Raw genomic sequence first — 42,515 nt, 5'->3', positions numbered from 1 at the left:
CCGGCGGGAAGGATACCGAGCATCTGGCAGACAAAAACAGTCAGGATGAACAACATCACCAGAAATACGAAAATTCCCGGATGCCGCGAGACAAAGTCGTCCGAAGGATCGCCGGACGATTCGTACACCGTGGACGGTTCATCCAGCGGATTGCCGCCCAGCACCACCAGCATTGCCGCCACGCCGTCGCTGATGCCTTTGCTGTAATTGCCGGCCTTGAACGCCGGGGTGATCACCTGATGGATGATCACCGAGCTCTGAGCATCGGTCAGCCGGTCCTCCAGCCCGTAGCCGACCTCGATGCGCAACTTGCGCTCGTCCCGGGCGACGATCAGCAGTGCGCCGTTGTTCTTGTCCTTCTGCCCGATGCCCCAGTGCCGACCGAGCTCAACGCCATAATCCTCGATAGTGGCGCCTTGCAGATTCGGTAACGTCACGACCACCAGTTGCTCGCCGGTGGCCTGCTCGTGGGCCTGCAGTTGCTGGCTCAGTTGCGCGCGCACCGCCGGCTCGATCATCTGCGCATCGTCCACCACCCGTCCGGTCAATGTCGGAAACGTCAACTCGGCCCGGGCACTGACGGCGAACAGCCACAGCATCAGCACCAGGCCCCACTTCAAAGCACGCATGGGCATCCCCGGCTCAGAACTTCACTTCCGGGGCCTTGTCCGCGCCGGGGCTGGTGGCTTCGAAGGTCTCGCGGATCGGCAGATCGCTGTACATCACGCTGTGCCACAGGCGGCCGGGAAAGGTGCGGATCTCGGTGTTGTATTTCTGCACCGCCAGAATGAAATCCCGGCGCGCCACGGCGATACGGTTTTCCGTGCCTTCAAGTTGCGATTGCAAGGCGAGGAAGTTCTGGTCGGCCTTCAGATCCGGATAGCGCTCGGACACCACCATCAACCGGCTCAAGGCACCGGTCAGTTGATCCTGGGCCTGCTGGAACTGCTTGAGCTTTTCCGGGTTGTCCAGGGTGCTGGCATCGACCTGGATCGACGTTGCCTTGGCCCGGGCCTCGACCACCGCCGTCAGGGTGGTCTCTTCATGTTTCGCATACCCCTTCACGGTTTCCACCAGATTGGGGATCAAGTCGGCGCGGCGCTGGTACTGGTTCTGCACCTGGCCCCAGGCGGCCTTGGCCTGTTCGTCGAGGGTGGGAATGTTGTTGATGCCGCAAGCGGTCAACAGCATGGCCAGCACCAGCAAGGTGGCGACCTGCAAGCGCGAGCGGTAGACAGGACTGACATTCATCGTTTCGAAGCTCCCTTGCACATGTCATGAACGATCGCGCGCCAGACCTTCCGGGCCGGCTCTTGGGGCATAATCAGCCGCGCCACTGGATTGCAGCGGGCCGATGGGCTAAAAAGAGGCCCTGCGCGATCACGTCGCCGACATTGGCGCCGTCTATTCGGCTGTCGTTTTTTGAATCAGCACCCGAACAACAATAGTCGCTCCCTAAATTTTGGCTGGCCGGTGTTGTAACGCCGTTTAGGCCCTTGAGAAAACTATTCATGAAGAAGCTGTGTTTGCTGGGCCTGTTCGTCAGTCTGGCCAGTCATCAAGTACTGGCCGCCACGACCCCGGTACCTCTGGAAAACAAGGACGCGTTCATCAGCAACCTGATGAAACAAATGACCCTCGACGAGAAGATCGGCCAGTTGCGCCTGATCAGCATCGGCCCGGAAATGCCCCGCGAGCTGATCCGTAAAGAGATCGCTGCAGGCAACATCGGCGGCACGTTCAACTCGATCACCCGCCCGGAAAACCGTCCGATGCAGGACGCTGCGATGCGCAGTCGCCTGAAGATTCCGATGTTTTTCGCGTACGACGTGATCCACGGTCACCGTACGATTTTCCCGATTCCCCTGGCCCTGGCGTCGAGCTGGGACATGGATGCCATCGGCCAGTCCGGGCGTATCGCCGCCAAAGAGGCCGCCGCCGACAGCCTCGACATCACCTTCGCGCCGATGGTCGACGTCTCCCGCGACCCGCGCTGGGGCCGCAGTTCCGAAGGTTTCGGTGAAGACACCTACCTGACTTCGCGCATCGCCAGAGTCATGGTCAAGGCCTATCAGGGCGACACGCCGAGCGCGGCCGACAGCATCATGGCCAGCGTCAAGCATTTCGCCCTGTACGGCGCGGTCGAGGGTGGTCGCGACTACAACACCGTGGACATGAGCCCGGTGAAGATGTACCAGGACTACCTGCCGCCGTACCGCGCCGCGATCGATGCCGGCGCCGGTGGCGTGATGGTCGCGCTGAACTCGGTCAACGGCATCCCGGCCACCGCCAACACCTGGCTGATGAACGACCTGCTGCGCAAGGAGTGGGGCTTCAAGGGCCTGGCGGTCAGCGACCACGGCGCGATCTTCGAACTGATCAAGCACGGTGTGGCCGCCGACGGTCGCGAAGCGGCGAAGCTGGCGATCAAGGCCGGCATCGACATGAGCATGAACGACACCCTGTACGGCAAAGAGCTGCCGGGGCTGCTCAAGTCCGGCGAGATCGAACAGAAAGACATCGACAACGCCGTGCGGGAAGTCCTCGCCGCCAAGTACGACATGGGTCTGTTCAAGGACCCGTACCTGCGCATCGGCAAGGCTGAAGACGACCCGGCCGACACCTACGCCGACAGCCGCCTGCACCGCGCCGAAGCCCGTGAAGTGGCCCGGCGCAGCCTGGTGTTGCTGACGAACCGGAACGAAACCCTGCCGTTGAAGAAAACCGCCAAGGTCGCGCTGGTCGGCCCGCTGGCCAAGGCGCCGATCGACATGATGGGCAGTTGGGCCGCCGCCGGTCGTCCGGCGCAATCGGTGACCCTGTTCGACGGCATGAGCAATGTGATCGGCGACAAGTCGAACCTGATCTACGCCCGTGGTGCCAACATCACCAGAGACAAGAAAATCCTCGACTACCTGAATTTCCTTAACTTCGATGCCCCGGAAGTGGTCGATGACCCGCGTCCGGCGAACGTGTTGATCGACGAAGCGGTGAAAGCCGCCAAAGAGGCCGACGTGGTGGTCGCCGCCGTCGGCGAATCCCGTGGCATGTCCCACGAATCGTCGAGCCGCACCGACCTGAACATTCCGGAGAACCAGCGGGAGCTGATCCGCGCCCTGAAAGCCACCGGCAAGCCGCTGGTGCTGGTGCTGATGAACGGTCGTCCGCTGACGATCCTTGAGGAGAAGGAACAGGCTGACGCGATCCTGGAAACCTGGTTCAGCGGCACCGAGGGTGGCAACGCCATCGCCGACGTGCTGTTCGGCGACTACAACCCGTCGGGCAAACTGCCGGTGACATTCCCGCGTTCCGTGGGCCAGATCCCGACCTACTACAACCACCTGAGCATCGGTCGGCCGTTCACGCCGGGCAAACCGGGCAACTACACTTCGCAGTATTTCGATGACACCACAGGTCCGCTGTTTCCGTTCGGTTACGGCCTGAGCTACACCGATTTCAGCCTGAGCGACATGGCGCTGTCGTCGACCACCCTGAACGCCACCGGCAAGCTCGACGCCAGTGTCACGGTGAAAAACACCGGCAAGCGTGATGGCGAAACCGTGGTGCAGTTGTACATTCAGGACGTTACCGGTTCGATGATCCGCCCGGTCAAGGAGCTGAAGAACTTCCAGAAAATCATGCTCAAGGCGGGCGAGCAGAAAGTCGTGCACTTCACCATCACCGAGGATGACCTGAAGTTCTACAACGCCCAGCTCAAATATGCCGCCGAGCCGGGCAAGTTCAACGTGCAGATCGGCCTGGATTCCCAGGATGTGACGCAGCAGAGCTTTGAATTGCTGTAACGCCCGGGCAATTCTCCACTGTGGGAGCGAGCCTGCTCGCGAACGCGGTTCATCAGTCACATCGACACTGACTGGTACACCGCTTTCGCGAGCAGGCTCGCTCCCATATTGTTTTTGCGATGAGTGCTACCCGCGCCTATCCAGAATATTGACCACCACCCGATCCACCCAGCCCCAGATCCGCTGCTTCACCCGCCGCCACAATGGCCGGCGCTGCCATTCCTCAAGACTTACCTGCTGACTCAGGCCGAAGTCCGTCTCGAAACTCGCCACCACCTCTGCCGTCAATGACGGGTCCAGCGCTTCCAGATTCGCCTCGAGGTTGAAGCGCAGATTCCAGTGATCGAAATTGCACGAACCGATGCTCACCCAGTCGTCCACCAACACCATTTTCAAGTGCAGGAAACACGGCTGGTATTCAAAGATTTTCACCCCGGCCTTGAGCAGGCGCGGGTAGTAGCGATGGCCGGCATAACGCACCGACGGGTGATCAGTGCGCGGCCCGGTCAGCAGCAGACGCACGTCAAGGCCACGGGCGGCAGCCTTGCGCAGGGAGCGGCGGATTTTCCAGGTCGGCAGGAAGTACGGCGTGGCCAGCCAGATGCGCTGTTGGCCGCTGTTCAGGGCACGGAACAGCGATTGCAGAATATCGCGATGCTGGCGAGCGTCGGCGTAAGCCACGCGCCCCATACCCTCACCCGTGTCGGGTACTCGCGGCAGTCGAGGCAGACCAAAATTCGCGTGGGGCTTCCAGGCCCGGCGATGGCGGTTGGCGATCCACTGGCGGTCGAACAGCAATTGCCAGTCGAGCACCAGCGGGCCAGAGATGTGCACCATCACTTCATGCCATTCACTGCTGTCATGGCCCGGCTTCCAGAATTCGTCGGTGAGCCCGGTGCCGCCCACCACCGCCAGCCGCTGGTCGACCAGCAACAGCTTGCGATGATCGCGGTAGAAATTGCCGACCCAGCGCCGCCAGCTCAGGCGATTGTAAAAACGCAGCTCGACGCCGGCGTGGGTCAGGCGCTGGCGCAAAGTCAGGGTGAAGGCGAGACTGCCGTAATCATCGAACAGGCACCGCACTCGCACCCCGCGCTCGGCCGCCAGCACCAGCGCCTGGACTACGGTTTCGGCACAGGCGCCGGCCTCCACCAGATACAGCTCCAGCTCGATCTGCTCCCGGGCCGCCGCGATTTCTTCAAGCATGCGCGGGAAGAATTGCGGGCCGTCGATCAACAGTTCAAAGCGATTGCCGTCACGCCACGGGAACACTGCGCCGCGCATGTCAGCGTGCCGCAAAGATCAGCACCGCACCCACCGGCACCGACAGACTGATGGCCGACAGGCCGGCCATTTTGCGCAGGCTTTCCAGCCCCGGCAGCAGATCGAAGTCCTCGGCGCTGATCACCAGCGGTTCCAGGGTCACCACTTGAAAACGTCGGTCATCGAGGCGGGTGGCAAGCAATTCGGCGGGATATTCGCGCTGTTTGCCATGCAGATTGACGGTCAGCGGCAGGCGCAATTCAAGTTGCGCACCTGGAGCCAGATCGTTGATCGGGCGCAGGTCGATCTGTGTGCTGATGGTCGCTTCGGGGAATTGCTCGATCTGGAACAACTCCTTGCGCATGCGCTCGTCACGCAGCGGAATGCCGCTGTTGATCGAATCCAGTTCGACCTCGACTTCGGCGCGGCCATCGGGATCGACCTTGCCGTGCAGCACCAGAAAGCGCTGCACTTCGGATACGTTGGCGTTTTTCGTGCTGACGAACGACAGCCGCGACGACTCGCCGTCCAGATACCAGTTGGCCTGGGCCGGCAGCGCAGCGGCGCCCAGCAGCAGGCCGGCGAAGGCGTTGCACAGAGAACGGTTGAACATTGAAGACTCGTGGGGGCCGATTTACCTGCACGAACCTTAACTGCCTGAAGCCGGGTTGCAAACCGGCAGTTCATTTTGATGATCAGGGATTGAGACGACAGCCCTGGCGCTCGCCCTGCCATTGGGCACTGTTGCTACGGCCCATGCCACTGGCGCTGACGAGTTTTTGTGCAGCGTCGTCGGTCAGCTCAGCGGGTAACCACTGCTTGACGTAGCCCCGGCAATATCCGGCGTCGTTGTGCATCACGTACCGGCACGAACAATATTCCTTGGCGGTGTACGCGCTGATGATGTCGGGAAAGGCCCACAGGTTTTCCCGCTCATGCCAGCCCCAACCCAGCAGCACGACTGTCAGCACCAAAAGAATGCGTCTGAACAGTTTCATGGCCGCACCGCCCCGAGCACACGTTTGAGCAATTCGTTATGGCCATAGCTGCCGTCGCGGTCATCGCCGTAGCGCACGATCACCAGTTTTTCGCTCGGGATCACGTACAGCGCCTGGCCCCAGTGACCGAGGGCTGCGAAGGTGTCGGGCGGTGCATCGGGCCATGGCGAGGGGGCGCCGTCCGCCGGACGATTGAGCCACCACTGGCCGCCGGCTACGGCTTCGTCCTGATCAGCCTTGTAGCCGATGAAGGGCTGGCGGTTGAACGCCACCCATTCTTCGGGCAGCAACTGCCGGTCGTTCCACCGCCCGTTCCGGGCCATCAGCAGGCCGATCCGCGCCAGATCCCGGGCCGTCAGGTAGGCATAGGAAGACGCGACGAAGGTGCCCGTGGCATCGGTTTCCCAAGTGGCATGGCGGATGCCCAATGGATCGAAAAGCGCTGTCCATGGATAGTCCGGATAACGCTGCGGACCGACCATGGTTTTCAGCGCCGCCGCCAACAGATTGCTATCGCCGCTGGAATAGCGGAAGGCCTGGCCCGCCGGCGCGTAGCTGTCGTGATCGGCGGTGAACGCGGCCATGTCGCGGTGGCCACGGGTGTATAGCATCGCCACCACCGAGGACTTCAGCGGGGCGTATTCGTAATCTTCCTGCCAGTCGATGCCCGAGGCCCAGTGCAGCAGATCGGCCATCTTGATCGCGGGGTGTTTTTCCAGCACCGGGTAAAACTTCGCGACGGGATCGTCCAGTTTGAACAAACCTTCGCCGTAAGCCACACCCAGCACCGTGGCCATCAGGCTTTTGCTGATCGACCAGGTCAAGTGTGGAGTGTCGACGGTGGTTGCGGCGCCATAGCGTTCATAGACGACCTGGCCGTCGCGGACCACCAGCAAGGCATCGGTGCGGATGCCTTGGCGGGTGTTGTCGTCGCGGGCGGGAAAGGCGTAAGCCTCCAGTGCCTCGACGGCCGGGCCGGTGATTTTCGGAGCGACCGGCCATTGCTCGCCCGGCCATTGTTCGGCCTGGACCGTGAAGCTGATCAGCAGCAGAAACAGGGACAGGCCTTTGAACATGGTGAGGGCTCTGGGGATGAACCTGCCAAGCCTAGTCGGCGTTCATGACAGATGTGTGGTGTTTTTGAGGGCGCCTTCGCGAGCAGGCTCGCTCCCACATTTGATCGAGTTCCTCCAATTGGAATGCGTTCGAATGTGGGGGCGAGCCTGCTCGCGAAGGGGTCATTCAATTCACCGCCAACGCCTTGGCCAGCCGTTTGGCCCGAGCCCCCGCCGCCAACTGCATCAACGCCTGATCGCGCTGCCACATCGCCGCCCAATCCGGACGGCTGTCGCGCAACGCCTGTTCGACTTCCGGCTTGAGCCCGTCGAACTGCGCAAACAACCCGCCGAGCAACACATGCCCCGCCGGATTGTTCGGCGGCTGGCGACTGACCTCCGCGCAACCGGCCAACAGCGCCAGCAAGCGCAATTGCAGCGGCTGCGGCCAGCCACTGTCCTGACCGACGCCATATAGCCACGCAGTCATGGCGCTCAGCACATAGACATCTTCAAGGGTACGGAAGGGTTTGACGTAGGCGTCCCAACCGTCTCCGGCGAGCAACTCGCACAGGGCGTCGTCGAGGTGCAGACGACCATGGCTGATGTCCGGCATCAACGGCAGCGCCGGGAGTTTTTCCACACGCACGCCGGACTCGCCGGGGTACACCACCGCCAGACTCAGACGCGGTGATTCGCCGGGTTGCTCACTGCGCGCGGCGATCAGCAGCCAGTCCGCCGCATCGCCGGCGGTGACGAAATCCTTTTGCCCGGTGAGGCGCAGATCCGTGAGGCGGGTCTGCATGTCCGCCGGACGCAGGCTGCGCTGTTCGGTCGCACACAAGGCGCCCAGGCTCGGCGGTGCGCTCGGCCAGAGCATGCGCAACGCCGCCTGATAACCCACCAGAAACGCCAGCCCCGGCGTCGCCATCCGCCGCCCTCCCGCCACCGCCAGTTCGAACGGCGTGACGCTGCCCAGCTGATGCAGCAGCGTGGCGAAACCCTCCGCCAGATCGGCAACGGCGGGCAGGCGTTCGCGACATTCAAGCAGGTTCGACCAGGTCATCAGAGGCTCCTTGTGGGCTGTCATATAAGCATCACCAAACATTCATGGCGATGACACCGGGGCTACATAGCCTGACTTTGCACAACACAGCTGCATAAAGAAAGTCGATCGGCTGTAACCCACGACGGGTTAAAGGCCCGTACGGAGATTCAAATGACTCAGATCGCCCGCATCAGCGACACCGGCAATGAACGCCGCCTGCAAGCCGAACGCCTGATCGGCGCCGAAGCCTTGCAGCAAGCCCAGGCCTTGCGTTTCAACGTGTTCAGCGGCGAGTTCAACGCCAAGCTGAAAGGCGCGGAACTGGGTCTGGACATGGATGACTATGATGTTCACTGCAGCCACATCGGCGTGCGTGACCTGAACACCGGCCGCCTGGTGGCGACCACCCGTTTGCTCGATCACACCGCCGCCAGCAGCCTGGGCCGGTTCTACAGCGAAGAAGAATTCAGCCTGCATGGCCTCGCCGGTCTTCAGGGGCCGATCCTGGAAATCGGTCGCACCTGTGTCGACCCGGCCTACCGCAACGGCGGCACCATCGCCGTGCTCTGGGGCGAACTGGCCGAGGTGCTGAACCAGGGCGGCTACAGCTACCTGATGGGTTGCGCGAGCATCCCGATGCAGGACGGTGGCGTACAGGCGCACGCGATCATGCAGCGTCTGCGCGAGCGTTATCTGTGCACCGAACACTTGCGCGCCGAACCGAAGAATCCGCTGCCCGCACTGGATATTCCTTCCAACGTGATCGCCGAAATGCCGCCGTTGCTCAAGGCCTACATGCGCCTCGGGGCGAAGATCTGTGGCGAGCCGTGCTGGGACGAAGATTTCCAGGTCGCCGACGTGTTCATCCTGCTCAAGCGCGACGAGCTCTGCCCGCGCTATGCCAGGCACTTCAAGGCGGCCGTGTGATGAGCCGGCTGCGAGTGTACGCGCGAATCGCGCGGGTGCTGCTGGTGGTGACGCTGGGCTTGAGCATGGCCAGTGTCTTCGGGGTTTTCGAACGCCTGGGGCTGGCCCATTCGATGCAGCGCCGGCAGCGTTGGTCGCGGTTTTTCATGGCGCGCCTGAGCAATGCCCTGCCCTTTCGCGTGACCGTCCACGGTGAGCTGCCGAAGCAGCCGATGCTGTGGGTCAGCAACCACGTTTCATGGACTGACATTCCATTGCTCGGCATGCTGACGCCGCTGTCGTTTCTGTCCAAGGCCGAAGTACGTACCTGGCCGGTGGCCGGTTGGCTGGCGGCGAAGGCCGGCAGCCTGTTCATCCGTCGTGGTTCGGGCGACAGCCAGTTGATCCGCAAACAGATGACCCGTCACCTGCAAACCGATCATGCGCTGCTGATGTTCCCGGAAGGCACCACCACCGACGGTCGTTCGCTGCGCACCTTTCATGGTCGTCTGCTGTCGGCGGCGATTGATTCCGAAGTGATGTTGCAACCGGTGGCGATCCGTTATCTGCGCAATGGCGAGATCGATACGCTGGCACCGTTCATTGGTGACGATGATCTGCTGTCGCACCTGATGCGCCTGTTCAGCAACGATTGTGGCGAGGTGGACATTCACCTGCTCAAGCCGATTGCCTGTCAGGGTCGGGAGCGCGCGGCGCTGGCATATGAAGCCCAGCAAGCGGTGCAGAAAGCGTTGTTCGGCGAGGTGGCCAAACCGACCGAACCACGCCGCGCAGGCGAATTGATTGCGGCCTGATCAACCACATCTGCCTACAGCTGCCGGCCTGCGAAGTCCTGCAGCTGTGGGTAGAACAAGCGAAAATCATCACTGAGCGGTTCATACAACCGCCGCAATTCCTGCATCGCCCCCGCCAGTTCTTCAGGTTTGCTCAGTCGCCGGGAAATTCCGCGCAGCACCTGCTCCAGCACTTCGAACTCCTGATACGAACCCAACCAGTCATTGGCCACCATGTGCGGCGCGATCTTCGCCAGGCGCTCGGGCAATTGCCGCTCGCTGGACAGCACGCGGTAAACATCGGTGGTGAACTGCCCCAGCGGCCGGTCGGCGTACAGCGCCCAGTCCCGGGCCAGGCAATGGTCGAAGAACACATCGAGGACGATGCCGGCGTAGCGGCGGCGGGTCGAGGTGAACCGCGCCAGTGAAGCGTCCACCAACGGATGACGGTCAGTGAAAACATCGATCTGACGATGCAGGGCAATCGCCGCTTCGATCTCCGGGTCAAACTGGCCTTGCAGCCGCCCTTTGACGAAATCGCCATACAGACTGCCGAGCAATTGACCGGGACGCTGGCCACCAAGGTGCAAATGTGCGAGATAGTTCATGGGCGCAGCTTAGCACCGCGCCCACGTTTGTTTACACCTTACATATCGTTATAACCCGATATACCGATTTACGCGGTCGTCAGATCGAATTCATATTGGTATATCGCGAAATACCGATTTAAAGTTCGCCTCATCGCGATATAACGCTACATACATCACGAGCAACCAGCCATGAACATTGACCTCGACGAAATAATAAAAGCCCTGGCACACCCAGTACGGCGAGACATCCTCAACTGGCTGAAAGACCCGAAAGCCGAGTTTCCGGAACAGATCCACAACCACGAGTACGGCATCTGTGCCGGGCAGATCGACCAACGCTGCGGTCTGTCGCAATCGACCGTTTCCGCCCACCTGGCCACCCTGCAACGGGCCGGGCTGATCAGCAGTCAGAAAGCCGGCCAGTGGCACTTTTTCAAACGCAACGAGGACGTGATCCAGGCGTTCCTCAGCACCCTCAGCAAAGAGCTCTGACCCTTAACGTCAGCCAGCCAAAAGGAACAAACGATGCCCCTCTCACTATTGATACTCGCCTTGAGCGCCTTCGCCATCGGCACCACCGAGTTCGTCATCATGGGCCTGCTGCCCAATGTGGCGACCGATCTCGGTGTGTCGATCCCCGGTGCCGGCTGGCTGGTGACCGGTTATGCCTTGGGCGTGGCGATCGGTGCACCATTCATGGCGATGGCCACTGCGCGATTGCCGCGCAAGGCTGCACTGGTCGCGTTGATGGGCATTTTCATTATCGGCAACCTGCTCTGCGCCATCGCCACTGACTACAACGTACTGATGTTTGCCCGAGTGATCACCGCCCTCTGTCACGGCGCGTTCTTCGGCATCGGCTCGGTGGTTGCCGCCAACCTGGTGGCGCCGAACAAACGCGCGTCTGCCGTGGCGCTGATGTTCACCGGCCTGACCCTGGCCAACGTGCTGGGCGTACCGCTGGGCACCGCCCTCGGCCAGGAAGCCGGCTGGCGTTCGACCTTCTGGGCAGTGACCGTGATCGGCGTGATCGCGCTGCTCGGCCTGATCCGCTTTTTGCCGGCCAAGCGTGACGAGGAAAAACTCGACATGCGCGCCGAACTGGCCGCGCTCAAGGGCGCCGGGATCTGGTTGTCCCTGAGCATGACTGCGCTGTTCGCCGCCTCGGTGTTCACCCTCTTCACCTACGTCGCACCGCTGTTGGGTGATGTCACCGGTGTCTCGCCCCGTGGCGTGACCTGGACTCTGATGCTGATCGGCCTGGGCCTGACCGTCGGCAATATCATCGGCGGCAAACTGGCCGACAAAGGTCTGGCGGCGACGCTGATCGGCGTGTTCATCGCCATGGCCGTGACCTCCACCGTTCTGACCTGGACCAGCATCGCGCTGATCCCCACCGAAATCACCCTGTTCCTCTGGGCCACCGCGTGTTTCGCCGCCGTGCCGGCCCTGCAGGTCAACGTCGTGACCTACGGCCAGGCCGCCCCGAACCTGGTGTCGACCCTGAACATCGGCGCCTTCAACGTCGGCAACGCTCTGGGTGCCTGGGTCGGCGGCAGCGTCATCGCCCACGGCTACGGCCTGACCAGCGTGCCTCTCGCCGCTGCCGCGCTGGCGGTCCTGGCCCTGCTGGTGACTCTGATCACATTCCGCCAGAACGGTAACCCCGAGCTGGCCACCGCTAACTGATTCACTCACTGACTTCACGAGGGTTGTATCTCATGGCAACAATTTTCGATCCGATCAAGCTGGGCGATCTCGAGCTGTCCAACCGCATCATCATGGCGCCGCTGACCCGCTGCCGCGCCGACGAAGGCCGCGTACCGAACGCGCTGATGGCCGAATATTACGTGCAGCGTGCTTCCGCCGGGCTGATCCTCAGCGAAGCCACTTCCGTCACCCCGATGGGCGTCGGCTACCCGGACACCCCGGGCATCTGGTCCAACGATCAGGTGCGTGGCTGGACCAACGTGACCAAGGCGGTTCACGCCGCCGGAGGCAAGATCGTCCTGCAACTGTGGCACGTCGGGCGGATTTCCCACCCGTCGTACCTGAACGGCGAAACCCCGGTCGCCCCAAGCGCCATCCAGCCGAAAGGTCACGTCAGCCTAGTTCGCCCACTGGCCGACTACCCGACCCCGCGTGCGCTGGAAACCGCTGAAATCGCCGACATCGTCGACGCCTACCGCGTCGGTGCGGAAAACGCCAAGGCCGCCGGTTTCGACGGCGTGGAAATCCACGGCGCCAACGGTTACCTGCTCGACCAGTTCCTGCAAAGCAGCACCAACCAGCGCACCGACCACTACGGTGGCTCCCTGGAAAACCGTGCCCGCCTGTTGCTGGAAGTGACTGACGCGGCGATCGAAGTCTGGGGCGCCGGCCGTGTCGGCGTACACCTGGCACCACGCGCCGACTCCCATGACATGGGCGACGACAACCTGGCCGAAACCTTCACTTACGTCGCCCGCGAACTGGGCAAGCGTGGCATCGCTTTCATCTGCTCCCGCGAGAAAGAAGGCGCAGACAGCCTCGGCCCGCAGCTGAAAGAAGCCTTCGGCGGCGCGTACATTGCCAACGAGCGCTTCACCAAGGACAGCGCCAATGCCTGGCTGGCTGAGGGCAAGGCCGACGCGGTGGCATTCGGCATCCCGTTCATTGCCAACCCGGACCTGCCGGCCCGCTTGAAGGCCGATGCCCCTCTCAACGATGCTCGCCCTGAACTGTTCTACGGCAAGGGCCCGGTCGGATACATCGACTACCCAACGCTGTAAGCCACTGCGCCGAAACGCAAAAAGCCCCGACTCGCCAGAGCCGGGGCTTTTTCATGGGGCGCTGATCAGGTTGGGCGCTGACATCTGCTCACAAACATAAAACAAAATCCCTACAAAATACGTAGTTCGCTACGTATCAACTCGATTCGATGAGGTATATAAAAGCAGTCCGTTGCAGCAAGGCGAACGAACAGGGATCTTCTTTCGCCTGCTTGATTGATCCAACCTGATCCGATTTTGCATTTTGTTTCATTTGCGCAGGCCGGGACTCCAGCGCAGCATATCCAGCCCTGTATCGACCCAGCGCTCGGCTTCGGCGTACAGCTCGAAGCTGTCCGGGGCCAGCAGCCACTGATACAGGATGCCATCGATAAAGGCGTGAATGCTGATGGCAGCACGGGCGGTGTCGAGGTCCGCCGGGAGTTGCCCACGATTGACCGCGTTACTCAGTGTCAGCGCGATCCGCACATTGCAATCGAGGCTGGCAGTCCGGCGCTGTTGGCGCAAGTCGCACATTTCATCGGTGAACTCGCACTTATGAAACAGAATTTCGTTGATACGCCGAGTCTTCGGATCCAGCGCAACCTGCTGAAACAAATGAATCAGCAACTGACGCATGCAGCCCAGCGGATCCAGCTCGTCCTCGCTTTCGCTGGCCTTGGCCAACTCGTCCAGCGGCTCACGCAGCGTCTCGAGCATCGCCTGCAACAGATCCGCCTTGTTGCTGAAGTGCCAGTAGATGGCACCACGGGTCACACCGGCCAGGCTCGCAATGTCGGAGAGCGTCGTGCGGGCCACGCCCCTTTCGAAGAAAGCTTTCTCGGCGGCTTCCAGAATCTGGCTTCGCGTTTCCTGAGCTTCCTCTTTGGTACGACGAACCATGGCAGTAAAACCTCAAACAGAATGGTTCAGGGATGACTGAGTATCCGCTGAATAAAAAGGGGTGGATCTCTCGCGAATCACTTCCCCGGCCTACAATTTCAGACCTTGCCACGACTTTTGTAACCGGTTGGGTACGCAGCCAAGGTGTTTACAAACAACCATGAACGTAAGTATATTCCTTAGCAAGCTACTTATCCACCCGGCACCCATTTTTTACCCTTCCACATTTCTTGTGCGCTTTTCGCGCGCCTGACCCGAGGATCTTCATGCAATTCAAGCCAGCTGTTACCGCTCTGGTCACTGCCGTCGCCCTGGCATCGCTGCTCAGCGGATGTAAAAAGGAAGAGGCGGCTCCCGCCGCACCACCTCCTCAGGTCGGCGTCGTCACCCTGCAACCACAAGCCTTTACCCTGACGTCGGAACTTCCGGGCCGCACCAGTGCGTTCCGCATCGCTGAAGTCCGCCCGCAGGTCAACGGCATCATTCTCAAGCGTCTGTTCAAGGAAGGCGGCGATGTCAAAGCCGGCCAGCAGCTGTATCAGATCGATCCATCGGTCTATGAAGCGACCCTGAAAAGCGCCGAAGCCAACCTGCGTTCGACCAAATCGATCTCCGACCGCTACAAGCAACTGGTCGATGAGCAGGCCGTGAGCCGTCAGGAATACGACACGGCCGTGTCCAACCGCCTGCAATCGGAAGCTTCGCTGCAGAGCGCGCAGATCAACGTGCGTTACACCAAGGTCTACGCGCCGATCTCCGGTCGTATCGGCCGTTCTTCGGTCACCGAAGGTGCGCTGGTCAGCAACGGTCAGGCAGATGCGATGGCGACCATCCAGCAACTGGACCCGATCTACGTCGACGTGACGCAGTCCTCGGTCGAACTGCTGGAGCTGCGCCGCGAGCTGGAAAGCGGGCGTCTGCAGAAGGCCGGTGACAACGCCGCCGCGGTCAAGCTGACCCTCGAAGACGGCAGCCAGTACAAGCTCGACGGTAAGCTGGAATTCTCCGAAGTGTCGGTCGACCCGACCACCGGTTCCGTGACCCTGCGGGCCGTGTTCCCGAACCCGGATCACACCCTGCTGCCTGGCATGTTCGTGCGCGCCCAGTTGCAGGCCGGTGTCAACGCCGCTGCCATTCTGGCACCGCAACAAGGCGTGACCCGTGATCTCAAGGGCACCCCGACCGCATTGGTGGTGGGTGCGGACAACAAGGTCGAACTGCGTCAGCTCAAGGCCAGCCGCACCGTCGGCAGCCAGTGGCTGATCGAAGACGGCCTGAAAGCTGGCGATCGCCTGATCACCGAAGGACTGCAGTTCGTGCGTCCGGGTGTCCAGGTCAATCCGACCGAAGCGACCAACGTCGCCAAGAACCCGGCACCCGCCAAGGCAGCTGACAAGGCCTACGGCGGCAAAGGGGAGTAACTCATGTCGAAATTTTTTATCGACCGTCCGATTTTCGCCTGGGTAATTGCCCTGGTGATCATGCTGGTCGGGGCTCTATCGATCCTCAAGTTGCCGATCAACCAGTACCCGAGCATTGCGCCACCGGCCATTGCGATTTCCGTGACCTATCCGGGTGCTTCGGCACAGACGGTCCAGGACACCGTGGTGCAGGTCATCGAGCAGCAGCTCAACGGTATCGACAACCTGCGTTATGTGTCGTCGGAAAGTAACTCCGACGGCAGCATGACCATCACCGCGACCTTCGAGCAAGGCACCAACTCCGACACCGCGCAGGTCCAGGTCCAGAACAAGCTGAACCTGGCCACCCCGCTGTTGCCGCAGGAAGTGCAGCAACAGGGTATCCGTGTGACCAAGGCAGTGAAGAACTTCCTGCTGGTGATCGGCGTGGTATCGCGTGACGGCAGCATGAGCAAGGACGACCTGTCCAACTACATCGTGTCGAACATGCAGGACCCGATCTCCCGGACCGCTGGTGTCGGTGACTTCCAGGTCTTCGGTGCCCAGTACGCGATGCGTATCTGGCTCGATCCGGCCAAGCTGAACAAGTACAACCTGACCCCGGCCGATGTCAGCGCAGCGATCTCGGCGCAGAACGTCCAGGTGTCTTCCGGTCAGCTCGGCGGTCTGCCTGCACTGCCTGGCCAGCAACTGAACGCCACGATCATCGGCAAGACCCGTCTGCAGACGGCCGAGCAGTTCAAGGCAATTCTGCTGAAGGTCAACCAGGATGGCTCGCAAGTGCGTATCGGCGATGTCGCCGACGTCGGTCTGGGCGGTGAGAACTCCAGTATCTCGGCGCAGTTCAACGGCAAGCCGGCCTCCGGTCTGGCGGTGAAACTGGCCAACGGCGCCAACGCTCTCGACACCGCCAAGGCCCTGCGCAAGACGATTGACGACCTCAAGCCGTTCTTCCCGCAAGGCATGGAAGTGGTGTTCCCGTACGACACCACCCCGGTGGTGACCGAGTCGATCAAGGGTGTGGTCGAAACCCTGGTCGAGGCGATCGTACTGGTGTTCCTGGTGATGTTCCTGTTCCTGCAGAACTTCCGCGCCACCGTCATCACCACGATGACCGTGCCGGTGGTATTGCTCGGCACGTTCGGCATCCTCGCTGCCGCCGGTTTCAGCATCAACACCCTGACCATGTTCGGTATGGTATTGGCCATCGGCTTGCTGGTGGACGACGCCATCGTCGTGGTGGAAAACGTCGAGCGGGTGATGGCCGAAGAAGGCCTGTCACCGAAGGAAGCGACCAAGAAGTCCATGGGCCAGATCCAGGGCGCACTGGTCGGTATCGCCCTCGTCCTGTCGGCGGTACTGCTGCCGATGGCGTTCTTCAGCGGTTCCACCGGTGTGATCTACCGTCAGTTCTCGATCACCATCGTCTCGGCCATGGCCCTGTCGGTGATGGTGGCGCTGATCTTCACCCCGGCGCTGTGCGCCACCATGCTCAAGGCAATTCCGAAAGGCGAGCACGGCACGCCGAAACGCGGTTTCTTCGGCTGGTTCAACCGCAACTTCGACCGCAGCGTACGCAGCTACGAGCGGGGTGTCGGCAACATTCTGCAGCGCAAGGCACCTTATCTGCTGGCCTACCTGCTGATCGTGGTCGGCATGATCTGGCTGTTCACCCGCATTCCGACGGCGTTCCTGCCGGAAGAAGACCAGGGTGTACTGTTCGCCCAGGTGCAGACCCCGGCCGGCTCCAGTGCCGAGCGCACCCAGGTGGTGATCGACAATATGCGCTCCTACCTGCTGGACAAAGAGGCCGGTGCGGTTGCCTCGGTGTTCACCGTGAACGGCTTCAACTTCGCCGGTCGCGGCCAGAGCTCCGGTCTGGCGTTCATCATGCTCAAGCCGTGGCACGAGCGTGACGCGAGCAACAGCGTGTTCGCCCTGGCGCAACGTGCCCAGCAGCACTTCTTCAGTTTCCGCGACGCGATGGTGTTTGCCTTCGCTCCGCCGGCCGTACTGGAGCTGGGTAACGCCACCGGTTTCGACGTGTTCCTGCAGGACCGCGCCGGTATCGGTCACGAAAAACTGATGGAGGCGCGCAACCAGTTCCTCGGCATGGCCGCGCAGAGCAAGGTGCTCTACCAGGTGCGTCCGAACGGTCTGAACGACGAGCCGCAATACCACCTGGAAATCGATGACGAGAAGGCCCGCGCCCTGGGCTTGAGCCTGTCCGACATCAACAGCACCCTGTCGATTTCCTTCGGCAGTAGCTACGTCAACGACTTCATCGACCGCGGTCGGGTGAAGAAGGTGTACGTGCAAGGTCAGGCCGGTGCGCGCATGAGCCCTGAAGACCTCAAGAAGTGGTACGTGCGCAACAGCGCCGGCACCATGGTTCCGTTCTCCGCGTTCGCCAAGGGCGAGTGGATCTACGGTTCGCCGAAACTGGCGCGCTACAACGGTGTAGAAGCGATGGAGATCCTCGGTTCTCCGGCGCCGGGTTACTCCACCGGTGAAGCGATGGCCGAAGTCGAAGCCATTGCCAAGAAACTGCCGCCGGGTGTGGGTATTTCCTGGACCGGTCTGTCCTACGAGGAACGTCTGTCCGGCTCGCAAGCGCCAGCGCTGTACGCTTTGTCGCTGCTGATGGTGTTCCTGTGTCTGGCAGCGCTGTATGAAAGCTGGTCGATTCCGATCGCGGTCATGCTCGTGGTACCACTGGGGATCATCGGTGCATTGATGGCTACCAGCCTGCGCGGTCTGTCGAACGACGTGTACTTCCAGGTGGGCCTGTTGACGACCATCGGTCTGGCGGCTAAAAACGCCATTCTGATCGTCGAATTCGCCAAGGAACTGCACGAGCATGGGCGCAGTCTGCGTGATGCGGCGATCGAAGCCTGCCGCATGCGTCTGCGACCGATCATCATGACCTCGCTGGCTTTCATTCTCGGTGTAGTACCGTTGGCTATCTCCACCGGTGCCGGTTCGGGCAGTCAGCACGCGATCGGTACGGGCGTGATTGGCGGTATGCTCACGGCCACGATCCTGGCGATTTTCTGGGTCCCACTGTTCTTCGTCACTGTGTCGTCCATGGGCCAGCGCAAAATTGCCGGCGAGGATGACACCATCGAAACTCCTAAAGAGGCTGGCCAATGAGCAAGTCGCTACTCTCCATCGCAATCGCCGCCTTCGTGCTGAGCGGCTGCTCGCTGATACCGGATTATCAGCGGCCTGAAGCACCGGTGGCCGCGCAATTCCCGCAGGGTCCGGCGTATTCGTCGGCCCAGGCACCGGCGCAGGCCGCTGCCGAGCAGGGCTGGAAGCAGTTTTTCCATGACCCTGCCCTGCAACAGCTGATCCAGGTTGCCCTGGAAAACAACCGCGACCTGCGGGTCGCGGCGCTGAACATCGACGCCTATGCCGCTCAGTACCGCATCCAGCGTGCCGATCTGTTCCCGGCGGTTTCCGCCAATGCCAGCGGCAGCCGTCAGCGGGTACCGGCCCGTGCATCGCAGACCGGTGAAGCGACCATCAACAGCTCCTACACCGCCACCGTCGGCATCAGCGCCTACGAACTCGACCTGTTCGGTCGGGTTCGCAGCCTGAGCGAGCAAGCGCTGCAACAATACTTCGCCACCGAAGAAGCGCGCCGCAGCACCCAGATCAGCCTGGTGGCCAGTGTGGCCAACGCCTACCTGACCTGGCAGGCCGACAAGGAGCTGCTGAAGCTGACTCAGGAGACCCTCGGTGCCTTCGAGGAAAGCTACAAGCTGACCAGTCGCAGCAACGAAGTGGGTGTAGCTTCGGCTCTGGACCTGGCGCAGTCGCGTACCTCGGTGGAAAACGCCCGTGCCCAACTGGCGCGTTACACCCGCCAGGTGGCCCAGGACGAAAACAGCCTGACCCTGCTGCTGGGCACCGGCGTGCCGGCCAACCTGCAAGCGGCCAGACCGCTGTCGGATGACCTGCTCAGCGACGTTCCAGCCGGTCTGCCGTCGGATCTGCTGCAACGCCGTCCGGACATCCTTCAGGCCGAATACAACCTGAAGGCGGCCAACGCCAACATCGGCGCGGCCCGTGCCGCGTTCTTCCCGAGCATCAGCCTGACCGCCAATGCGGGCAGCCTGAGCCCGGACCTGTCCGGTCTGTTCAAGGGTGGCTCGGGCACGTGGCTGTTCCAGCCGCAGATCAACCTGCCGATCTTCAACGCCGGCAGCCTGCGTGCCAGCCTCGACTACGCCAAGATCCAGAAGGACATCGGCGTGGCGAACTACGAGAAGTCCATTCAAACGGCCTTCCAGGAAGTTGCCGACGGTCTGGCCGCCCGCCAGACCTACACCGAGCAGTTGCAGGCCCAGCGTGATTTCGTCGCGGCGAACCAGGACTACTACCGTCTGGCCGAGCGTCGCTATCGCATCGGCGTCGACAGCAACCTGACCTTCCTCGATGCCCAGCGTCAGCTGTTCAGCGCCCAACAGGCCCTGATCACCGACCGCCTTGCGCAACTGACCAGTGCGGTCAACCTGTACAAGGCCCTGGGTGGCGGCTGGAATGCGCAGACCGCGCAGAACGAGCCGCTGAAAGAAGAAGCGCCGAAGATGAAACTGTTCTGATCGTGTCGCGATAAACAAAGAGCCCACCCTTCGGTGGGCTTTTTGTTGTCTGCGCAACGCCTTCAGCCGCCGACACCGTTGAGCAGAAACACCGGTTCTTCCAGATAGTCGAGTCCCAGACGGTTTTCGAACATTTCATCGCGCAATGCCGCCGTGGTGAAGCATCCGAGATTCAGCCCCGTGGCCACCAGGGAAAACGTCTGGCTCAAATGCCCGGCATCCATCAGCGCCACCCGCAGCGCGCGGCTGAATTCGTATTTCCAGGCCAGCCGCTCGACCCGCGCGGTAGACACAAATACCGCTGCCGCATCTTTCACCCAGGGTTGCCCGCCACAGGCCTCGCCTATCCAGCTCCGAGGGTCCTCCCGCGACAGCAATTCCAGGCCATGCCGGCGCACCGAGTAGTGATAGAGCCCCCGCTCGAAACCCTGAACATTCATCAGCACCGCATACACCTCGGTGACTTGCAGCGAGCCACCGGAAGGCGAGGTCCTCTTCAGGAAAAAGTCGCCCATGCCGTTCGGTTCCATGGCCGTCACGCCCCAGGTGTAATAGAGCAGCAGAGACAGCTGCGTCGGGGTCAACGGCTTGTCGCTGAACGCCCGGGACGTACGCCGGGCACAGAGTGTATCGAGCAGCGTTGCTTCGGCGATGGTCTCACCGGGCACCAGCAACGGGTTTTCCAGCGCAATGAAGGGATGCGAGTGATAGTCCTTGAAGGAGGAAGGCTGACGCTGCTGCGAAGCTTTCTTCTCAAGTTCGGCCTCGAGTTCGACGACACTGACATAAGGCGTCTGCAGGCCGGTGCGGGTACTGAGGTAGAACTCCAGCGCCGCTTCCCAGCGAGACCAGAGCTGCATCGGTTGTCTGTGAACCCGATCGCGCCGGGGCGTGACGGATTGCACGATTCCCTGGTTGACCAGCGTGTGCAGGAACGCCAGATTGTTGCCCTGCCCGGGCCCCTGCAGAATTTCCGGCAGCATCAAGGCACTCTCCAGCGTGTTCGGAACCATGAAGTGGTTCAACAACGGCAGCAGGGTCAGGCAAAACTCCAGGCTCAGCCCCGACTGCCGGTCTCGCAGGACGAAGGATGACGATCCGACACTGATCCATACGCTGCCCCTGAGTCTGAGCAACGCACGGGGTTCGAGGGCCGGAGCCTCCGGTTCGGAGGGTGAGTCGCGGCCCTGCCAGAACAGCACCCTGGGCTTGAGGCGCTTGATGTCGCGAATCAGGCACTGCAGTTGCGCGTCGTTGTCCCTGTCGGCGATATCCCACTCCAGCGTCACCGCCCGCACGGGAGACAGCGCAAACAACTGCGTCAGCAGATCCCAGTCCCGGCGCGGATGACCGGTGTGGACTTCAATCAGGCGGTCCAGCGGCAACGAACGCAGATAATCGTTGAGGTCATATCCCTGAGCCTTTGCGGTAGCGATGGCGCTGTCCAGATCCAGCAGAAACCCCGCACCGCTGCGCTGCACCACGCTGGAAATGAACTCGCCTTCCGACTGTTGCGCCGCATCCGCCAGTGAAAACAGGCGCGGAGCATTCTCCAGCACCAGCGGCGTCGCGGTCAGTGCTTGCAGCTCAAGGGCGTTGGCGACCACCGTATCGGCCACTTCCGCAGCCAGGGTCGGCAAAATGAAGTGCTGGGTGTCGCCGCCATGAAACCGCGACCAGGAAATGTGCTCCGCCAGCCAGGGGGAGCGGGTTCTGTCGCACAGCCGTCGGGTCATCTGCAGAAACTCGCGATCCATCGCGATACCCACACTGCCCAGCGACAGGCTGGAGGAATGCAGCAGGCTGGGCGTCTGCTCCCCGACCTCGAGCAAACGCGGTTCGAGAATACTGTGGGTCGGCTGAAACTCCAGGTAATCGAAATACGGCAGACCTTCGGCGAGGATTCGTTCGAGGGCCGGATCGGCGGCATGATCGGCAACCCGGTAACGGGGCAAGTGGTACTCCAGCCCTACCCCGGCCTCGGGATATCGCGAAGCATCGAACATCGTCATGTTTGCCTCCCGGCTCAGGCCGTTGCGCCCAATACCGGCGGCGTCGTGGTCAATGTCGGTGAGGCGGCCAGCCGCCCGGCATATTTGCTCTCCATGGCCCGGACTTCGGCGGCCAGGTTGTCCAGCAACTGGCGCCCGTGGGGTGTGAAGTCCTCACTGGCTTGAAGGTCCGGCAAGGCGCGGATCAGTCCTCGCAGAATGAACAGCAAACGGTTCTGTGCCCGCTGCAACTCCTCGGCGGAACGCGATCGCACCCGTTCCATGTACTTGACCAGCGCGATGTACACGTAAAACGCATGAAAGTAGCCATACAGATCACGCTTCTGCCCCGACCACGGCAAACTGAATGACGGCTCCTGCGAGGCATCAGGGTCGACCACGGCGGACACTTCGACGATGTGATAGAGCAACTGGTGAGTCGCCTCATGCACCAGGGATTCTTCAAGATCAAGGATCGATTCGTCCCGGCCTGCCAGGAGAATGACGCCGGTGTAGCGCGAAGCCGAACAACTGCGGAAAGCACCGTCCGGCAGGAAACAGATGGATTTGATCAGAGTCTTCATCTGTTCACGGCAGGCCGGCCAGGTGTGTTCGATCCGCAACAGGGCAATTTTCACCACGTCGGCAAAGAAGCGGCTGGAAAATCCGCCACGCTCCAGGCGTTTGCGTGTCGCTTCGTCTTCCGGGAACTCGTAGCTGGGTGGAGTGGCCTGCATGATCAGAGGATCGGCATCGAACCGGTAGACCGGCGGATCGCTCTGAACGGCAACCGAGGTGTTGCGCTCCTTGACCCTGTCGAGCATGTCGGAGAATTCCAGCAATGCCTTTTCAAGTTCCACCGTATTCTCTGACTTGCCGACCAGATAATGATTGGTCAACCGAAAAGCCTGTCCCGCCCATATCTGAAAAACCGGATCATTGATAATCGAAGACTGCTCACGAGGCGGCAACAATACAAGTTCCACTGCTCGCTCGAAGAATGCCGACAATCGCGAATCTTCGCCAAGCAGCTTGAACAGCTCGGCATATAAAACCATGAATACAGTGAAACGATTGCGACTGACATGCTCAAGTAATAACTCAAACCTGGAATACCGTGCATCTGCAAGAAACGTATTCGCTTTAAACAAGTCATCAACCGTCGAATCAAGTTCGCCGTGGTTTCCAATATCCATTTTTCAACCATCCTTTCAGTCAGGCGGTAATGGTTTCGCCATGGTCAGACTGGCGATTTCATAGCCCAGTTTTTCATAAAGACCACGGGCCGGCAGGTTGCGGCCAAACACATGCAGACGCATTTCCTGGCATCCGTTGCGGCGAGCCCAGTTTTCGGCAGCCAGCATGGCTCGACGGGCATGACCCTGACGGCGTTCACCAGGTTCGATATAGATGTCCAGAATGAAGGCAATCGGTTTGCTGCCGACGTGCCGCCGGGCAATCCACAATTCGCCGAAGCGCCGCTGATTGTCCCGGAGCACCCAGAGCTGATGGCCTTCGGTGAGCCGTCCCTGGTCCAGCAACTGTGCGAAAGCCGTGGCGGAACGATGTGGTGCCTCTGCCTGACTCCACTCTCCCGAAGCGACCATGCCTTGAGCGTACTCCTCGACCGCCCTTTCGGTGAATGCCGCAAATTCCGTGTCGTCCATGGGAACCAAGGTGACAGACATACAGCGCTCCCTCCCTGTTCGAGTGTGTACAGGCGGGCCATTTGGCGTGTGACAGAAGCGGATCGCTGCTCCGTGACACGCCAAACGGCCCCCGGGCATCAATCCATCCGTGCCTGAACCTGCTGTTGCTGGTCAAAGATCGCAGCGGCTCCCAGTTTGTCGCGAATACCCGCCCCGGCAGTGCCCAGCTTTGTCACATCAATACTCTTGACGGCGCCCAGTTCGGATGCGCTCAAATGCACACCAATGCCCTTGGCCGCGCCTTCAGCATCCTTGTGCAACTGTTCCGCAAAGTCCTTATCAATAAGGGCACGACCGACTACCGTCGCGAGACGTTCCTGATTAACTTTTGCAGGCATGTTATCTCTCCTTGTTATCAATAATTAATCTCTCGAAAGTGACAATCAGCCTCCCTGCCCCCTTCGAGAATCTTGAATATAGCAATGCCCCTTTCCTTTGCCAGTTACTACACAGTATCCGGTTAAATCTTTTCACGATAAGCGATAACGCCAATTATCAAGTTGAACCCGCGATTAATTGCCCGGCCTTTATTGCAATAACTTCTGTAGTTTATCTCCTACAACCAAAGAAATAATTACATCCACAGTTGCCATTATTGGAACGCCACCGAAACAGCCCATTAACACGAAGCACAAGTACGGGTTTTCATTAAGAATGTGTACCTGGCGAGAAATAAAATCATCGTCGATTAGCGTTCGATAATCGCACACTACCCCGCTCACCCCGATTGAATCCCCTCGCCGATCCCCCTCACCATTGCCAACAACAAAACCAATAAAAAGGCTCCCCCCATGACGACACGTCCTCACCGCTCGGGCTGATCCGCCCTTCTTTTCCTCACATCCCGTTTCTTGTCTGCAACCTCAGGTTGCGGCCACGCACTGCTGCACCCCGAACAATAAGAGAGACCCGAGCCCATGACCCATTGCAAAACCCCTTGCGCACTTCGCGGCCTGATCGTCCTGGCACTGACCAGCGCCGCTTTACCCGCCGTAGCCGAAGAGGCCGGTTTCATCGACGGCGCCAAGGCCAGCCTCAACCTGCGCAATTTCTACATCAACCGCAACTTCACCAACCCGACCAAGGCCCAGGGCATGGCGCAGGAATGGACGCAGAGTTTCATCCTCGACGCCAAATCCGGTTTCACCCAGGGCATCGTCGGTTTCGGCATGGACGTTTTGGGTTTGTACTCGGTGAAACTCGATGGCGGCAAAGGCACCGGCGGCACGCAACTGTTGCCGCTGGATCATGACGGTCGCCCGGCGGATAACTTCGGCCGCACCAACGTGGCGTTCAAGGCCAGGCTGTCGCAGACCGAAATCAAGGTCGGCGAATGGATGCCGGTGCTGCCGATCCTGCGCTCGGACGACGGCCGCTCGCTGCCACAGACCTTTCGCGGCGGGCAAATCACTTCGAAGGAAATCGATGGCCTGACCCTGTACGGCGGCCAGTTCCGCGCCAACAGCCCGCGCGACGACAGCAGCATGAGTGACCTGTCGATGTTCGGTAAACCGGCGTTCACGTCAGACCGCTTCAACTTCCAGGGCGGTGAATTCGCATTCAATGACAAACGCACGCAGATCGGCCTGTGGAACGCCGAGCTCAAGGACATCTACAGCCAGCAGTACGTCAATCTGATCCACAGCCAGCCACTCGGCGGCTGGACCCTGGGCGCCAACCTCGGCTTCTTCTACGGCAGGGATGACGGCAGCGCCCAGGCCGGCAAGCTCGACAACAAGACCTGGTCGGGAATGTTCTCCGCGCGATACGGCGGCAACACTTTTTACGTCGGCCTGCAAAAACTCACTGGCGACAGCAACTGGATGCGGGTCAACGGTACCAGCGGCGGAACCCTGGCCAACGACAGCTACAACTCAAGCTATGACAACGCTCGGGAACGCTCCTGGCAGATTCGCCACGATTACAACTTCGTCGTCCTCGGCCTCCCCGGCCTGACGCTGATGAACCGCTACATCAGCGGCGACAACGTGCACACCGGCAGCATCACCGACGGCAAGGAATGGGGCCGCGAATCGGAGCTGGGCTATACCGTGCAAAGCGGCGTGCTCAAGGACCTGAACGTACGGTGGCGCAACTCGACCCTGCGTCGGGACTACAGCAATAACGAGTTTGACGAGAACCGGGTAATCGTCAGCTATCCGGTCAACCTGCTGTGAAGCTGACAACGGCGCTCCTTGCGGGCGCCGTTGTGACCGCTGGTCATTTCGATCTGGCAGGTTGCCAAGGCGAAGATACAGTTAACCAGTGCGTCTGAACTCTCCAGCCCGAAGCAGGAGCCCTTTTCTCTTCCGTTATCCCCGGATGCTGTACGCGAAGCACACCTTGGCCACGGAGGTCAGGTATGAGCAAGCGAATAGTTATCGTCGGTGGCGGCGTAGGTGGAACCATGCTGGCCAATCAACTGGCCGGCAAGCTGTATCCCGAAATCCTGCGCAGCGAAGTCTCGATCAAGCTGTTGTCGGATTCCCCCGATCATTACTACAAACCTGCGTTCATGTACGTAGCGTTCAACTCGTTCTTCAAGGAAGAACTCAAACGCCCGGAACGCTCGTTGTTGCGACCTGAAATCGACTTTCAGGTTGAAAAGGTCACATGGTTCGACTTCAAAAACCAACGCCTCAAGACCCGTAGCGGCAAATGCCTTGACTACGACTTTCTGGTCATCGCCACCGGATGCGTGCCCGCACCGGAACGCATCGAAGGCTTGAAGGAAGCCGGCGATCATTTCTATCAATACGATCCGGCGCGCCAACTGGCACAGCGTCTGAGCACGATTGAAAACGGCCGGATTTTCATCACCGTGTCGTTCCCACATACACCCAACGTGCCGCATCAATGCGGAATTGCGCCGGTAGAGACGACATTGATGGTGGATGATCTGCTACGTCGACGGGGTGTGCGCGACAAAGTGGAAATCATCTACACCTACCCCGGCACCGCCCAGTTGTTGCGCAACTGTCTATTCCTGCAACGACCGACCGGAGAGATTCTCCCCGGTATTTTCGACAAGCTGGGCATCAAGTATCAGCGCAGCTTCACCCTGAGCAGGGTCGATCCGGACGCGAAAATCGCTTACTCCGAGGAAGGCCAGGAACAACCATTCGACATCCTGATGGCGACCCCTCCGATCCGTGCCGTTGATGCCGTGCTGGAATCCGGAATCTCTCGGGCACCGAATAACGAAGGCTGGTTACCGACCAATCACGAAACGCTGCAGGTCTATGGCCTGGACAGGGTCTACGTGATCGGCGATGCCGTTGACCTGCCCGTGAGCAAGGCTGGAGGCGCCTGTCATAACCAGGCGCCAGTGATCGCCAACAATATCGCCGCCGAAATCCGTCTGGGGCACCCCGTCAGTGCCTATGACGGTCGCGTTCAGGCCGTCGCGCAAATGGGCCTGCAAGCCGGAATGCCGCTTTGGTACGACTACAGCCGTGACGTACTGCCGACGCCACCGACCAAACTCGGCGGCCTGCTGCGCAACGGCTTCAATCGCGGTCTGTACTGGGCGGTGGCCCGTGGAATGCTTTGACCCTGCACAGGGAGGAGTGATTGCTGATGAACACGTCAGAAGAACTGTCGGCCACACCCGGCTACACCGCCCTTATGGCCAGGTTGCAACCATTAATTGAGGGCGGACGGCTGGACAACATTGTCGACCTGCTTTCCCTGCTGTCGGATCTGGTCGATCTGCTGGATGAGGCCATGGTGGAAAAACTGGCCCTGCTTTTCGAACAGGCGGCGGCCTCCAGCTGGGCAGCGACCAATACCCTGCGTCTGGCCAGGGCCGAAACCGTGGCGCAAGCCAAACCGCCAAGCCTGTATACCCTGCTCAAACTGTTGAACGATCGCGATACGCGCAAAGGTTTGGCCGTTGTCCTGAAAACGCTCAACGTCATCGGAAGACAACTGTAATTCGCCAGAGAGGATCACCTCATGCACGTAAAACCCGAAACGCGGGGATTGCCCTGCACTGTGTGGGACGCCAGGGCCTACCAGCAGTTTTCCCGTCTCAGGCAACAGCCGGTCGATGAATTGCTCGGTCGTGTCGACCTGGATAATCCTCAACGCATCTACGACCTTGGTTGCGGCACCGGAATTGCCACGCAGGTTCTGGCAGATCGCTGGCCCCGGGCAGATATCAAGGGCATCGACAGTTCGCAAGACATGCTTCAGGTCGCCCGCTGTCTGCCGATCAAGGCGCGCTGGCAACACGCCGAGCTGCAACACTGGAAACCCCGCAAGCCAGCGGACCTGTTGTTCGCCGCTGCCGTGCTGCATTTCATCGATGACCATCAAACGCTGTTGCCGGGATTGCTTCGCCACCTCAACCCCGGCGGATGCCTGGCCGCGCACATGCCCGACTGGCGCGATGCGCTTTGGTATCGCCTGATGCTCGATACCCTCGAGGATGCCGGCGCCGGTGGCAAACCGCTGGGCAGCGCGCAATTGCGCCAGCGCATGGCGGCCCGGCCGTTGTTATCGCTGGAGGATTACTATCGCTTGCTCGCGCCACTGACCCGGTCGCTGGAGATCTGGGAAACCGAGCAGTTGCAGGTGGTCGACGGCAAGTCGCCGGTTTATGACTGGGTGAAAGTATCGGCACTGCGGCCGGTGATGCAGGGGCTGACGCCAGAGGAACAGGCGCGCTTCATCTATCACTATCTGAGGCGGGTGCATGCGCATTATCCGCAGGAGGACAATGGGCATACCTTGTTTCCGTTCAAGCGGATATTCATTGTCGCCAAGGTGTGAAGCTCAAAGGATCGCAGCCTTCCACAGGCTGCGATCCCTCGAGTTCGGCGATCACTCGCGTGATTCGGTACCCAGCTCATCCCACACCGATTCGGCCAGATGAAACGTCGCATTCGCCGCCGGAATCCCGCAGTAGATCGCGCTCTGCATGATCACTTCCTTGATCTCGCCACGGCTCACGCCGTTGTTGGCCACTGCGCGCAGGTGCAACTTGAGTTCGCCCTCGCGGTTCATGCCGATCAGCATGGCGATGGTGATCAGGCTGCGGGTGTGGCGCGGCAGGCCCGGGCGGGTCCAGATGTCGCCCCAGGCATGCCGGGTGATCATCTCCTGAAACTCCGAATTGAATTCGGTCAGGGTGGTCAGGCTGCGGTCGACATGGGCATCGCCGAGTACCGCCCGGCGCACTTGCATGCCGTCGTCGTAACGTTGTTTCTCGTCCACAAAAGTCCCCTCAATCAGCCAGCAGGAAGCTCAGCACGCGGTCGCTGAACGCGTCGCCGGCCTGAACGTTGGAAAGGTGCGCCGCGTAAAACTCCGCATACTCGGCGCCGCGCACATGCTCCTGAATGAAGTGCCCGCCGGACGGTGGCGTCACCGCATCTTGCGTACCGGCAATCACCAGCAACGGAGCCGTGATCGACGCCAGTTGATCGCGCAAATCCGCATCACGCACCGCCGCGCAGTTGGCGGCGTAACCTTCGGGATCAGTGGCCGCGAGCATGTCGGTGATCTGCTTGGCCGCTGCCGGATTGGCTGCCGAAAAATCGGGCGTAAACCAACGGGCAATCGACGCATCGCGCAACGCGACCATCGCCGCCGGACCGTCGCGCAGCACGGTTTCGATACGCGGATTCCAGACCGAGGGATCGCCGATTTTCGCGGCGGTATTGCAGACAATCAGTTTGTTCAGACGCTGGCCGGCGTTGATCCCCAGCCATTGACCGATCAGCCCGCCCATCGACAGACCACAGAAATGCGCACGTTCGATGTGCAGCGCATCCAGCAGCGCCAGCACGTCGCGGCCCAGTTGCTCAATGCTGTAGGGGCCCGGCGTCACCAGCGACCGGCCGTGACCGCGAGTGTCGAAACGCAGCACACAAAAGTGCTCGGTGAACGCCGGCATCTGGGCGTCCCACATGTGCAGGTCGGTGCCCAGCGAGTTCGACAGCACCAGCACTGGCGCACCGGCCGGACCTTCCAAGGTGTAATGCAGTTCGCCATCGGCGAGTTGAACGAAAGCCACAGCCCTCTCCTTTCAGTCAGACAATGCGTTGTGCTCGGCCACAGCCCGCTCGACCCAGCCCTGCGCCTGACCGAGGTAATGGGCAGGATCGAGCAGATGATCCAGTTCGGCTGCGCTCAGTTGCGCGGTCACTTGCGGCTCGTCGCCGAGAACCGCACGCAAATGGCGTTGTTCGGCCACTGCCCGTTTGCAGCACTGTTCGAGCAGATGATGCGCAGTGTCGCGGCCGACCCGTTGCGCGAGGACGATGCTCACCGCTTCGGCCAGCACCAGACCTTGAGTCAATTCGAGGTTGCGGGTCATGCGTGCGGCATCGACCTCAAGCCCTTCGGCCAACAGCCGTGCCTGTTGCAGCGCGCCCGACACCAGGCCGCAGATTTCCGGCAGGGTTTCCCATTCGGCATGCCACAGGCCGAGGCTGCGTTCGTGTTCCTGGGGCATGGCACTGAACAGGGTCGAGACCAGACCCGGCACACGGGTCGCCGCGCCGATCAGTACCGCCGCGCCCACCGGGTTGCGCTTGTGCGGCATGGTCGAGGAACCGCCCTTGCCCGGTGCCGACGGTTCGAACACTTCCGCCGCTTCGGTCTGCATCAACAGGCTGATGTCGCGGCCCAGTTTGCCGAGGCTGCCGGCGATCAACCCGAGGACCGCGCCGAACTCGACGATGCGATCACGCTGGGTGTGCCAGGGTTGTTCGGGCAGGGTCAGATTCAGTTCTTCGGCCAGGGCACGGGCAATCGGCAACGCCTGTTCGCCCAGCGCCGCCAGGGTGCCGGATGCACCGCCGAATTGCAGTACCAGCAGGCGCGGCTTGAGTTCGCGCAGACGCTGACGGCTGCGGGTCACGGCACCGAGCCAGCCGGCGATCTTCATGCCAAGTGTCACCGGCGTCGCGTGTTGCAGCCAAGTCCGCCCGGCCATGGGCGTCGCGGCGTGGCGCTGTGCCTGAGTGGCGAGGGCGTCGGCCAGTTGCGCCAATTCCCCTTCAATCAATTCCAGCGCCTGACGCAATTGCAGCACCAGCCCGGAATCCATCACGTCCTGGCTGGTGGCGCCCAGATGCACGTAGCGCTCGGCCTCGACATCTGTCGCGGCAATTCGCTTGCCCAACGCCTTGACCAGCGGAATCGCCGAATTGCCCGCTGTGGCGATGGCTTCGCCCAACGCGGCGAAATCGAACAGCCCGGCGCGGCAGGCGTTTTCGATGGAGGCTACCGCACTCGCCGGAATCACCCCGACCCGCGCTTCGGCCCGGGCCAGAGCGGCTTCAAAATCGAGTATCGCCTGCACCCGGCCCTGATCGCAGAACACGTCGCGCATTTCGCGGGCAGTGAAGTAGGCATCGAACAATTGATTGCCCGGTCGCTGAGTCATAAACAGTCCTTGCCGGCGCGGGCCATCGCGGCCCGCGCACTTCGGTTTAGAGATCGTGATGCAAGTACGCCGCCTGCTTCGGCAGACGCAGGCTGAACAGGAACGCCACCGCCATCATCACCGTGACATACCAGTAGAAGGCGTTTTCCATGCCCCCGGCTTTCAGGCTCAGGGCCACGTATTCCGCAGAGCCGCCGAAGATCGCGTTGGCCACCGCATACGCCAGGCCGACGCCAAGGGCGCGCACTTCCGGCGGGAACATTTCGGCTTTTACCAGGCCGCTGATCGAGGTGTAGAAACTGACGATCGCCAGCGCCACGGTAATCAGCACGAAGGCCAGGACCGGACTGCTGACGCTTTTCAGGCTCAGCAGGATCGGCACGGTGAACAGCGTGCCGAGGGCGCCAAACCAGAGCATCGAGTTACGCCGCCCGATCCTGTCGGCGAGCATGCCGAACAGCGGTTGCATGCACATATATAAGAAGAGCGCGCCGGTCATGATGAAGCTGGCGGTCTTGGCGTGCATGCCGGCGGTGTTCACCAGGTACTTCTGCATGTAGGTGGTGAAGGTGTAGAAAATCAGCGAGCCGCCGGCGGTATAACCCAGCACGGTGATGAATGCAGCCTTGTGATCGCGGAACAACGCACCGATGCTGCCGGCGTCCTTGTGCTCACGGGTTTCCTTGTTGGTGGTTTCTTTCAGCGTGCGACGCAGGAACAGCGAAATCAGCGCCGCCACCGCGCCGACCACAAACGGAATCCGCCAGCCGTAGGCCCGCAGTTCGTCTTCGGAGAGGAACTGCTGCAGGATCACCACCACCAGCACCGCCAGCAGTTGCCCGCCAATCAGGGTCACGTACTGGAACGAAGCGAAGAACCCGCGCTGCCCCTTGAGTGCCACTTCGCTCATGTACGTTGCCGTGGCGCCGTACTCGCCGCCCACCGACAAGCCTTGCAGCAGACGCGCGAACAGCAACAGCAACGGCGCCCAGACGCCGATGCTGTTGTAGGTCGGCAGACAGGCGATGAGCAACGAGCCGAAGCACATCATCAGAATCGAAATCAGCATCGAGTTCTTGCGCCCGTGTTTGTCCGCCACCCGACCGAAAATCCAGCCGCCGATCGGGCGCATCAGAAAACCGGCCGCGAACACGCCGGCGGTGTTGACCAGCTGCACCGTGGGATTGTCCGAGGGGAAGAACGCCGGGGCGAAGTAGATCGCGCAGAAGGCGTAGACGTAGAAGTCGAACCATTCGACCAGGTTGCCCGAGGAGGCGCCGACAATCGCGAAGATGCGCTTGCTGCGCTCTTCGCCAGTGTAGTGAGTGGTGGTAGTTGTCATTGTTATTTACTCGAAGGGGACACGTGAAAGTCTAGACACACTTCGCAACAGTCCCGTTCCACAGATACTCATGCGCTGCAAATCCCTGTGGGAGCGGGCTTGCCCGCTCCCACAGGATTCGTGTCGGATCAATAATCGAAGAACACGGTTTCCGCATCAGTGCCCTGCAGGATCACATTCCACTGATAAACGCCCTCTGCATCCGGCTTGGCCAGCAACGTGGTGCGGCGCTCGGCCGGCACGCATTCGAGCAGCGGATCATTGACGTTCGCCGGATCGCCTTCGAAGTAGATCCGGGTCAGCAGGTGTTTCACCAGGCCGCGAGCGAACACCAGCACCACCAGATGCGGCGCCTGGGTCGTGCCTTTCAGGCCTTCGACCGTACCGGGTTTGATCGTGGTGAAACGAAACCGCCCTTCGGCATCTACCGGCACCCGGCCGAAACCGTCGAAATTCGGGTCGAGCGGCTTGGCCTGCTGGTCTTCCGGGTGGGCATATTTACCGGCAGCGTTGGCCTGCCAGACTTCGAGCATGGCATCGTTGACGACATCGCCGTTGCCGTCCAGCACTTGTCCGGTGATCGCCACACGCTCGCCGAGGGTCAGCGCACTGGCGAGGTTTTCGCGGTTCAGCCAGGTCAGGCCGATGTGGTAATACGGCCCGACAGTGTGGGACGTGGTCGCAATCAGGGTCATCTCATTTCTCCATCGGCGTGGCTTCGCGGCCGCGCAACACGATGTCCCAGCGATAAGCGAGGGCGTAGGACGGAATGGTTTTTTCCAGATCGAAGGCAGCGATCAGGCGTTCCTTGGCCGAGGTGTCCGGCACGCAGTTGTAGATCGGGTCGTACGCCAGCAGCGGATCGCCCGGGAAATACATCTGCGTGACCAGGCGCGTCAGGATGCTCGGCCCGAACAGCGAGAAATGCACGTGCGCCGGGCGCCAGGCGTTGTGGTGATTGCCCCATGGATAGGCGCCGGGCTTGATGGTCTGGAACTGGTACCAGCCGTCGGCATCGGTCACGGTGCGGCCGGTTCCGGTGAAGTTCGGGTCCAGCGGCGCGTCGTGCAGATCGCGAGCGTGGTTGTAGCGACCGGCGGCGTTGGCCTGCCAGATTTCCACGAGAATTCCCGGCACCGGCAGACCGTCTTCGTCGAGCACGCGGCCATGAATGATGATCCGCTCGCCCAAGGGTTCGCCGGCATGCTGGGCGGTCAGATCGTTGTCAGTTTCGGCCACACGCTCGGCACCGATGGTCGGGCCGGTGATTTCCGACAGCGAATGCGGCAGAAACACCAACGGTTTGGACGGCGAGCGCAGATTGGTGGATTGATAGGTCGGGTGCAGGTACGGCGGCTGGGTGCCTTCCTGCGGGCGGCGGTAACCAGGCTTGTCAGTCATTTCGCTTTCCTCTGTTCTTTTTCGTCACGGCTTGCGTCAGACGCGTTCGATGGCCAGGGCCAGACCCTGGCCGACACCGACGCACATGGTCGCCAGACCTTTCTTGCCACCGGTCTTTTCCAGATGATGCAGCGCGGTCAGCACCAGACGCGCGCCGCTCATGCCCAGCGGATGACCAAGGGCAATCGCGCCACCGTTCGGGTTGACCTGGGCTGCGTCATCCGCCAGCCCCAGTTCACGCAATACCGCCAGCCCCTGGCTGGCGAAGGCTTCGTTGAGTTCGATCACATCGAAATCGCTGACCGCCACACCGAGGCGCTCGGTAAGCTTGCGCACCGCCGGCACCGGGCCGATGCCCATCACCCGTGGAGCGACCCCGGCGCTGGCCATGCCCAGCACTTTGGCACGGGCGGTCAGGCCGTGTTTTTTCACCGCTTCGGCGCTGGCCAGGATCAGCGCGGCGGCACCGTCATTCACACCCGACGCGTTGCCGGCGGTGACGGTCTTGTCCGGGCCGTTGACCGGTTTCAGTTTGCTCAGCGCTTCAAGTGTCGTGTCGGCGCGGGGATGTTCATCCTGGCTGACCACGGTTTCGCCTTTCTTGTGGGCGATCCGCACTTCGACGATCTCTTCGGCAAAGTAGCCGGCAGCCTGGGCGGCGGCCGTGCGTTGCTGACTGCGCAGGGCGAACGCGTCCTGATCCTCGCGCGACACTTTATAGTCGTCGGCGACGTTATCGGCGGTCTGCGGCATCGCGTCGACGCCGTACTGCGCCTTCATCAGCGGGTTGATGAAACGCCAGCCGATGGTGGTGTCTTCCAGTTTCATGTTGCGCGAGAACGCCGCGTCAGCCTTGCCCATCACGAACGGTGCGCGGGACATCGACTCGACGCCACCGGCAATCGCCAGCTCCATTTCGCCGCTGGCGATAGCGCGGAACGCGGTGCCGATGGCGTCCATGCCCGATGCGCAAAGACGATTGAGGGTGACACCGGGCACGCTCTCCGGCAGCCCGGCCAGCAGCAGCGCCATGCGCGCCACGTTGCGGTTGTCTTCGCCGGCCTGGTTGGCACAACCGAGGAACACTTCGTCGAGGGCGTTCCAGTCCACCGACGGATTGCGTTCCATCAGGGCCTTGATCGGCACCGCTGCCAGGTCATCAGCGCGCACCGCCGCCAGACCGCCACCGAAACGACCGATGGGGGTACGAATCGCATCGCAGATATAAACGTCACGCATCATGCTTCTCCCGGAGCCTGGCCGTGGGCCGCTGCAGTGCGGGCCTCAAGATCGCGCAGAGCCGTCAGCTCCACCTCGGTCGGTTCGGCAGTGACCGCAACGCTGTCGGCGAACCGGATCGCCCAACCGGTGGCGGCGACCACTTTCTCACGGGTCACGCCCGGATGCAGGGCGGTCACCACGAACTCGTTGGTGCCCGCTTCCGGTTCCATGATGCACAGGTCGGTGATGATGCCGACCGGACCGGCACCCGGCAGGCCCAGACGTTTGCGCGAATCGCCGCCCTCGCCATGGCCGACCGAGGTAATGAAATCGAGCTTGTCGACAAACGAACGCGCCGACTGCTTGAGAATGATCAGCACGCTTTTGGCGGAACCGGCAATTTCCGGCGCGCCACCGGCACCCGGCAGCCGGACCTTCGGCTGGTGATAATCACCGACCACCGTGGTGTTGATGTTGCCGAAACGGTCGACCTGCGCTGCACCCAGGAAACCGACATCGATGCGCCCGCCCTGCAGCCAGTAGCGAAAAATCTCGGCGGTCGGCACGACGGTGTCGGCGGTTTCCGCCAGCTCGCCGTCACCGATCGACAGTGGCAACACACTGGGTTTGGCGCCGATCGGGCCCGACTCGTAGATCAGCACCACGTCCGGTGACGAGGTCAGGCGTGCCAGGTTGGCGGCTTTCGACGGCAGGCCGATACCGACGAAGCACACCGAGCCGTTCTTCAGGCGACGGGCCGCGGCGACGGTCATCATTTCGTTGGTGGTGTACGTCATTATTTGGCCTCCGAAGCAGCGGCCAATCTGGCCTGAAACTCGCTGAAGTCAGCGCAGCCATGGATGTATTCGTTGATCCATGCGGTAAACGTCTCACGGTCGCGGGCGATCGGATCCCACGCCTGATAGAAACGGTTGTCACGCTCGGTGTAACCGTGGGCGTAGGACGGATGCGCGCCACCGGGTACATGGCAGACCGCGCTCAAGGCCCAGGTCGGCAGCACACAGGCGTTCATCGGCGCGTCGAGGTTGTCGACGATTTCTTCGACGGTGACGATGCAACGCCTGGCGGCCAGTGCGGCTTCTTTCTGCACACCGAGGATGCCCCACAGCAGCACGTTGCCCTGACGGTCGGCTTTCTGGGCGTGGATCACGGTGACGTCCGGACGCACCGAAGGCACGGCGGCCAGCACTTCACCGGTGAACGGGCAAGTGACGGATTTGATCAGCGGGTTGACCTTCGGCAGATCCGAACCGGCGTAGGCCCGCAGCACCGCGAATGGCAGACCGGAGGCACCGGCGACGTAGGCGTTGGCGAGGTCGGCGTGGCTGTGCTCTTCGATTTCCAGCGCATGAGGCCATTGTTTCTCGACCGCGTCTCGCAGGCGATGCAGCGAACCCACACCCGGGTTGCCGCCCCAGGAGAAGATCAGTTTGCGGGCGCAACCGGCACCGATCAGTTGGTCATAGATCAGGTCAGGGGTCATCCGCACCAGGGTCAGATCTTTCTTGCCCTGACGAATGATTTCATGACCCGCCGCCGTAGGGATCAGGTGCGTGAAGCCTTCGAGCGCGACGGTGTCGCCGTCGTTGACGAATCGCTTCACCGCGTCGTGCAGCGAAAGAATCTCAGCCATGGAGCGGGCTCCCGTTTTTCCAGTGAATCGCCAGTGATAAAAAAGGCGCGAGGTCATGCGCCGGAGTCACTGAAGATTAAGCCGCTGATTTTCGCCAAACAATCCGATAATCGACTGAGTGTTCGTTTATCGAACAGATTGTTATCAACCTAATGATCGCCCCGGGTGCGGGACGATCCATCTTGATATCAGGTTGCGTCCGCGTGACTGACCAGGCCCTTGATGACCACCGCTGCTGTCGCCAGCCCCGCCGGGATCACCAGTGCCGTCAGCACTTGTTCGAAGTTCCAGCCCAGGCCCAGCAGGGTCGCGCCCATCCATGCACCGAGAATCGCACCGAAGCGGCCGATCCCCAGCATCCACGACACTCCTGTCGCACGGCCCTGGGTCGGATAAAACCGCGCCGCCAGCGACGGCATTGCCGATTGCGCGCCGTTGACGCACATGCCCGCCACCAGTACCAGCGTGGCCAGCAACGTGATGTTGCCCAGGCTTTGCCCGACCGCGTAGGCAAACACCCCGGCCAGCAGATAGAAAATGCCGATGACCTTGTGCGGATTGAACCGGTCCATCGCCCAGCCTACGCCCACTGCGCTCAACACCCCGCCGAACTGGAACAGCGCGCCGATGAAGGCCGCCTGCTCCATGCTCGCGCCGCTGTCACGCATGAGGGTCGGCAGCCAACTGGTCAACAGATAAACAATCACCAGGCCCATGAAGTAAGTCAGCCACAGCAGCAATGTCCCGACGCTGTAGGTGCCGGAGAAAATCACCGCGAACACATTGCGGGCTTTTACGGTTTTCTGTTCCGGCACGCTGAAGCTCGCCGCCTGGGCGACGATGGCCGGGTCGATCGGTGCGAGTGTCTTGCGCACCTTGTCCGTGCCGCGATTGCGTACCACCAGATAGCGCGCCGATTCCGGCAACCAGGCCAGCAATACCCCGGCGAGGATCAACGGCAGGATTCCGCCGATCAGCAACAGACTGTGCCAGCCGAACGCCGGAATCAGCTTGGCCGAAATGAATCCGCCACCGGCCATGCCAAGGTTGAACCCACAGAACATGCTGGTCACCAAAAGCGACTTCTTGCGCTCCGGAGTGTATTCCGACAACAGCGTGGTGGCGTTCGGCATGCCCGCGCCCAGTCCCAGCCCGGTGAGGAAACGCAGCACCAGCAATTGCTCGACACTGGTGGCGTAGGCCGAAGCCAGGCTGAAGGCACCGAACAGAAAAACCGCGCCGACCAGAACGACTTTTCTTCCGAAGCGGTCAGCCAATGGCCCGGAGCCCAATGCGCCGAAGACCATGCCGATCAGCGCGGCGCTCATCACCGGGCCGAGGCTGGCGCGGTCGATGCCCCAATCCTGGGACAAGGCCGGCGCAATGAAACCCATGGCCGCGGTGTCGAGGCCATCGAGGAAGACAATCAGGAAACACAGAATCACCACGCGCCACTGATAGCGCGAGATCGGTTGGGCATTGATGAAGGACTGCACGTCGAGGCAGTGACCTACAGCGGACTGAGGCTGGTTCATTATTTTTATTCCACGCAGAAAACGCAGTCGAACGGCGACCGGCCGATGACCGGCACGGACACAAGTCTATAAGGAGGGAATCAGGCGTTGCGCTGAAATCGGCAACAGGACCGGGAACGGCGACAGTCGGGGAACGTGCACATGGGAAGTTGCCTCTTGTCATTATTATGGAAGTCGACGATCCGGCGGGCTCACTCACTGCGGTGCCGGATGACGCTGCCGCGACATTAATGATCCGAGGGTTTTAGCGTCAATTCGATAAACGCAACTCTGTGCGTTTATCGAACAGCTTCATCAGGCGAACAACTGCGCGCTGAGGTCGCGGCTGGCGCTCAACAGGCCCGGCAGAAAACGTTGTTCCAGTTCGCTCCGACTGACGCGACCGGCATGAGTGCTGACATTGAGTGCGGCCACCACCTGGCCGGAAGCGTCGTACACCGGCACCGCGATCGAACGCAGGCCCTGCTCCAGTTCCTGATCGACGATGCACCAGCCTTGCTGCCGTACCTCTTGCAGACAGGCGAGCAAGGACTCGGGGGTGTGCAACGTACGACTGGTCTTGGCCACCAGTTCGGCGTGGTCGAGGTATTCGCGCAGCGAGGTGTCGTCCAGCGCCGCCAGCAGGATCCGGCCCATGGACGTGCAATACGCCGGCAGCCGCCCGCCCACTGACAGATCCACCGAGATCAGGCGCTGGGTCGTGGCCGAACGTGCGATATAAAGGATGTCGTCCCCTTCCAGCGTGGCCATGTTGCAGGCTTCATGCAGTTGCTCGCTCATGCGGTCGAGGTACGGTTGGGCGGAGACGGCCAGCGGCGTCGACGACAGATAGGCGTGACCGAGGGTCAGCACTTTGGGCAACAGAGAGTAAGTACGGCCGTCAGTGGTGGCGTAGCCGAGTTTGATCAGCGTGTGCAGGCAACGGCGCACGGCGGCGCGGGGGATTTCCGTACGGTGACTGATCTGGGCGATGGTCAGGTGACGTTTGCGCTCCTGAAACGCCTGCACCACCGCCAGGCCGCGGGCCAGGGAGGTCATGAAGTCAGGATCGCCGGTCATGGCCTGGATGCGCTTGGCCGGAGAGGCAACGATCGGCGGCGCCACTGACGTAAAGGAATTGCGCATTTGATCGTTCATGTCGGGGACCTTTTTTCCTGTACGGATCGACGGCTATACAAGCGGCTCGGGAACCGATGCACAAGCACCAGCCTGCCAACTTCGGGCGATTATCGAACCACCGACCGATAATCGCAATTGACCCACAGGCCACAGGCCGACGATTTTTAACAACTCCTTACTTCCGGGTCCGGACCCTTAGTTGTTCGGCTATTGGCGCCAGAAACACATCACTGGTGAACAAGGTCGCAACTACTGCTGACAATTGCGAGTCACAAAACAATCACACATCCGGAACCGTTTTTAACTTGGCAAAGATAGTCAATCCCGAATCGGCCGCTATAATGCCCCTTAATGGCGTCGCGCTTTTATCTGCCGCCGACACCATTCGCTGAAGCAATGTCCGTTGCATTCAGCCCGGCCAGCGCCTGACGTTCATCACTCGTGCACCGCCAGCGCGCTCGCTGAAAACCGGAAACTGATGCTGCGTCAGTTTTAATCTGGTGTCGTAGCCGCCTGCAACATGGAAGTCCTGGCCACTTTGCCGATTGCACCGCTGCCCGTTAGAGCAGTGACTTGTCGGCGAACCGGTCAATCGATTCGTTGCAGTGCGTTTCACCAGACATTTATCTCAACTCATACAGGTAGCACTGTGACGAAAGACGAACTGCGCGCGGAACTTGAGCGCCAGGAACAACGTTACAAGGAAGTTTACGGCGGGGAAGTCACCACCTACGCCGCCCAGCCCGAACCGGAACGCAAACCCTGGCGCAAACGCGCCACTGTTCAGGATCAGGTCTTCCAGCAGGAACTGCAGAAGATGGAAAAGGAACTCAAAGCCGAAGAGCCTTGAAGTCGTCCTTTGTATCTTTCGAAGGTCAGCGTACTCACCGGGTTACAAGCACGGTGGACTGACGAGGCCTTGCGCGCCCGCTACCCGCGGGCAGCGGCCAGCTTCCCCGTATTGCGCGGGTCTGGAGCATGTCAGACACGTCTTTCAGTTTTTTCATACAAGATTCCGCCCCCTCCCGGACACCCGTCGGTTCGCCACCTCTTTACGTTTTTCCCAATTGAATCAACAGGTTGCAAAACCCTGCAAAATGCTCGGGCAATGCACCTTGATACAAATTAATTGAGCGAAGAAGGTGACCGATGAGCAGGTAGGGGATCGATTTCCAGTCTTTTCTGGCATAATCGCGCCCCCTTATGACCGGGTCAGAAAACCTTCATGATCGATTTATTCAGCGGACTGGATGCCTGGGTGCTTGTGAGCCTCCTGCTCGCCCTGACATTTGTCCTCGCCTTCGAGTTCATCAATGGATTTCATGACACCGCTAACGCGGTAGCCACTGTTATCTACACCAAAGCGATGCCGCCTCATCTGGCGGTGTTCTTCTCGGGCGTGTTCAACTTCCTCGGCGTATTGCTGGGCGGCGTCGGCGTGGCGTATGCCATTGTCCATCTGCTGCCGGTAGAACTGTTGATCAACGTGAATACCGGCCACGGCCTGGCCATGGTGTTCTCGCTGCTCGCCGCCGCCATCGCCTGGAACCTGGGTACCTGGTACTTCGGTATCCCGGCTTCCAGTTCCCACACCCTGATCGGCTCGATCCTCGGTGTCGGCCTGGCCAACGCCCTGATCAACGATATTCCGCTGGGTGATGGCGTGAACTGGCAGAAAGCGATCGATATCGGTGCTTCGCTGGTGTTCTCGCCGATGGCTGGCTTCCTGGTCGCCGCCCTGGTGCTGATCGGCCTGAAATGGTGGCGCCCGCTGTCGAAAATGCACAAGACGCCGGAACAGCGCCGCAAGATCGACGACAAAAAACACCCGCCGTTCTGGAATCGTCTGGTGCTGGTAATGTCCGCAATGGCCATGAGCTTCGTGCACGGCTCCAACGACGGTCAGAAAGGCATCGGCCTGATCATGCTGGTACTGATCGGTATCGTCCCTGCGCAGTTCGTGCTCGACCTGAACAGCACCACCTACCAGATCGAACGTACCCGGGATGCGACCCTGCACCTGAGCCAGTTCTACCAGCGCAACGCTTCTTCCCTCGGCGAGTTCCTGGCCCTGGGCAAAAGCGTGGAAGGCGACCTGCCGGAAAAATTCCGCTGCAACCCGCAGCAGACCGAACCGACCATTTCCGCCCTGCTCCACACCCTCAAAGGTGTATCGGACTACCACTCGCTGCCGGCGGAAAGCCGCATCGAAGTGCGTCGCTACCTGCTGTGTCTGGACGATACAGCGAAGAAAGTCGCCAAACTCCCGGGGCTGGAAGCGCGTGAAAAAGCCGACCTCGACAAGCTGCGCAAAGACCTGACCACCACCACCGAATATGCCCCGTTCTGGGTGATTCTGGCAGTCGCCCTGGCCTTGGGTCTGGGTACCATGATCGGCTGGAAACGCGTGGTCCTGACCATCGGCGAGAAAATCGGCAAGCAAGGCATGACCTATGCCCAGGGCATGTCGGCGCAGATCACTGCCGCGAGCATGATCGGCCTGGCCAACATCTTCAGCCTGCCGGTGTCCACCACCCACGTCCTGTCCTCGGGCGTGGCCGGCACCATGGTCGCCAACAAAAGCGGCCTGCACAGCGGCACTGTGAAAACCATCCTGCTGGCCTGGGTCCTGACCCTGCCGGCCACCGTGGCCCTGTCGGCCGGCCTGTTCTGGCTGGCATCGAAGGCGCTGGGCAGCTGATAGATCGTGGTAATGAAAGAGGCGTGATTCGAGAGGATCACGCCTTTTTTGTTGCCTTCAGAAATGGAACGCGGAGCGTGGGAACGATCAATGTTTTGGTTTTGGCTTTCCACCACTCAACACAATGAGCGTTAGCTCGAGTACCGCTTTTTGATCTTCGGGCGACATCGGAAGGCTGAGTGGAGGGATTCATCCGGGGGTGGGAGCGCAGCGACCGTTTGGCGAAGCCAAACACATCGAGAGGAGGTGCAGCGAAGCAAACCGTAGGCGATGCCCCCCGGATGAATCCCGGAGCGAAGGAA

General features: G+C 61.1%; 40 protein-coding genes. 15 read left to right on the top strand and 25 right to left on the bottom strand.

The annotated features are described in order from the left end of the window. The 3 genes from ACK6BI_RS26305 to ACK6BI_RS26295 form a co-directional block, all read right to left on the bottom strand. The coding region (locus tag ACK6BI_RS26305) for a TPM domain-containing protein (RefSeq protein ID WP_409319404.1) at positions 1-629 on the bottom strand (629 nt) is incomplete at its 3' end. 13 nt (positions 630-642) lie between these two features. Continuing rightward, positions 643-1,251 (bottom strand): LemA family protein, encoded by a 609-nt coding sequence (locus tag ACK6BI_RS26300; RefSeq protein WP_409319403.1) that lies wholly within the window; start codon positions 1,249-1,251, stop codon positions 643-645. Between the two features lie 73 nt (positions 1,252-1,324). Beyond that, positions 1,325-1,513: a hypothetical protein gene (locus tag ACK6BI_RS26295; protein ID WP_141676545.1), complete on the bottom strand. Its 189-nt coding sequence runs from the start codon at positions 1,511-1,513 to the stop codon at positions 1,325-1,327. Here ACK6BI_RS26295 and bglX point away from each other — a divergent pair. Continuing rightward, entirely contained in the window at positions 1,512-3,803 is a 2,292-nt protein-coding gene (bglX, locus tag ACK6BI_RS26290; RefSeq protein WP_409319402.1) for a beta-glucosidase BglX, read from the top strand. The genes ACK6BI_RS26295 and bglX overlap by 2 nt on opposite strands. A 126-nt stretch (positions 3,804-3,929) precedes the next feature. Here bglX and ACK6BI_RS26285 read toward each other — a convergent pair whose 3' ends face one another. The 5 genes from ACK6BI_RS26285 to ACK6BI_RS26265 form a co-directional block, all read right to left on the bottom strand. Continuing rightward, positions 3,930-5,087: a phospholipase D-like domain-containing protein gene (locus ACK6BI_RS26285; protein WP_409319401.1), complete on the bottom strand. Its 1,158-nt coding sequence runs from the start codon at positions 5,085-5,087 to the stop codon at positions 3,930-3,932. Between the two features lies 1 nt (position 5,088). Beyond that, complete coding sequence (locus tag ACK6BI_RS26280) at positions 5,089-5,679, bottom strand: YceI family protein (RefSeq protein ID WP_409319400.1); 591 nt, start codon at positions 5,677-5,679, stop codon at positions 5,089-5,091. 82 nt (positions 5,680-5,761) lie between these two features. Beyond that, positions 5,762-6,064: an amidase gene (locus tag ACK6BI_RS26275; RefSeq protein WP_409319399.1), complete on the bottom strand. Its 303-nt coding sequence runs from the start codon at positions 6,062-6,064 to the stop codon at positions 5,762-5,764. Continuing rightward, positions 6,061-7,140, bottom strand: a complete 1,080-nt coding sequence (locus tag ACK6BI_RS26270; protein WP_409319398.1) for a serine hydrolase domain-containing protein — start codon at positions 7,138-7,140, stop codon at positions 6,061-6,063. Before ACK6BI_RS26270 ends, ACK6BI_RS26275 begins: the two co-directional genes overlap by 4 nt. 166 nt (positions 7,141-7,306) lie before the next feature. After that, on the bottom strand, positions 7,307-8,185 hold the full coding sequence (locus ACK6BI_RS26265; RefSeq protein WP_409319396.1) for an acyl-CoA dehydrogenase: 879 nt from the start codon (positions 8,183-8,185) through the stop codon (positions 7,307-7,309). Between the two features lie 153 nt (positions 8,186-8,338). On the opposite strand from ACK6BI_RS26265, the gene olsB reads away from it, so the two are divergent. Continuing rightward, positions 8,339-9,094 (top strand): L-ornithine N(alpha)-acyltransferase, encoded by a 756-nt coding sequence (gene olsB, locus ACK6BI_RS26260; RefSeq protein WP_065257587.1) that lies wholly within the window; start codon positions 8,339-8,341, stop codon positions 9,092-9,094. Continuing rightward, on the top strand, positions 9,094-9,888 hold the full coding sequence (locus ACK6BI_RS26255) for a lysophospholipid acyltransferase family protein (protein ID WP_409319395.1): 795 nt from the start codon (positions 9,094-9,096) through the stop codon (positions 9,886-9,888). Before olsB ends, ACK6BI_RS26255 begins: the two co-directional genes overlap by 1 nt. A gap of 14 nt (positions 9,889-9,902) precedes the next feature. Here the strand turns inward: ACK6BI_RS26255 and ACK6BI_RS26250 are convergent, their stop codons facing one another. Then, entirely contained in the window at positions 9,903-10,475 is a 573-nt protein-coding gene (locus ACK6BI_RS26250; protein WP_409319393.1) for an ACP phosphodiesterase, read from the bottom strand. Positions 10,476-10,646: 171 nt separating this feature from the next. On the opposite strand from ACK6BI_RS26250, the gene ACK6BI_RS26245 reads away from it, so the two are divergent. From ACK6BI_RS26245 to ACK6BI_RS26235, 3 genes are read left to right on the top strand one after another with little or no spacing between them, the layout of a single operon-like run. After that, positions 10,647-10,949: a helix-turn-helix transcriptional regulator gene (locus tag ACK6BI_RS26245; RefSeq protein WP_065257584.1), complete on the top strand. Its 303-nt coding sequence runs from the start codon at positions 10,647-10,649 to the stop codon at positions 10,947-10,949. A gap of 33 nt (positions 10,950-10,982) precedes the next feature. Further along, entirely contained in the window at positions 10,983-12,146 is a 1,164-nt protein-coding gene (locus ACK6BI_RS26240) for an MFS transporter (protein WP_260522511.1), read from the top strand. Positions 12,147-12,178: 32 nt separating this feature from the next. Next, on the top strand, positions 12,179-13,228 hold the full coding sequence (locus ACK6BI_RS26235) for an alkene reductase (RefSeq protein ID WP_409319392.1): 1,050 nt from the start codon (positions 12,179-12,181) through the stop codon (positions 13,226-13,228). A gap of 249 nt (positions 13,229-13,477) precedes the next feature. Here ACK6BI_RS26235 and emhR read toward each other — a convergent pair whose 3' ends face one another. After that, positions 13,478-14,110, bottom strand: a complete 633-nt coding sequence (emhR, locus tag ACK6BI_RS26230; RefSeq protein WP_065257581.1) for an efflux system transcriptional repressor EmhR — start codon at positions 14,108-14,110, stop codon at positions 13,478-13,480. A 266-nt stretch (positions 14,111-14,376) separates the two neighbouring features. On the opposite strand from emhR, the gene emhA reads away from it, so the two are divergent. The 3 genes from emhA to emhC are packed head-to-tail and all read left to right on the top strand — an operon-like array spanning position 14,377 to position 20,141. Beyond that, positions 14,377-15,531, top strand: a complete 1,155-nt coding sequence (gene emhA, locus ACK6BI_RS26225; RefSeq protein ID WP_409319391.1) for an efflux RND transporter periplasmic adaptor subunit EmhA — start codon at positions 14,377-14,379, stop codon at positions 15,529-15,531. A 3-nt stretch (positions 15,532-15,534) separates the two neighbouring features. Beyond that, positions 15,535-18,684: an efflux RND transporter permease subunit EmhB gene (gene emhB / locus ACK6BI_RS26220; protein WP_409319390.1), complete on the top strand. Its 3,150-nt coding sequence runs from the start codon at positions 15,535-15,537 to the stop codon at positions 18,682-18,684. Further along, positions 18,681-20,141, top strand: coding sequence for an efflux RND transporter outer membrane subunit EmhC (emhC, locus tag ACK6BI_RS26215; protein ID WP_409319389.1), 1,461 nt, complete (start codon positions 18,681-18,683; stop codon positions 20,139-20,141). The genes emhB and emhC overlap by 4 nt, the downstream gene beginning before the upstream one ends. A gap of 62 nt (positions 20,142-20,203) precedes the next feature. Here the strand turns inward: emhC and ACK6BI_RS26210 are convergent, their stop codons facing one another. The 4 genes from ACK6BI_RS26210 to ACK6BI_RS26195 all read right to left on the bottom strand — a co-directional run bounded on the left by ACK6BI_RS26210 (position 20,204) and on the right by ACK6BI_RS26195 (position 24,179). Beyond that, positions 20,204-22,153: a DUF692 family multinuclear iron-containing protein gene (locus tag ACK6BI_RS26210; protein ID WP_409319388.1), complete on the bottom strand. Its 1,950-nt coding sequence runs from the start codon at positions 22,151-22,153 to the stop codon at positions 20,204-20,206. A gap of 14 nt (positions 22,154-22,167) precedes the next feature. Continuing rightward, a complete protein-coding gene (locus ACK6BI_RS26205; protein WP_409319387.1) occupies positions 22,168-23,031 on the bottom strand; it encodes an aKG-HExxH-type peptide beta-hydroxylase in 864 nt (287 codons plus the stop codon). A gap of 312 nt (positions 23,032-23,343) precedes the next feature. Further along, a complete protein-coding gene (locus tag ACK6BI_RS26200) occupies positions 23,344-23,820 on the bottom strand; it encodes a GNAT family N-acetyltransferase (RefSeq protein ID WP_409319386.1) in 477 nt (158 codons plus the stop codon). Positions 23,821-23,918: 98 nt separating this feature from the next. Next, on the bottom strand, positions 23,919-24,179 hold the full coding sequence (locus tag ACK6BI_RS26195; RefSeq protein ID WP_409319384.1) for an Os1348 family RiPP precursor: 261 nt from the start codon (positions 24,177-24,179) through the stop codon (positions 23,919-23,921). A gap of 579 nt (positions 24,180-24,758) precedes the next feature. Here ACK6BI_RS26195 and ACK6BI_RS26190 point away from each other — a divergent pair. From ACK6BI_RS26190 to ACK6BI_RS26175, 4 genes are all read left to right on the top strand, one after another. Next, entirely contained in the window at positions 24,759-26,018 is a 1,260-nt protein-coding gene (locus ACK6BI_RS26190; protein ID WP_409319383.1) for an OprD family porin, read from the top strand. 185 nt (positions 26,019-26,203) lie between these two features. Beyond that, the gene (locus tag ACK6BI_RS26185) at positions 26,204-27,394 is read left to right on the top strand and encodes an NAD(P)/FAD-dependent oxidoreductase (RefSeq protein WP_409319382.1); all 1,191 of its coding nucleotides are present in this window, start codon (positions 26,204-26,206) and stop codon (positions 27,392-27,394) included. A gap of 26 nt (positions 27,395-27,420) precedes the next feature. Next, positions 27,421-27,777, top strand: coding sequence for a DUF1641 domain-containing protein (locus ACK6BI_RS26180; RefSeq protein WP_409319380.1), 357 nt, complete (start codon positions 27,421-27,423; stop codon positions 27,775-27,777). 21 nt (positions 27,778-27,798) lie between these two features. After that, positions 27,799-28,617 carry a methyltransferase domain-containing protein gene (locus ACK6BI_RS26175; protein WP_409319379.1) on the top strand — a complete coding sequence of 273 codons (819 nt, stop codon included), beginning with the start codon at positions 27,799-27,801 and terminating at the stop codon, positions 28,615-28,617. Positions 28,618-28,668: 51 nt separating this feature from the next. On the opposite strand, the gene pcaC is transcribed toward ACK6BI_RS26175, so the two are convergent. The 11 genes from pcaC to pcaR form a co-directional block, all read right to left on the bottom strand. Further along, positions 28,669-29,061 carry a 4-carboxymuconolactone decarboxylase gene (gene pcaC, locus ACK6BI_RS26170; RefSeq protein WP_409319378.1) on the bottom strand — a complete coding sequence of 131 codons (393 nt, stop codon included), beginning with the start codon at positions 29,059-29,061 and terminating at the stop codon, positions 28,669-28,671. A 10-nt stretch (positions 29,062-29,071) separates the two neighbouring features. After that, the gene (pcaD, locus tag ACK6BI_RS26165) at positions 29,072-29,863 is read right to left on the bottom strand and encodes a 3-oxoadipate enol-lactonase (protein WP_409319376.1); all 792 of its coding nucleotides are present in this window, start codon (positions 29,861-29,863) and stop codon (positions 29,072-29,074) included. Between the two features lie 12 nt (positions 29,864-29,875). After that, on the bottom strand, positions 29,876-31,240 hold the full coding sequence (locus ACK6BI_RS26160; RefSeq protein ID WP_409319375.1) for a 3-carboxy-cis,cis-muconate cycloisomerase: 1,365 nt from the start codon (positions 31,238-31,240) through the stop codon (positions 29,876-29,878). Positions 31,241-31,286: 46 nt separating this feature from the next. After that, complete coding sequence (locus ACK6BI_RS26155) at positions 31,287-32,582, bottom strand: MFS family transporter (RefSeq protein ID WP_409319374.1); 1,296 nt, start codon at positions 32,580-32,582, stop codon at positions 31,287-31,289. A gap of 128 nt (positions 32,583-32,710) precedes the next feature. After that, positions 32,711-33,277, bottom strand: coding sequence for a protocatechuate 3,4-dioxygenase subunit alpha (pcaG, locus tag ACK6BI_RS26150; RefSeq protein ID WP_409319373.1), 567 nt, complete (start codon positions 33,275-33,277; stop codon positions 32,711-32,713). A 1-nt stretch (position 33,278) separates the two neighbouring features. Next, a complete protein-coding gene (gene pcaH, locus ACK6BI_RS26145) occupies positions 33,279-33,983 on the bottom strand; it encodes a protocatechuate 3,4-dioxygenase subunit beta (RefSeq protein WP_065257567.1) in 705 nt (234 codons plus the stop codon). Positions 33,984-34,019: 36 nt separating this feature from the next. Further along, entirely contained in the window at positions 34,020-35,225 is a 1,206-nt protein-coding gene (gene pcaF / locus ACK6BI_RS26140) for a 3-oxoadipyl-CoA thiolase (protein WP_409319371.1), read from the bottom strand. Continuing rightward, complete coding sequence (locus ACK6BI_RS26135) at positions 35,222-36,004, bottom strand: CoA-transferase subunit beta (protein WP_409319405.1); 783 nt, start codon at positions 36,002-36,004, stop codon at positions 35,222-35,224. Before ACK6BI_RS26135 ends, pcaF begins: the two co-directional genes overlap by 4 nt. After that, on the bottom strand, positions 36,001-36,858 hold the full coding sequence (locus tag ACK6BI_RS26130) for a CoA transferase subunit A (protein ID WP_260522497.1): 858 nt from the start codon (positions 36,856-36,858) through the stop codon (positions 36,001-36,003). The genes ACK6BI_RS26135 and ACK6BI_RS26130 overlap by 4 nt, the downstream gene beginning before the upstream one ends. A gap of 188 nt (positions 36,859-37,046) precedes the next feature. After that, entirely contained in the window at positions 37,047-38,393 is a 1,347-nt protein-coding gene (locus ACK6BI_RS26125) for an MFS transporter (protein WP_409319370.1), read from the bottom strand. 294 nt (positions 38,394-38,687) lie between these two features. Then, the gene (gene pcaR / locus ACK6BI_RS26120; protein WP_065257562.1) at positions 38,688-39,530 is read right to left on the bottom strand and encodes a pca regulon transcriptional regulator PcaR; all 843 of its coding nucleotides are present in this window, start codon (positions 39,528-39,530) and stop codon (positions 38,688-38,690) included. A gap of 631 nt (positions 39,531-40,161) precedes the next feature. On the opposite strand from pcaR, the gene ACK6BI_RS26115 reads away from it, so the two are divergent. Both ACK6BI_RS26115 and ACK6BI_RS26110 read left to right on the top strand, forming a co-directional pair. Further along, positions 40,162-40,362, top strand: coding sequence for a hypothetical protein (locus tag ACK6BI_RS26115; protein WP_007986337.1), 201 nt, complete (start codon positions 40,162-40,164; stop codon positions 40,360-40,362). Between the two features lie 375 nt (positions 40,363-40,737). After that, positions 40,738-42,213: an inorganic phosphate transporter gene (locus tag ACK6BI_RS26110; RefSeq protein WP_065257561.1), complete on the top strand. Its 1,476-nt coding sequence runs from the start codon at positions 40,738-40,740 to the stop codon at positions 42,211-42,213. Positions 42,214-42,515: the final 302 nt, after the last annotated feature.

It is taken from the genome of Pseudomonas sp. KCJK9016, assembly GCF_046231795.1.
GTDB lineage: Bacteria > Pseudomonadota > Gammaproteobacteria > Pseudomonadales > Pseudomonadaceae > Aquipseudomonas > Aquipseudomonas bananamidigenes.
Note: the sequence above shows the minus strand (reverse complement) of the source record. Positions and strands in the feature narration are given on the sequence as shown.

Bases quoted from the DNA above. Each gene is read 5' to 3' on its own strand.
- bglX (WP_409319402.1), top strand. From the start codon at position 1,512: ATGAAGAAGCTGTGTTTGCTGGGCCTGTTCGTCAGTCTGGCCAGTCAT.
- ACK6BI_RS26240 (WP_260522511.1), top strand. From the start codon at position 10,983: ATGCCCCTCTCACTATTGATACTCGCCTTGAGCGCCTTCGCCATCGGC.
- emhB (WP_409319390.1), top strand. From the start codon at position 15,535: ATGTCGAAATTTTTTATCGACCGTCCGATTTTCGCCTGGGTAATTGCC.
- ACK6BI_RS26110 (WP_065257561.1), top strand. From the start codon at position 40,738: ATGATCGATTTATTCAGCGGACTGGATGCCTGGGTGCTTGTGAGCCTC.
- pcaH (WP_065257567.1), bottom strand. From the start codon at position 33,983: ATGACTGACAAGCCTGGTTACCGCCGCCCGCAGGAAGGCACCCAGCCG.
- ACK6BI_RS26155 (WP_409319374.1), bottom strand. From the start codon at position 32,582: ATGACAACTACCACCACTCACTACACTGGCGAAGAGCGCAGCAAGCGC.
- ACK6BI_RS26210 (WP_409319388.1), bottom strand. From the start codon at position 22,153: ATGACGATGTTCGATGCTTCGCGATATCCCGAGGCCGGGGTAGGGCTG.
- emhA (WP_409319391.1), top strand. From the start codon at position 14,377: ATGCAATTCAAGCCAGCTGTTACCGCTCTGGTCACTGCCGTCGCCCTG.
- ACK6BI_RS26255 (WP_409319395.1), top strand. From the start codon at position 9,094: ATGAGCCGGCTGCGAGTGTACGCGCGAATCGCGCGGGTGCTGCTGGTG.
- ACK6BI_RS26285 (WP_409319401.1), bottom strand. From the start codon at position 5,087: ATGCGCGGCGCAGTGTTCCCGTGGCGTGACGGCAATCGCTTTGAACTG.
- ACK6BI_RS26200 (WP_409319386.1), bottom strand. From the start codon at position 23,820: ATGTCTGTCACCTTGGTTCCCATGGACGACACGGAATTTGCGGCATTC.
- ACK6BI_RS26270 (WP_409319398.1), bottom strand. From the start codon at position 7,140: ATGTTCAAAGGCCTGTCCCTGTTTCTGCTGCTGATCAGCTTCACGGTC.
- pcaG (WP_409319373.1), bottom strand. From the start codon at position 33,277: ATGACCCTGATTGCGACCACGTCCCACACTGTCGGGCCGTATTACCAC.
- ACK6BI_RS26265 (WP_409319396.1), bottom strand. From the start codon at position 8,185: ATGACCTGGTCGAACCTGCTTGAATGTCGCGAACGCCTGCCCGCCGTT.
- ACK6BI_RS26300 (WP_409319403.1), bottom strand. From the start codon at position 1,251: ATGAATGTCAGTCCTGTCTACCGCTCGCGCTTGCAGGTCGCCACCTTG.
- ACK6BI_RS26160 (WP_409319375.1), bottom strand. From the start codon at position 31,240: ATGACTCAGCGACCGGGCAATCAATTGTTCGATGCCTACTTCACTGCC.
- ACK6BI_RS26180 (WP_409319380.1), top strand. From the start codon at position 27,421: ATGAACACGTCAGAAGAACTGTCGGCCACACCCGGCTACACCGCCCTT.
- ACK6BI_RS26190 (WP_409319383.1), top strand. From the start codon at position 24,759: ATGACCCATTGCAAAACCCCTTGCGCACTTCGCGGCCTGATCGTCCTG.
- ACK6BI_RS26195 (WP_409319384.1), bottom strand. From the start codon at position 24,179: ATGCCTGCAAAAGTTAATCAGGAACGTCTCGCGACGGTAGTCGGTCGT.
- ACK6BI_RS26130 (WP_260522497.1), bottom strand. From the start codon at position 36,858: ATGGCTGAGATTCTTTCGCTGCACGACGCGGTGAAGCGATTCGTCAAC.
- ACK6BI_RS26175 (WP_409319379.1), top strand. From the start codon at position 27,799: ATGCACGTAAAACCCGAAACGCGGGGATTGCCCTGCACTGTGTGGGAC.
- ACK6BI_RS26250 (WP_409319393.1), bottom strand. From the start codon at position 10,475: ATGAACTATCTCGCACATTTGCACCTTGGTGGCCAGCGTCCCGGTCAA.
- emhR (WP_065257581.1), bottom strand. From the start codon at position 14,110: ATGGTTCGTCGTACCAAAGAGGAAGCTCAGGAAACGCGAAGCCAGATT.
- ACK6BI_RS26245 (WP_065257584.1), top strand. From the start codon at position 10,647: ATGAACATTGACCTCGACGAAATAATAAAAGCCCTGGCACACCCAGTA.
- pcaR (WP_065257562.1), bottom strand. From the start codon at position 39,530: ATGAACGATCAAATGCGCAATTCCTTTACGTCAGTGGCGCCGCCGATC.
- emhC (WP_409319389.1), top strand. From the start codon at position 18,681: ATGAGCAAGTCGCTACTCTCCATCGCAATCGCCGCCTTCGTGCTGAGC.
- ACK6BI_RS26125 (WP_409319370.1), bottom strand. From the start codon at position 38,393: ATGAACCAGCCTCAGTCCGCTGTAGGTCACTGCCTCGACGTGCAGTCC.
- ACK6BI_RS26275 (WP_409319399.1), bottom strand. From the start codon at position 6,064: ATGAAACTGTTCAGACGCATTCTTTTGGTGCTGACAGTCGTGCTGCTG.
- ACK6BI_RS26280 (WP_409319400.1), bottom strand. From the start codon at position 5,679: ATGTTCAACCGTTCTCTGTGCAACGCCTTCGCCGGCCTGCTGCTGGGC.
- ACK6BI_RS26295 (WP_141676545.1), bottom strand. From the start codon at position 1,513: ATGAATAGTTTTCTCAAGGGCCTAAACGGCGTTACAACACCGGCCAGC.
- ACK6BI_RS26235 (WP_409319392.1), top strand. From the start codon at position 12,179: ATGGCAACAATTTTCGATCCGATCAAGCTGGGCGATCTCGAGCTGTCC.
- pcaF (WP_409319371.1), bottom strand. From the start codon at position 35,225: ATGATGCGTGACGTTTATATCTGCGATGCGATTCGTACCCCCATCGGT.
- olsB (WP_065257587.1), top strand. From the start codon at position 8,339: ATGACTCAGATCGCCCGCATCAGCGACACCGGCAATGAACGCCGCCTG.
- ACK6BI_RS26185 (WP_409319382.1), top strand. From the start codon at position 26,204: ATGAGCAAGCGAATAGTTATCGTCGGTGGCGGCGTAGGTGGAACCATG.